Origin of the sequence: Shewanella holmiensis (assembly GCF_025370255.1) — a bacterium.
Lineage (GTDB): Bacteria > Pseudomonadota > Gammaproteobacteria > Enterobacterales > Shewanellaceae > Shewanella > Shewanella holmiensis.
The window spans coordinates 115,343-173,013 of sequence record NZ_JAMTCD010000008.1 but is presented as its reverse complement, the minus strand read 5'-3'; the positions used below and the strand labels follow the sequence as shown (position 1 = coordinate 173,013).

General features: G+C 39.9%; 41 protein-coding genes, 5 tRNA genes and 1 pseudogene (2 of these 47 running past the window's edge). 16 read left to right on the top strand and 31 right to left on the bottom strand.

Going from position 1 to position 57,671, the window contains the following annotated elements; all coding sequences use genetic code 11:
* Nucleotides 1–339: pseudogene (locus tag NE535_RS08750) on the bottom strand (transposase family protein) (its annotated part extends 80 nt beyond the left edge of the window); the annotation flags it as partial.
* Nucleotides 340–908: 569 nt separating this feature from the next.
* Between NE535_RS08750 and aguA the strand changes: the two are divergent.
* The 7 genes from aguA to NE535_RS08715 all read left to right on the top strand — a co-directional run bounded on the left by aguA (nucleotide 909) and on the right by NE535_RS08715 (nucleotide 9,428).
* Nucleotides 909–2,021 carry an agmatine deiminase gene (gene aguA / locus NE535_RS08745; protein ID WP_261298250.1) on the top strand — a complete coding sequence of 371 codons (1,113 nt, stop codon included), beginning with the start codon at nucleotides 909–911 and terminating at the stop codon, nucleotides 2,019–2,021.
* A gap of 121 nt (nucleotides 2,022–2,142) precedes the next feature.
* Nucleotides 2,143–3,846 (top strand): amidase, encoded by a 1,704-nt coding sequence (locus tag NE535_RS08740; RefSeq protein WP_261298249.1) that lies wholly within the window; start codon nucleotides 2,143–2,145, stop codon nucleotides 3,844–3,846.
* 200 nt (nucleotides 3,847–4,046) lie between these two features.
* Nucleotides 4,047–4,856 carry a RecX family transcriptional regulator gene (locus NE535_RS08735; RefSeq protein ID WP_261298248.1) on the top strand — a complete coding sequence of 270 codons (810 nt, stop codon included), beginning with the start codon at nucleotides 4,047–4,049 and terminating at the stop codon, nucleotides 4,854–4,856.
* Nucleotides 4,857–5,096: 240 nt separating this feature from the next.
* Nucleotides 5,097–5,783 (top strand): pseudouridine synthase, encoded by a 687-nt coding sequence (locus NE535_RS08730; protein ID WP_261298247.1) that lies wholly within the window; start codon nucleotides 5,097–5,099, stop codon nucleotides 5,781–5,783.
* Between the two features lie 272 nt (nucleotides 5,784–6,055).
* Nucleotides 6,056–7,216, top strand: a complete 1,161-nt coding sequence (locus NE535_RS08725; protein WP_261298246.1) for an HlyD family secretion protein — start codon at nucleotides 6,056–6,058, stop codon at nucleotides 7,214–7,216.
* A complete protein-coding gene (locus NE535_RS08720) occupies nucleotides 7,206–8,246 on the top strand; it encodes a DUF2955 domain-containing protein (RefSeq protein WP_261298245.1) in 1,041 nt (346 codons plus the stop codon). The genes NE535_RS08725 and NE535_RS08720 overlap by 11 nt, the downstream gene beginning before the upstream one ends.
* A 66-nt stretch (nucleotides 8,247–8,312) precedes the next feature.
* The gene (locus NE535_RS08715) at nucleotides 8,313–9,428 is read left to right on the top strand and encodes an AI-2E family transporter (protein ID WP_261298244.1); all 1,116 of its coding nucleotides are present in this window, start codon (nucleotides 8,313–8,315) and stop codon (nucleotides 9,426–9,428) included.
* 155 nt (nucleotides 9,429–9,583) lie between these two features.
* Here NE535_RS08715 and NE535_RS18710 read toward each other — a convergent pair whose 3' ends face one another.
* The 9 genes from NE535_RS18710 to sodB all read right to left on the bottom strand — a co-directional run bounded on the left by NE535_RS18710 (nucleotide 9,584) and on the right by sodB (nucleotide 23,863).
* Nucleotides 9,584–10,018, bottom strand: a complete 435-nt coding sequence (locus NE535_RS18710; protein WP_342454506.1) for an MBL fold metallo-hydrolase — start codon at nucleotides 10,016–10,018, stop codon at nucleotides 9,584–9,586.
* The gene (locus tag NE535_RS18705; protein WP_342454505.1) at nucleotides 10,008–10,445 is read right to left on the bottom strand and encodes an MBL fold metallo-hydrolase; all 438 of its coding nucleotides are present in this window, start codon (nucleotides 10,443–10,445) and stop codon (nucleotides 10,008–10,010) included. The genes NE535_RS18710 and NE535_RS18705 overlap by 11 nt, the downstream gene beginning before the upstream one ends.
* 30 nt (nucleotides 10,446–10,475) lie before the next feature.
* Nucleotides 10,476–13,541: an efflux RND transporter permease subunit gene (locus NE535_RS08705; protein WP_261298243.1), complete on the bottom strand. Its 3,066-nt coding sequence runs from the start codon at nucleotides 13,539–13,541 to the stop codon at nucleotides 10,476–10,478.
* Entirely contained in the window at nucleotides 13,538–16,789 is a 3,252-nt protein-coding gene (locus NE535_RS08700; RefSeq protein WP_261298242.1) for an efflux RND transporter permease subunit, read from the bottom strand. Before NE535_RS08700 ends, NE535_RS08705 begins: the two co-directional genes overlap by 4 nt.
* A gap of 12 nt (nucleotides 16,790–16,801) precedes the next feature.
* Nucleotides 16,802–17,869 carry an efflux RND transporter periplasmic adaptor subunit gene (locus NE535_RS08695; RefSeq protein WP_261298241.1) on the bottom strand — a complete coding sequence of 356 codons (1,068 nt, stop codon included), beginning with the start codon at nucleotides 17,867–17,869 and terminating at the stop codon, nucleotides 16,802–16,804.
* 313 nt (nucleotides 17,870–18,182) lie between these two features.
* Entirely contained in the window at nucleotides 18,183–19,739 is a 1,557-nt protein-coding gene (locus NE535_RS08690; RefSeq protein ID WP_261298240.1) for a SpoVR family protein, read from the bottom strand.
* A gap of 8 nt (nucleotides 19,740–19,747) precedes the next feature.
* On the bottom strand, nucleotides 19,748–21,019 hold the full coding sequence (locus tag NE535_RS08685) for a YeaH/YhbH family protein (RefSeq protein WP_261298239.1): 1,272 nt from the start codon (nucleotides 21,017–21,019) through the stop codon (nucleotides 19,748–19,750).
* A 65-nt stretch (nucleotides 21,020–21,084) separates the two neighbouring features.
* Entirely contained in the window at nucleotides 21,085–23,019 is a 1,935-nt protein-coding gene (locus NE535_RS08680; protein ID WP_261298238.1) for a PrkA family serine protein kinase, read from the bottom strand.
* Between the two features lie 262 nt (nucleotides 23,020–23,281).
* Nucleotides 23,282–23,863, bottom strand: coding sequence for a superoxide dismutase [Fe] (sodB, locus tag NE535_RS08675; protein ID WP_188839649.1), 582 nt, complete (start codon nucleotides 23,861–23,863; stop codon nucleotides 23,282–23,284).
* Nucleotides 23,864–24,104: 241 nt separating this feature from the next.
* Here sodB and grxD point away from each other — a divergent pair, with 241 nt between their 5' ends.
* On the top strand, nucleotides 24,105–24,446 hold the full coding sequence (gene grxD / locus NE535_RS08670; RefSeq protein ID WP_261298237.1) for a Grx4 family monothiol glutaredoxin: 342 nt from the start codon (nucleotides 24,105–24,107) through the stop codon (nucleotides 24,444–24,446).
* Nucleotides 24,447–24,529: 83 nt separating this feature from the next.
* On the opposite strand, the gene NE535_RS08665 is transcribed toward grxD, so the two are convergent.
* Genes NE535_RS08665 through cmoA form a run of 7 tightly spaced genes read right to left on the bottom strand, consistent with a single transcriptional unit; the run spans nucleotide 24,530 to nucleotide 32,380 of the window.
* The gene (locus NE535_RS08665) at nucleotides 24,530–25,672 is read right to left on the bottom strand and encodes a DUF3541 domain-containing protein (RefSeq protein ID WP_261298236.1); all 1,143 of its coding nucleotides are present in this window, start codon (nucleotides 25,670–25,672) and stop codon (nucleotides 24,530–24,532) included.
* A complete protein-coding gene (locus NE535_RS08660) occupies nucleotides 25,650–27,425 on the bottom strand; it encodes a hypothetical protein (RefSeq protein ID WP_261298235.1) in 1,776 nt (591 codons plus the stop codon). Before NE535_RS08660 ends, NE535_RS08665 begins: the two co-directional genes overlap by 23 nt.
* The gene (locus NE535_RS08655) at nucleotides 27,388–28,344 is read right to left on the bottom strand and encodes an alpha-L-glutamate ligase-like protein (protein WP_261298234.1); all 957 of its coding nucleotides are present in this window, start codon (nucleotides 28,342–28,344) and stop codon (nucleotides 27,388–27,390) included. The genes NE535_RS08660 and NE535_RS08655 overlap by 38 nt, the downstream gene beginning before the upstream one ends.
* Nucleotides 28,344–29,849 carry a UUP1 family membrane protein gene (locus NE535_RS08650; RefSeq protein ID WP_261298233.1) on the bottom strand — a complete coding sequence of 502 codons (1,506 nt, stop codon included), beginning with the start codon at nucleotides 29,847–29,849 and terminating at the stop codon, nucleotides 28,344–28,346. The genes NE535_RS08655 and NE535_RS08650 overlap by 1 nt, the downstream gene beginning before the upstream one ends.
* A gap of 8 nt (nucleotides 29,850–29,857) precedes the next feature.
* Complete coding sequence (locus NE535_RS08645; RefSeq protein WP_261298232.1) at nucleotides 29,858–30,634, bottom strand: ATP-dependent zinc protease family protein; 777 nt, start codon at nucleotides 30,632–30,634, stop codon at nucleotides 29,858–29,860.
* A gap of 25 nt (nucleotides 30,635–30,659) precedes the next feature.
* Nucleotides 30,660–31,652 (bottom strand): tRNA 5-methoxyuridine(34)/uridine 5-oxyacetic acid(34) synthase CmoB, encoded by a 993-nt coding sequence (cmoB, locus tag NE535_RS08640; protein ID WP_261298231.1) that lies wholly within the window; start codon nucleotides 31,650–31,652, stop codon nucleotides 30,660–30,662.
* Entirely contained in the window at nucleotides 31,649–32,380 is a 732-nt protein-coding gene (gene cmoA, locus NE535_RS08635; RefSeq protein ID WP_261298230.1) for a carboxy-S-adenosyl-L-methionine synthase CmoA, read from the bottom strand. The genes cmoB and cmoA overlap by 4 nt, the downstream gene beginning before the upstream one ends.
* A gap of 342 nt (nucleotides 32,381–32,722) precedes the next feature.
* Between cmoA and NE535_RS08630 the strand changes: the two genes are divergently transcribed.
* The 7 genes from NE535_RS08630 (at nucleotide 32,723) to NE535_RS08600 (ending at nucleotide 44,723) form a co-directional block, all read left to right on the top strand.
* The gene (locus tag NE535_RS08630) at nucleotides 32,723–35,554 is read left to right on the top strand and encodes a diguanylate cyclase domain-containing protein (protein WP_342454503.1); all 2,832 of its coding nucleotides are present in this window, start codon (nucleotides 32,723–32,725) and stop codon (nucleotides 35,552–35,554) included.
* A gap of 581 nt (nucleotides 35,555–36,135) precedes the next feature.
* Nucleotides 36,136–37,914: an aspartate--tRNA ligase gene (aspS, locus tag NE535_RS08625; protein ID WP_261298228.1), complete on the top strand. Its 1,779-nt coding sequence runs from the start codon at nucleotides 36,136–36,138 to the stop codon at nucleotides 37,912–37,914.
* A gap of 150 nt (nucleotides 37,915–38,064) precedes the next feature.
* Complete coding sequence (locus NE535_RS08620) at nucleotides 38,065–38,811, top strand: YebC/PmpR family DNA-binding transcriptional regulator (RefSeq protein ID WP_261298227.1); 747 nt, start codon at nucleotides 38,065–38,067, stop codon at nucleotides 38,809–38,811.
* A 3-nt stretch (nucleotides 38,812–38,814) separates the two neighbouring features.
* Nucleotides 38,815–39,336, top strand: coding sequence for a crossover junction endodeoxyribonuclease RuvC (gene ruvC / locus NE535_RS08615; protein WP_261298226.1), 522 nt, complete (start codon nucleotides 38,815–38,817; stop codon nucleotides 39,334–39,336).
* Nucleotides 39,333–39,950 carry a Holliday junction branch migration protein RuvA gene (gene ruvA / locus NE535_RS08610; protein WP_261298225.1) on the top strand — a complete coding sequence of 206 codons (618 nt, stop codon included), beginning with the start codon at nucleotides 39,333–39,335 and terminating at the stop codon, nucleotides 39,948–39,950. Before ruvC ends, ruvA begins: the two co-directional genes overlap by 4 nt.
* A 20-nt stretch (nucleotides 39,951–39,970) precedes the next feature.
* The gene (ruvB, locus tag NE535_RS08605) at nucleotides 39,971–40,975 is read left to right on the top strand and encodes a Holliday junction branch migration DNA helicase RuvB (RefSeq protein ID WP_261298224.1); all 1,005 of its coding nucleotides are present in this window, start codon (nucleotides 39,971–39,973) and stop codon (nucleotides 40,973–40,975) included.
* Nucleotides 40,976–42,161: 1,186 nt separating this feature from the next.
* A complete protein-coding gene (locus NE535_RS08600) occupies nucleotides 42,162–44,723 on the top strand; it encodes a TonB-dependent receptor plug domain-containing protein (protein ID WP_261298223.1) in 2,562 nt (853 codons plus the stop codon).
* Nucleotides 44,724–44,781: 58 nt separating this feature from the next.
* Here the strand turns inward: NE535_RS08600 and gloA are convergent, their stop codons facing one another.
* The 14 genes from gloA to NE535_RS08530 form a co-directional block, all read right to left on the bottom strand.
* Nucleotides 44,782–45,192: a lactoylglutathione lyase gene (gloA, locus tag NE535_RS08595; RefSeq protein WP_261298222.1), complete on the bottom strand. Its 411-nt coding sequence runs from the start codon at nucleotides 45,190–45,192 to the stop codon at nucleotides 44,782–44,784.
* A gap of 589 nt (nucleotides 45,193–45,781) precedes the next feature.
* Nucleotides 45,782–46,423 carry an endonuclease III gene (gene nth / locus NE535_RS08590; RefSeq protein ID WP_261298221.1) on the bottom strand — a complete coding sequence of 214 codons (642 nt, stop codon included), beginning with the start codon at nucleotides 46,421–46,423 and terminating at the stop codon, nucleotides 45,782–45,784.
* Nucleotides 46,424–46,430: 7 nt separating this feature from the next.
* Nucleotides 46,431–47,126, bottom strand: a complete 696-nt coding sequence (locus tag NE535_RS08585; protein WP_261298220.1) for an electron transport complex subunit E — start codon at nucleotides 47,124–47,126, stop codon at nucleotides 46,431–46,433.
* Nucleotides 47,119–47,742, bottom strand: a complete 624-nt coding sequence (rsxG, locus tag NE535_RS08580; RefSeq protein WP_261298260.1) for an electron transport complex subunit RsxG — start codon at nucleotides 47,740–47,742, stop codon at nucleotides 47,119–47,121. Before rsxG ends, NE535_RS08585 begins: the two co-directional genes overlap by 8 nt.
* 24 nt (nucleotides 47,743–47,766) lie before the next feature.
* Complete coding sequence (gene rsxD / locus NE535_RS08575; RefSeq protein WP_261298219.1) at nucleotides 47,767–48,819, bottom strand: electron transport complex subunit RsxD; 1,053 nt, start codon at nucleotides 48,817–48,819, stop codon at nucleotides 47,767–47,769.
* Nucleotides 48,820–48,821: 2 nt separating this feature from the next.
* Entirely contained in the window at nucleotides 48,822–51,311 is a 2,490-nt protein-coding gene (gene rsxC / locus NE535_RS08570) for an electron transport complex subunit RsxC (protein ID WP_261298218.1), read from the bottom strand.
* Nucleotides 51,311–51,883 carry an electron transport complex subunit RsxB gene (gene rsxB / locus NE535_RS08565; RefSeq protein ID WP_261298259.1) on the bottom strand — a complete coding sequence of 191 codons (573 nt, stop codon included), beginning with the start codon at nucleotides 51,881–51,883 and terminating at the stop codon, nucleotides 51,311–51,313. The genes rsxC and rsxB overlap by 1 nt, the downstream gene beginning before the upstream one ends.
* Before the next feature lie 2 nt (nucleotides 51,884–51,885).
* A complete protein-coding gene (gene rsxA, locus NE535_RS08560; RefSeq protein ID WP_261298217.1) occupies nucleotides 51,886–52,464 on the bottom strand; it encodes an electron transport complex subunit RsxA in 579 nt (192 codons plus the stop codon).
* Nucleotides 52,465–52,609: 145 nt separating this feature from the next.
* Nucleotides 52,610–54,508, bottom strand: a complete 1,899-nt coding sequence (locus NE535_RS08555) for an EAL domain-containing protein (RefSeq protein WP_261298216.1) — start codon at nucleotides 54,506–54,508, stop codon at nucleotides 52,610–52,612.
* A 238-nt stretch (nucleotides 54,509–54,746) separates the two neighbouring features.
* A tRNA-Asn gene (locus NE535_RS08550) sits at nucleotides 54,747–54,822 on the bottom strand.
* Nucleotides 54,823–54,850: 28 nt separating this feature from the next.
* Nucleotides 54,851–54,926 (bottom strand) — tRNA-Asn (locus NE535_RS08545).
* An 18-nt stretch (nucleotides 54,927–54,944) separates the two neighbouring features.
* Nucleotides 54,945–55,020: transfer RNA gene (locus tag NE535_RS08540), tRNA-Asn, on the bottom strand.
* Nucleotides 55,021–55,039: 19 nt separating this feature from the next.
* Nucleotides 55,040–55,115 (bottom strand) — tRNA-Asn (locus tag NE535_RS08535).
* 34 nt (nucleotides 55,116–55,149) lie between these two features.
* Nucleotides 55,150–55,225, bottom strand: a tRNA-Asn gene (locus NE535_RS08530).
* Between the two features lie 1,214 nt (nucleotides 55,226–56,439).
* Here NE535_RS08530 and uvrB point away from each other — a divergent pair.
* A protein-coding gene (uvrB, locus tag NE535_RS08525; protein ID WP_261298215.1) for an excinuclease ABC subunit UvrB crosses the window boundary here: on the top strand, nucleotides 56,440–57,671 show its 5' portion. It continues 787 nt past the right edge of the window; only the first 1,232 of its 2,019 coding nucleotides appear in the window; it begins with the start codon at nucleotides 56,440–56,442; the stop codon falls past the right edge of the window.

Below are 57,671 nucleotides of genomic sequence, written 5' to 3'. Positions count from 1 at the left end.
AGCGACATGCTCTTGTGTTGCTTTCCTATAAGCATGCTTAGGCTGCTGACAACTCACTAATCCAAGCTTGAGCATGAGTTTACGAGCTCGATAACGACTGAGTTTAATCCCTTTGTTCGTCACTAATTGCGCTATCGTTCTAGCATCGGCAGAGCCATTACTAATACTATGCGCGGCCTTCACTTCACTGCATAAAATGGTAAAATCAGCATCGATATGGTCTTTTCTTTTTAGCCAATATTTATAGCTACTTCGATGCACTTTGAATGCATTACAAATTGTAAGAATAGAGTGGCTCTGCTTGAGTTGGCTGATTAGCGCAAATTGTTCATCGAGTCTGTAGGTGGCCAAAATAACTATGCCACTACAGTTTTACTATCTTCGTTATCGTGATCTAGTCGATTAGATTGTCAATTGATACGTCTGAACAAAGCATTGCCTTTGCCATGTTTTGAATTGTTATGGTAAAACCAGTTTATTATTACAAGACACGATAGGGCAAAATTTAACCCAAATGTTATGTTTTTTGGCTAATGTTAAAGCTATTCACTTTGCTACGTAATGAGCTAATAAAACATCAATTGATGAAGTTTCTTCATATCAGCAAGTAGGTATAAAAACATATCATTAGCTGTGATTTATCATTAATCATCCCCACATCCATGTTATCGCCTAAAAATTCATATCAATGTTCTACATTCAACTATTTAGCCTAGGCAGTCTTAAGTGATATGATATATAACTGTATGCCTACTAAGCTAAAACTGTGTCAGTTGAAACGTGACAATATCGGCCTTTTTTGTATGGCAATTGCGATAATTTGATTTAAATTAGATGTATTTTTATTCTTCCGCCCTATATGAGGGCGCAGCCTTTAGATTATTTCAGCATTACTGGAGACAAATCTCATGACCAACGTGAATGTGGATGCCGCTATGTTAACGACTAAGCCATCTCAAGATGGATTTAGCATGCCTGGTGAGTGGGCACCGCAGCAAGCGGTATGGATGATTTGGCCACATCGTCCAGACAATTGGCGCTCAGCAGGTGCTTATGCTCAGGCGACGTTTGCTAAGGTTGCAGATGCCATAGCTCCAGCAGCACCTGTTTATATGGGCGTACCTAAAGCATTTTTAGCCCAAGCTAAGACTGTTATGCCGTCACACGTTACTTTAGTTGAAATTGATAGCGATGATTGCTGGGCTCGTGATACTGGCCCTACTGTTGTCGTCAATTCCAAGGGGGAATGCCGTGGTGTTGATTGGGGATTTAATGCTTGGGGCGGTTTAAATGGCGGTTTGTACTCGCCATGGGATAAGGACGAACAAGTCGCACAAAAGATGTTATCTGTGCATGGTTTTGAGCGTTATCAAGCGCCGCTGATCCTTGAAGGTGGATCAATTCATGTCGATGGTGAAGGTACCTGTTTGACCAGTGTTGAATGTTTACTTAACAGTAACCGCAACCCTGATCTAACCCGTGAACAGATAGAAGCATTACTATCTGACTATTTAAATGTGCAACAGTTTATCTGGTTAGAAGAAGGCGTTTACATGGATGAGACCGACGGACATATCGATAATATGTGTTGTTTCGCTCGCCCTGGAGAAGTGATTTTACACTGGACTGATGATCAAACAGATCCTCAATATCCTCGTTCAAAAGCGGCTTTAGAGGTTTTACAAAATACGGTTGATGCACAAGGTCGTAAGTTGAAAATTCATTTATTGCCACAACCAGGTCCTTTGTATTGCACAGCTGAAGAAGCGCAAGGTGTAACCCAAGGTTCGGGTGTGCCTCGTACAGCGGGTGAACGTTTAGCCGGTTCTTATGTTAACTTTTTAATTACTAACCAACGAATTGTGTTCCCACTGCTTGACCCTCTAACGGACGATATTGCTGCACAAAAATTGCAGGAGATTTTCCCTGAGTATGAGATTGTTGGCGTACCAGCCCGTGAAATCTTATTGGGTGGGGGTAATATTCATTGTATTACCCAGCAGATCCCTTCAGGGCGATAAATAAAAACCAAGACCAATATGAAGACAGTGAATAATTAATCACTAATCACTGTCTTTGATGATATCTATCTTTTAGAGCATTGATCTTCTACACAATTGCCTTTCAATAAGAGGTCGTAACATGTTTGAAGTAACTGAAGTTTCCATTGCTGAGCTGCGTGCCGCCCTAGAGTCCGGTCGTACCACTGCAGTTGAACTGGTTAAGTCTTATCTCGCAAGGGTGGAAGCTTATGACGGCCCAGCAACAAACACCAAGCTAAATGCGCTAGTGGTTCATAACCCTGACGCCATAAAAGAGGCTGAAGCTTCTGATGCGCGCCGCGCTAAAGGCGAAACACTGAGCCCACTTGATGGCATTCCTTATACTGCAAAAGACAGTTATTTAGTGAAGGGGCTTACGGCCGCATCTGGCAGTCCTGCATTTAAAAATTTAGTAGCCCAATACGATGCTTTTGCGGTCGAGCGTCTTCGCGAGGCTGGAGCCATATGTTTAGGTAAAACTAATATGCCTCCTATGGCAAATGGTGGCATGCAACGCGGTCACTATGGTCGCGCCGAAAGTCCATACAATGCTGATTACTTAACAGCACCCTTTGCATCGGGGTCTTCAAATGGCGCTGGCACCGGTACGGCTGCAAGTTATTCTGCTTTTGGTTTAGCAGAAGAAACCTGGTCGAGCGGTCGTGGGCCTGCATCAAATAATGGTTTGTGTGCCTATACTCCGTCACGGGGCGTTATTTCTGTGCGCGGTAACTGGCCGTTAACACCGACTATGGATGTTGTGGTGCCTTATACCCGTACAATGGCAGATATGCTTGAAGTACTAGATGTTATTGTTGCTGATGATCCTATTACCCGTGGCGACTTATGGCGTTTACAGCCTTGGGTAGACATCCCTAAAGCATCAAGTGTGCGTCCACAATCTTATTTAGATCTGGCAGCGCAAGCTGACTCCCTCAAAGGCAAACGTTTTGGTGTGCCACGCATGTACATCAACAAGGACGAATTGGCTGGCACCAGTGAAAATCCTGGCATAGGTGGTCCTACTGGCCAGCGCATTAATACCCGCGCATCGGTGATTGATCTTTGGCAAGCTGCCCGTAAAGCGCTTGAATCTGCCGGATCTGAAGTGATTGAAGTGGATTTTCCATTGGTATCAAACTGCGAAGGTGATCGCCCTGGTACGCCGACGGTATTCAATCGCGGTATTGTGACTCCTGAGTTTCTTGATGATGAGCTGTGGGCATTATCCGGCTGGGCTTTTGATGAGTTTTTACGTGCCAATAATGACCCTAAATTGAATAAACTGGAAGATGTGAATGGTTATTTGATTTTTCCGCATGATCTTGGCACCTTGCCAAATCGTGAGGGCGACCTTGCCGCAGGCATGGATGAGTATGTCAATATGGCTAAACGGGGTCTAAAATCCTATAACCAAATAGATAGCATTCCAGATGGTCTGCGTGGTTTAGAAAAAACCCGTAAGCTGGATCTGGAAGACTGGATGGACGAACACAAACTTGATGCTGTGTTGTTCCCAACGGTGGCTGATGTTGGGCCTGCAGATGCACATGTTAATCCTGTGTCTGCTGATATTGCCTGGAGCAACGGTATTTGGGTGGCTAACGGCAATCTTGCTATTCGCCATTTAGGTGTTCCGACAGTTACTGTGCCGATGGGCGTGATGGCAGATATTGGCATGCCTGTGGGTTTGACTTTTGCAGGCCGTGCTTATGACGACAACAACCTACTTAAATTGGCAGGTGCGTTTGAGGCAACAGGCAACAAGCGCATGGTCCCGCCTCGCACACCATCACTGAGTTGATAAATAGTTAATTAATATATATCGAATTAATCACTACTCACTTTTGACAATCGGGATTGGCTTCTTAAACCAATCCCGTTTTTGTATTCAAAGATAAATTCAGCCTCAACCTTCAAATTTTAGTAATCTTGATAGTGGATTTGAGCTCAAAGTGAGTTCTGCTAAACTGGTCATTTACTCAATCGGTCAAATAATTCGTTATGAAGCAAAAGCCATTACGCCAAGCCACAACCATTGATAACGTTTTCAGCAATGCTTATTGGCATCTTGCTCAACAAGACTTTACCGTCAATGAAATCCGCACCAAGCTTGAACGAAAAACTGACAATCAACAGTGGATTGAAACCGTCATCACCCAGTTAGTTGATAATGGTTATTTAAAAAATGACTATGAGTTTGCTATTCGTTATTGCGAGTTGGCTTTTAGCAATCAATTGGGTAAAGGTGCAATAAAACGTAAATTGCAATTGCGCGGGCTAAGTATCACTGACATAGATAATGCGATTGAACAAGTGATAGAGCAGCAAAATATCGATTATTATGCTTTGGCCACATCAAGGCTGCTCAGTAAGTTTGATGATTTTCATCATACTAGTCGAGAGAAAGTCTTTAGCCAAATGACCACTAAAGGGTTTTCGCGTGCTGAAATTGAACATGCATTAGCACAGCACCCGCAGCGGGACACTTTACGAAGTAAATTGGCCATAAAAGCCGATAAAGTCGATTTAAAGGCAGAAATTATTAAGCTGTATAAAAAAGGTAAGGGTAAAACATTAATTTTGCAGGAGCTAAAACAGCGGCTGGTAGATATGAGTGAATTTGAAGACGCCCTGTACCAATTAGAATTAGCGGATGAATTTGATTTTTACTTCAGTTGTAAAAATGAGTTAGCAAAAAAACGTTACGATTTATCTGATTACAAACAAAAGTCTAAAGCCTATGCTTATTTAAGCCGTAAAGGCTTTGATAGCGATCAAATAAAATATGCTATGTCTGATGAAGAGAAATAATACCCACGTTTAACATCATTGATGTTTGCTTTTGGCGCTAATCCACTGGGCACAATATGTGGCTTTGCAATTGATTGGTATCGCAAAGACTCAGGGCTATTATCACGGTAAACCAATGGATCAAGCTGCCGCGTTAGCGCTTTTATCTACCTAATCCATAATGTTGCAGGATCTAGAGTAGATCTGAATCTTTCCTAATCTAATGGTAAACAACTTTGAATCTGGACAGTAACAAATCACATGCGACTTGATAAATTTGTGCTAAAAAGTACTCGATTAACAAAAACCGAGGTTGTTACTCAAATTTGTGACGGCAATGTGTCAGTAAATGGCGTGGTAGAAACAAAAGTAAATTGTCAGGTACATGAAGATAATAAGATTGAGCACAATGGGGCTCTACTTGTAACTAGACCATTTCGGTACCTGTTAATGCATAAGCAAACTCACACCTTAAGTTCTAACCTTGATGGCCATTATCCATCTTTACTGTCTTCGTTAAATATTGCGGATAAAGACGAGTTACACATAGTCGGGCGATTAGATGCCGATACGACAGGTTTGGTATTAATAACCGATGATGGCCGTTGGTCCTTTAACATTACCCGACCGCAGAGTCATTGCCCTAAAGTGTATCGAGTGACATTAGCAAAGCCGATTTGTGATGAGGCCGTAACGAAAATCCAACAAGGCATACTCTTGCAAGGTGAAACGAAACCGACATTGGCGGCTAAAATAAACATCATTAATGATTATGAAGTGAAATTAACTATCACCGAAGGCCGTTATCATCAAATCAAAAGAATGTTTTTTGCTGTAGGTAACCGCGTCAACAAATTACACCGTGAACAAATTGGCCAAGTTGTGCTAGATATCCCTACAGGAGAATGGCGGCTATTAACCCATGCCGAAGTGATGTCGTTTATCTAATATTGTTCTATTGGCGTTGATTATTAACTTGTTAATGCGATTGCCAATGTTAAAAATGTGCCACAAAAAAGCAGCACATCATTTTACAAACACTCTAATTTATAACTACTGCAAGTCACTGAAGACTAATAAAAATAGTTTAAATTACATGGAAATATCTTTGAGATTTAGCTATTTTATTAAATTATATGAATTAACAATTAGTTGCCGAGTCACCGGCTTAGTACACAGGGTCGGTATGCTTTAAGTTAGCCAGATTACAAAGGATTTTTATGACAACTAACAAGCAACAATCTTCAGATACACAAGTTACAGATAAAACAGAAGAGACGACGGACGTTTCAACGCAACAACTCGCACAGGATAATGCAAAAAACCTCAATATTAGAAAAGTCACCAACATTATTTTACTCGTCGTATTTGGCATATTCATATTTCATCTAATTGCAGACAGGTTTATTCCAATTACCGATTTAGGGCGTGTCAGAGGATTTATTGTCCCTATTACGCCGCAGGTATCTGGAGAAATTATTAAAATTTCTGTATCCCCAAATACGCCTGTCAAGAAGGGGGATGTACTGGCACAAATTAATCCCATTGATTATGAGATTGCGCTGCAAACTGCAGAGCAAAATGTGACTAAAGCGGGTCAAAACATGGGGGCGTTAACTGCCAATGTCACCGCCTCAGAAGCGAAAGTAACTAACGCTCAAGCCAATTTAAAAAATGCCCAAGTTCAATCTAAACGTATTTTCGCGATGGTGAAAAAAGGGGTTATGTCAGAAGCGGATGCAGATAATGCCCGTGCTGAACTGACAAGCGCCGAAGCTGGAGTGGCCAGTGCAAATGCAGATCTTGCCAAATCAAAAGAACGTTTAGGCAGCGAAGGTGACAATAACACTAACGTAAAATCAGCTTTACTGGCACTTGAGCAAGCTAATATCAATTTACAAAGAACAAAGATAATTGCTCCAAGCGATGGCGTAGCGGCAAACTTTAGACTTAAAGAAGGCGTTTATGCAGCTGCTGGTCAGCCTGTAATGACGTTTATTTCAGCTGAGGATGTATGGATTGAAGCCAGTTTTCGTGAAAATAGTTTAGGTAATATGAAACCGGGCGATACTGCGGAATTTGCACTAGATTTTGCACCAGGGAAAATTTTTAAGGGTAAAGTTGCTTTTATCGATTATGGTGTTGATTGGGGCCAAAATGAACAGAATGGTAAACTCGCTCAAACTGCTGGGCAAACAGGTTGGTTACGTCAATCACAGCGATTTCCTGTAACGATTAAATTTGATGATGATGTCGCAAAAGGATTTAAACGGGTAGGTGGGCAGGCTGATGTCATCGTTTACACCGATGACAGTAGTGTGGTGAATGTGTTTGGGCGTTTTTGGATTAGATTAATCAGCTGGTTGTCTTATGTCCGCTAATCATTTGCTTCTAGATAGTGCTCAAGCACAGCGCATTCTTAATCGTCGGGTATTAAGATTTGCTTTAGGCATTGGTATTGCGATTGCTATTTCGGCGATTTTTTCCTGGCCTTTGGCTTATATAGTGCCTGTTTTTGTCGCTAAATTTTTAGTCGATCGGCAAGCACCAACCATTCAAACCGTGTATGAGTTATTAATTGCGATGCTAGTGACGATGGCAATTGGCTGGTTAGTCAGTAATGGACCAACTCATTATCCTTCGGTTTTGTTGCCATTGATCGCTATTGCAATGCTATGGGCATATTATTTATTCAGTGATCCTAAATGGAACTTCTTCGCATTAATTCTCATTGTCGCCTCGATAGTATTACCTTATTTAGCGGTGCTTCATCCTGGTGCATCCATGTTAGTGGCCTACGGATTGAGTTTATCTGGCGTAGTGTCGGTATTGATTTTTGCGTTATTGCATGTATTGCTGCCCGATTTTGCTGAGCAAAAGGACCAGCATCAGCGGTCTGAATTAGATAGCGAATCTCGTGAGCATGAGGCATTTCGCGCATTGATATTGGCCTTCCCGATAATCTGTTTTTTTTATTTACTTGAGATCACTGGCGCATTACTGACTATGATCATGATAGCTATTTTGTCGCAACAAACAGCCGGTAAAAAAAGTGTTAAAGTCAGTTTGTTTTTACTGATCACTAACGGAGTAGGTGGTTTATTAGCTATCGTATTTTACAATTTTTTAGTCACTGTGCCGACTTTGCCATTCTATGTTGCATTATCGATGCTTTGTGCGATGATTTTTGGCTATAAAATTTATAGCGAACCGTTAAAATCGGCTATTTATGCTGGCATATTCTCAACGCTTTTAGTTGTCGTTGCTTCAACCGCAGCTTCTACAGATGCAGATGTTGCTAGCAATTTTTATGTACGCTTAGCCCAAATATTTCTAGTTGGTGTGTATATGGTTATTGCCTCTTATTATTTAGAAACGCGCAATTGGGCATTTTTGAAAAAACGAAAATAATTATCTAAACTTATTTAATAATATTAAAGATTTAACAAATACTTAAATTAACCAAAGGATTGATAAATGAATTCAAAAAATGATTTAACTTCAGGTACTTTTACCCATGCGGTAATTGATGCAGCAATTAAGGTTGCCCTGATATTTGTGATGGTAATTTGGTGTTTTCAAATTATTAGACCTTTTTTAATGCCCATTTTATGGGGAGGCATTATTGCCATTGCGCTTTATCCTATCGTGATGGTGTTAGCTAATAAGTTAAAATTATCAGTGGGTAAATCGAGTTTGGTTGTCACCTTATTTGCCCTATCAATATTGATAGTTCCGAGTGTGTTGTTTTCTGAAGCCCTCGTATCAGGTACAACAGATTTCGTGACAGAAATAAAAGAGGGAACTTTTGTTATACCGCCGCCAAAAGATTCAGTTGCTGAATTGCCTGTTATAGGTAAAAAGTTGCATGAGTTTTGGCTGCACTTGTCTGTAGATCTACAAGACGTTATTCATGAAAATAAAGAGTACATTACCCATTTTTCCGCTTCTGCAGCTTCGGCCATAGGGAGCTTTGGCTTAACCGTTTTACAATTCTTGATTTCGATTATTATTGCTGGTGTATTTATGAAACATGCTGATGGTTCTGGGAAAATGTTTTATAAAATCGCGACCAAATTAGCAGGAAGCCACGGCAATGAATTTGCCTCACTTGCGGTAGCCACGGTGCGAAGCGTGGTGCAAGGGGTTATTGGTGTCGCCTTTATTCAATGTATCTTAGCGGGTATTGGTATGGGGCTGGTTGGTGTTCCTGGTACAGGGATTTGGATGTTGCTGGTGTTAATTTTAGCCATTGTACAATTACCCGGGTTAATTGTATTAGGACCGATTATTGCCTATGTATACTCGGTTGAGAGCTCAACTGTGGCAACAATATTCATGATTTGGAGTTTATTGGTAGGCAGTAGCGACACATTCTTGAAGCCAATGTTAATGGGCCGTGGTGTTGATATTCCAATGCTAGTGATTTTACTGGGCGCAATTGGCGGCATGTTGCTATCAGGTATTGTGGGCTTATTTGTTGGCGCGGTGGTTTTAGCATTAAGCTATAAACTGTTCTCTGCATGGTTAGTGATTGAAACGACCGAAGCGCCAGTTGAAGATGCGAAAGAAACTGTTGATACTCAAGCGTAATAGACTACTAATAAATCGTTATCATTGACTGTTTAGCGCTTTTTTCATAAACGTGACATTTAATGGCTGATGATTTCATCAGGTTTTATAAAATACAAAATGGCCAATCTAACTGATTGGCCATTTTTTATTGTTACCAGTAATCAGTTAAATGGTTATAAATCTTTGTATAGGGTTTCTATCCATTTATCTTGATTGATAAATGCCCAGCTCCACGTTTTATATTGCTCTGGTACACCCATTCTTTTTATTTCGTCTAAGCTTAGGCCATTTACTTTATTTGACCTCATCCAATTTATGCTGTCATCCAACATGTGCTTGAATTTTAATAAATCACTTTTACTGGCCAAGTCACCATGTCCCGGAATAATTTGAGCATTATCATCGATTTTGGCGATAACAGCAGCTACATTATCTCGATAGCCAACAACAGAACCACCACCATCTAAATCGATGTAGGGGAACCTATCTTTAAAGAACAGATCACCCATATGAATCACATTGGCTTTTTTCCACTTCACTACGCTGTCACCATCGGTATGTCCTGGCCCTAAATGAAATACATCTAGCGTATCCTGGTTAAAATGAATGGAGATATGATCCTGGGGTGTTACCGTCGGACGATAATCGTTTTAATACATTGTGGTGAGCCACTATGGTGCCTTTTTCACCAAAGTGTGCATTACCCCCAGTGTGATCACCATGGTAATGCGTATTGACTATGTATTTTGGGGTACCCGCTTGGATCATATTCAGTGACGCGGTAATTTTGTCAGCCAGAGGTGCAAATTGGTCATCAATAATCAATAAACCATCAGATCCAGCAGACACTCCAATATTGCCACCAGAACCGACAAACATGTAGGTAGATTCAGTTAACTGTGTAGACGTAATGCTTACATCTTTGAACCTATCATCTGCCACACTTTGTCCTGCCAGCGTTATTCCTATAATTAACGCGCATGTTGATATGTTTTTTAATGGTTTCTTTTTATAAGCTAAAGTATTAAATAACATGATTTATCCTAAAATTAATTTCCAAATTAACTACACAGTCCAAGGTAGCAGTTTTTTGGCAAATTTGTCAGCAAGACCTAATCTTATTGCCGCGTTATGACGCAAGATATACAGTCCCTGATAACACAGTGGCACTAAGTATAAGCTTGTCACTGTGGAGAAGGTCAGTCCGCCAATAATTGCAATCGCCATAGGTGAATAAGGTGGACCCCCTCCGCCTATTTGGGTGTCGCCCATTGCTAAGGGCACTAATCCTAATACAGTGGTTGCAACTGTCATTAACACTGGGCGCAATCGAGTTATACATACATTGATGATCGTGTCTGACAACTTATCTAAACCCGGCGTCATTTGATTTATTTGGTCAACTAACACAATGCCGTTATTCACTACGATCCCCATTAGAATAAGGATCCCTATCATTGACATAACAGACATTGGCGTGGCTGTTACCCATAACGCCCAAAAAACTCCAGTAATAGAAAACAGAATAGAAGTTATAATTGCCGTTGGTAATAACAATGACTCAAATAATGCAGCCATAACGATATAGATCATCACAATAGCTAATAACATGTTAACAGCCATGATAGATTGGTCTTCATCCTGTCGTTCAAACCCACCACGTAAAGAATAGTTATAACCATAGGGGAAATTAACTGAATCCATGACTCGTGAAATCTGCTTTTGTGCTTCTTCTGTTGTCATGTCATCTAAATTAGCGCCTATGGATAATGCGGTTTGACGATTGTAATGTTTGATGCTGTCAAAACGCGGCACAATATTGATTTGCGCCAAACTATCTAAGGTATAAACACGATCATCTTTACGTAATATGGGGAGTTGCTTTAAGCGTTCCAATGAATACTGCCATGATTTATCGTAGGCCAGTTCAATCCTTAATTCGCCTGACGGATCATGTCTAAAGGATCTTAAAGGTGTACCTCTAAGTGCCAAGGCAATACTAGAGGCTACGTCATTAAGCTTAACATCGAGTCTGGCAGCCATTTCGCGGTCGACGATCACGACCACTTCTTGCTGGGCACTATTTACTTCCGAACGCACATCGACTAAACCCTCTATATCGTTTAATAAAGGCACAACCTGATTACTCAAACGAATAAGCTCAGAGGTAGACCGGCCAGTTAAAGTCACTCTGACGCCATTTTGCTCGTTACCCCAACCAAATTGCGGCGTAGCAATAGAGAACTTAGGAAATCCTTCCCGGATATTCTTCTTCAGTTCCTTCATGTCGATGTCTAAATCTTTTTGTAAAATAATGGTGGATTGCGCATCGTGGGGAGCGTAATAGCTATATACCGCATCAATGTGAAACTTTTCTTTGTTGGCATACAAGTAGGTTTCCATTTCAGACACTAAGGCTTCGGTGACACGCAGGGCATGTCTACCTTCTAATTGATAATTAATGTAAAGGCGATCATTACCTTCACCGTCACCTTGATCCTGTTGCACCATAGATAATGGTAAAGCGGTGGAGAGTAAAATTAACACTGAAACCACAGCAGAACGTTTAGGTCTTGCCAGTACCCAGGTCAAGCTGTTGTGATAAAACGCTGCTAATTTTCCCTGTTTCTCATTTAGGTTAATATCAAAGTGAAATGTATTTAACATCAATGGAATAAGTGTTTTAGCCACTAATAATGACGCGGCTAACGAGATACAAATGGCGATCGCCACATGCTCAAGAAAAATAGTTAGCTGTACTTTTACCCCAAAAATATTAGGTAAAAACACAATTGCGGTCGTTAGCGTTCCAGCTAACACAGCAAGCGAGACTTTATCTACACCCGCTAATACCGCGGTTTCGTTAGCCTTGAGTTGCTTGGTATCATCGATATGGCCAGCTTGTTTTTCCTGTAAAACACTTTCTGTTACGACAACAGCATTATCAATCAACATACCAACGGCCAATAACAGACCCATCATGGAGAGAATATTTAAGCTATAGCCCAGAAAATACATACCCGCTAATGTCATACAAAGTGAAATAGGGACTGATGAAACGACGACTAAGGTCATTTTCAAATTACGCAAAAATAAATACAACACACCAAATGACAATAGGGCACCTAACAGACCAGATAGGAGTAAATCCTGTAATGATGATTTAACTCCAAAGGCCTGATCTTCCATAATAAATAATTTAACGCCATTAAATTGTTTATCTTGCTTTGTCTCTTCGATGACTTTCATCACACGATCGGACACTTCAACTAAATTGGCCCCAGACTCTTTGAATACATCGACACCGACAGCGTATTTTTGGTCTAAATGACGACCTTCAATTTTTTCAGGTAAGGCAAAATTAATTTTAGCAATATCCCCAAGAGTGATCCCAGGGATAAGGACTAAGCTACTGATGTCATCAAGGTTGGTGAATTCACCTTTAGGAGACACTTGAAACACGTTACCATCGCTTCTTAACGTGCCGGCATTGATAACAAAGTTTTGTGAGAGTAAACGATTCTGTAAGATTTGATTGCTGATACCACTGGCAATTAATTTGTCAGCATCGATTCGAATATCAATCTGTTTTTGTTCCACACCATACAAAGTGACCTTAGATACTCCATCAACACGCTCTAGGGGCTTACGTAGCTGTTTATCAAGTAAATCGAACGCATTGGAAAGTTCTTTTTCACTGGATATACGTATAGTAAGCACAGGCATATCAGCTGTTGAAAATTGCTGAATAATAACCCGCTCTACATCTTTGGGTAATAAATGTCTTACCGAATCGATTTTTTCACGGGCTTCTAAACTTTTCGTGGCAACTTTTTCACCCCACTTTAAATTTAGCTGAATAAAGGCGCCATCTTGAGTCGAATCTGAATGAAGCTCTTCTATACCCCCTATAGTGGCGAGGGCTTCTTCAAGTACTTTGGTGATATCCCGTTCAACTTCTGCAGGGCTTGAGCCTTTGTAAGGCACCTGTACCATAATTTGCGGAATATCAATTCCAGGAAACATCTCCAATGGCAACATTCTGCTAGCCGCCATGCCAAACAGCATAATCGCAACAAAAAACATGCTGGTAGTCACGGGACGTTTTAACGCCAGTTTGGTGATATTCATAGCTTTACCTCCGAATCCGGTGTTAACTCGGAAAAGGCGGCGTAATTCTTACGGTCAAATAAACCGTATAAGCATGGAATAACGAGAAGCGTCAGTAAAGTAGATAAAAGTAGGCCAAAAATCACCGTAATTGCCATTGGTGCTCTGACTTCGCTACCATCACCCATACCTATCGCCATAGGTAATAAACCTAATGCCGTGGTCAGTGTAGTCATAAGAATAGGGCGTAAACGTGATTTTGCTGCTTGCTCAATAGCATGAAGTTTATCCATACCATCTACACGTAATTGATTGATACGATCTACCAGCACAATGGCATTGTTAACCACAATACCCGCCAACATAATTAAACCAATGAATACTACAACACTTAGGTGAGTGTTGGTGATAAATAAGCCCAGAATACTACCGGCAACGGCCATAGGTATTGCGATCAAAATAAGTAACGGGTGTAGTAATGACTCAAACTGACTTGCCATTACCAAATAGACTAAAAATATGGCTAGCACTAAGGCAATTTTCAATGAGTTAAATGAATGTTCCATCTCTTCATTTTGACCACCAAAGTTAGTTTGAATCGATGAAGAAAATTGCTGCTGATCCAATATTAATTTTGCTTCGGCTACAGCGTCACTTAAATCACCGAAACCGAGGTTTGCCGATACAATCGCTACACGTTGTTGGCTAATGCGGTTAATCGCTGAAGGACCAACTTGTAATTGAATGTCTGCTACCGCACTTAACGGAATAGGTTGTGAGCTATTAGGATTAATGATTAACGCATCTATATCAGATATTTGATCTCGTTCTGATAATTCACTGCGAACCAAAATGTCGACTTTACGATCACGAACAGTATATTGACTGGCAACAGTACCACCGACACGCTGTGCGATACGGGCTGCAACTGTTGGTGCATCCATGCCCAGCGCGGCAAGTCTTTGATGATCAAATTGAATACTGATCTCCGGCTGCCCATCACGTAACGTAGTATTCAAATCGGTAAATCTTGCCGATTGTGCCAGTGCATCAACGAGTTTATCTGCACTGCTTTTGAGTTGAGCTAAATCGTAGCCAGACAATTCAATTTCTAACGGAGTTTTAAAGCTAAATAATTCTGGCTGTTCAATTTTTGCATCCAACTCAGGGATCCTTTTAGCGGCTTGTCGCAATATAGCTGTGACAGATTCAAACGCTGTAGGATGAGCAAGAACGACCTGAAGTCGACCCCAGTTCTCTCCGCCTCTAGCTGTATCGGAGGTCATAAGTCCGCCACTTCCTGCCTGGCTGAAAGTGTGCTTGACGTCAGGATTGCCACTAATCGTCAGTGCTAGTTGCTGTAAAACTTTATCTGTTTCGCTGACCTCTGTGCCAGGTGGTAATAACAGTTCAACATAAAACTCGCCTTGATTCATAGGTGGGATCAATTCCATCCCTAATTTAGGCAACAAACTACCTGCACCAAGGGTAACCCCTAGAGCGACGAGTAATGTCAGTATTTGATGTTTGAGCACATGGTTAAGTAAATGGTCGTACACTTTCGCTATTGCGTTATAACCATAGTTAAATACTGTTGCTAGTGGGCGCATGACAAGGCCAACTAACCAACTTACAAATCGGACAATCACAATGCTAAAGGTCAGTAAACCCGCAGGAATATATCGAAACAGTAATTTAAATGGCCAACTGATAACAGCCGAAGCGTAATAGCCGAATTTTCCATATCGAGTTGTAGGTATTACTACTGGCACAGCCTCATTAGACGGTGGCAGACTTTTGAAACCTTGACGCGAGGCTAACATTGGAATGGCTGTTAATGCGATAAACAGCGATGCCAGTAAGGCGAAAGTCACGGTAAGAGCCTGATCGGCGAACAAGGCGCCAGCGATTCCATCAACAAAGACTAAAGGAACAAATACCGCCAATGTTGTGAGGGTTGATGCCACAATTGCGCCAGAGACTTCTTGGCAACCAGCAACAGCAGCGTCCATTTTGCTTAAGCCCTGAGACTGATATCTGTCAATATTTTCAAGCACGACAATCGCATTATCTACTAATAATCCAATGGCTAATGCAATTCCTCCCAACGACATGATATTGAGACTAATATCAGCAAAGTACATCATGTTAAATGTGGCAATAACAGAGAAGGGGATTGAGATGGAAATAATTAACGTTGCTAGAATATTACGTAAGAATAAATAAATGACTAACATAGCCAATATGCTACCAATTAGCGCTGAAGATGTGACTTCATTTACGGCACTTTCGATAAATTCAGATTGGTCATAAATAATGTTGAGTTGTTTATTTTCATCAGCGTTATTGATCTTTTCTAATTCTGCTTGCAATTTTTTTGCTACAGTAACAGTGTTTGCATCACCTTCCTTATAAATCGCTAACTCGATAGACTCAACGGCACCAATTCTTGTAATATCACTACGTTCTTTATACGCGTCACTGATTTGTGCGACTTCACTTAAGCGTACCAAAGTCTGCTCATTACGAAAAACAATCACATTTCCTAACTCTTCCAGTGAATTAAATTGATTCAATGTTCTGACTAAATACTCTTTGTCACTTTGAATCACTTTACCCGCTGAAAGATTAATGTTTTCTTGATTGATCCTTTGTTTAATATCATCTGCATTTAAGTTTAATTGCGCGAGCTTTTGCTGGTTCAATAAAATATGTACTTCTTGCTCAAGTCCCCCTGACAATCTAACCGCTGCTACACCTGACAGAGCTTCTAAGCGACGTTTTAACTCTTCTTCAGCAAATGTACGCATTTGCTTAAGATTGCTATCAGTAGCATCAGGCACTGAAAACGCTAATCGCATGATTGGATCAAGGTTAGGGTTAAACCTTAATAATAGCGGTTTATTGATATCTAGTGGCAACTCAATTGTGTCAAGTTTTTCTCGTACCTCTAGGCTTGCCATGTCCATATTGCTGCCCCATTCAAACTCGAGCACCACATCTGACATACCAGAGCGAGAGATAGAGCTGATTTTTCTTAAACCCTTAACTACGCCGACAGCTTCTTCAATTGGCTTTGAAACCAGCTGTTCTATTTCAACCGGTGCAGCGCCATCGTAAGCCGTGCGGATAGTGACGCTTGGGTAACTTAAGTCTGGCAGTAACATGACTGCAAGTCGGCTAAATCCAACCATACCGAATAGCATAACCGCAAGCATGAACATCCAAACCGTCACGGGACGATTAACAGAAGTGTTAATGATAGACATAAAATCGCTCCGTTATCTAATAGCCGCAACATTTAAAGGATTAATCACTTCTACAAGAGATTGATCTTTCAGGTTTTGTTGGCCACGGATGACGATTTGTTCACCGACAGCAACGCCCGATATAATTTCAACGGTATTATCTTGACGATACCCAAGGCTGACGACTCGACGTTCTGCGATTGTATCTTTAATGACATATAATGCTTGGGTATCATCCTGATTAATTAGCGCGTTATATGGCACCGTTATCACATCATCATGAGTGTCGTACTTAATTTCGACTCGAGTAAACATTCCGGCTTTTAAAAGGGCATTTTTATTGGGTACAGACAAGGTTACTTTAAACGTGCCACTTTGGGCATCAACAATTGGGCTTATCCTAAGCACAGTAGCATCGACCATATTGTTATCATGTTGATTTTGGCGAACACTTGCATGTTGGCCTAAGCGAAGGCTAGGAAGCTGTTGCTCTGGTAAATGCACGATACCGTGGAGTTCGTCTTGGTTAACCACATAGAATAGTTCGTCAAACTCACGCACCATGTTGCCTTGTTTAACATGTCTTTTAGCAACAACACCATTAATTGGCGACACGATACGACTTTCTTTGACTTGCAGCTCGGCCAAATCGCGCTTTGCAATAGCGGCTTGCAGATTAAATTCGAGTTTAGCCATAGTGTCTTGGCTAATAAACTCTTTGTTAGTCATTTTGCGTAAGCGATTTAATTCTTGTTCAATAATTTGTACTTCAGCTTGCGAACGGTTGAAGTCATATTGCTGACGCTTAGCATCTATTATTGCTAATACTTGTCCTGTGGTAACACGGTCACCTTCTTCGACATTAATGTTTTCAATTAATCCAGAAATTCGCGTCATAACGTGAGCTTCTTGAGGCGCTTCTAACGTAGCAGTAGTGCTGTAGAAAGACGATACATTGCCCTGTACAACTAATGTCGTTTCAACGGGAACAGCAAATTTGTCTTCTTCTTTTGCCTGTTCTTCTTCTCCATTACAACCCGCTAGCATCACTAAACAACAAAAAGGGATAATAAATTTTTTTACTGATTGAATCCTGTCCATGGGAACCTGCCTTAAATAAGTTAATCTGTGCTACGTTGCGAATTAAACCAATTTAGCTTGTATTAGCCTACGCCGTTTATTGGCTTCGTCACGCTGATTTTTGTAACAAATGTTGATTTATTGTTGAGTGTAAAGCAGGAAGTATGCCAATAATTATTATTGTTTATTTTCAGGTGGTTATCGATTGGCTTTTGGTCTTGGGAAATCTGGTTAAGTCTTTTGTAGTGAGAACAATAACATGTTAGTCATAATGACTAACATGTTTTCGATAATTCACTCATGACTCAATTTTATCTCGGGGGATATAAGTAAGTTATATCGTAACCTGGGTGTAGGTAGAAGATGTTACTGATTCTGTAGGTGCTTTAATTTCAGGGCAGGTTGCTAATATATTAATATTATCACTTGCGTCAATTTGCTCTAAGCTCACTTTGAAGCCCCATAAACGGTGTAAATGTTTTAAAACTTCATTAACGTTATCCGACAGTGGAATATTATTGTGCGGGGTATAGCGTAAGGTTAATGATCTATCGCCATTAATCTCTACATTTTGTACCTGAATATTTGGCTCAATATTTGATAAGTTGTATTGTTGTGACAACATATTGCGTATTTCTTGATAACCACTTTCATCGTGAATGGCAGAAACATGAATAAATGATCGTTTCTCATCATCTAAAATGCCGAATAACTTGAAGTCTCGGATCACTTTTGGCGACAAATACTGGCTAATAAAACTTTCATCTTTAAAGTTTTTCATTGCAAAATGTACTGTTGTTAACCAATCACTGCCAGCGATATCAGGGAACCAATGTTTGTCTTCTTCTGTAGGGTTTTCACATATACGTCTAATGTCGACAAACATACTGAAACCTAAAGCGTATGGGTTTATCCCATTGTAATATGGACTATTATAGACAGGCTGAGCTACCACCGCGGTATGACTTTGTAAAAATTCAAGCATAAATCTGTCAGTGACTTTACCAGTGTCATATAAATGGTTGAGTATGGTGTAATGCCAGAATGTCGCCCAACCTTCGTTCATCACTTGTGTCTGTTTTTGTGGGTAAAAATATTGAGCCATTTTTCTAACAATTCGGACTATTTCTCGTTGCCAAGGCTCAAGTAATGGCGCGTTTTTCTCTAAAAAGTAAAGGATGTTTTCCTGTGGTTCTGATGGAAATTGTTTACGTTTGGTTTCAATATGCTCGTGATTGCTGGTGGGCACTGTACGCCATAAATCATTAACCTGGCTCTGTAAGTATGCCTCTCGATCTTTTTGTCTTGCTTGTTCTTCACTAAAAGAAATTTCAGAGGGGCGCTTGTACCTATCGACACCGTAATTCATTAAAGCGTGACATGAATCAATGGTAAGTTCGACTTGATCGACGCCATATTTAAGTTCGCATTGGTGGATATAGTTTTTAGCAAACACTAAATAATCAATGATAGAGCTAGCATCTGTCCAAGTTTTGAACAAGTAATTATTTTTAAAGAAACTATTATGGCCAAAACTTGCGTGTGCCATGACTAAGGCTTGCATCGTTATGGTGTTTTCTTCCATAAGGTATGCAATACACGGATCTGAGTTAATCACGATTTCATATGCCAAACCCATTTGGCCGCGTTTATATCCTTGCTCAGTCTCAATAAATCGTTTGCCAAACGACCAATGCGTGTAACCAATCGGCATACCTATTCCTGCATAGGCATCCATCATCTGTTCAGCAGTAATAATTTCAATTTGATTGGGGTATGCATCAATGTTAAAAAATTTTGCCGCTTTTTCAATTTCATCAAGATAGGCTTGCAGCAGGTCGAAAGTCCATTCTGGGCCATCACTTAAAGGCGAACGGGTAGATTTATCCATAGTGCCTCCTAAACAGCTTGTTTCTTAAAGAGTTCTCTAAATACTGGGTAAATATCATCAACTTGCTTGATATGTTGTACTGCCATGTTGTCAAAGCTTTGTTGTAACTGTTCATATTCTTGCCACAATGACTGATGAGCCCTATGGGTGATTTCGATGTAGCTGAAATATCTGACTAACGGCAGAATGTGTTTAGTTAATAGGTTTTTACATACAGGTGAATCATCCGACCAATTATCTCCATCTGATGCCTGCGCGGCATAAATGTTCCATTCATTTGCAGGATATCTTGCTTGCTGGATCTCGTGCATCAATTTTAAAGCACTAGATACAATGGTGCCGCCAGTTTCTTGTGAATAGAAAAACTCGTGCTCGTCAACTTCCTTGGCTTGTGTGTGATGACGTATGTAAACAACCTCTAAATTTTTATAAGTGTGGGTTAAAAATAGGTATAACAAAATATAAAATCGTTTCGCCATATCCTTGGTGGCTTGATCCATAGAGCCAGAAACATCCATTAAACAGAACATTACCGCTTGGCTAGAGGGCTTTTCTTTTTTTGTATAGTTGTTATAACGTAAATCAAACGTATCGATAAAAGGCACTTTAGCAATTTGTTTTTTGAGTAATTCAATTTGCGCTTTTAAATCAAGGATCAATTCTGCTTTTGAACCGGGTGTGTTTTCTAATTCAAACAGTTGTTGTTCTATTTGTTTAAGTAGTTTCTTTTTGCTGCCACTCATGGCGATTCTTCTTGCTAGAGAAGAACGTAAAGAACGGACAATATTAATATTTGCCGGTACACCGTCGTTGGTAAAGCCTGCTCTAAAAGTTTGGTATTCAATCAATTTATTCAAACGATTTTTTTGTAAATTCGGTAACTCCAAATCTTCAAACAGTAGTTCAAGGTATTCATCTTTAGATATTTGAAATACGAAGTCTTCATTACCTTCACCCGAATCAGAGGCATCACCTTTACCTGAGCCTCCGTCACCTTGTCCACCTTGAGGCCGCTCAATTTTGTCGCCTCGATTAAACTTATCGTTACCAGGGTGAACCATCTCACGACTTCCCCCTTTACCTTGTCTAAAAAGGGGCTCGCTGATATCTCGAGTGGGGATACTGATTTTCTCGCCTTTATCAATATCCGTTACACTGCGCCTTGTGACCGCATCACTGACAGCTTTTTTAATTTGTTTCTTATATCTTTCGATAAATCGTTGGCGATTAACTGTGCTTTTTCCCTTTGCATTTAACCGTCTATCTATAAAATTAGCCATACGCACCTCCCAAGCCTAAATGCAGGCTTTACGTCACTAAACTGCAGAGTAAAGCCTGTGTTGGGTTATGATGATTTACGCACGCGTAAATACCATTCCGACAGCAATCTGACTTGTTTCTTGGTATAGCCTTTATCCATCATCCGATTTACAAAATCATCGTGTTTTCGCTGGTCATCGTTAGATGTTTTGCCATTAAATGAAATCACTGGAAGTAAATCTTCAGTATTGGAAAACATTTTCTTTTCAATTACGGTACGGAGTTTTTCGTAACTGATCCACAGTGGATTATTACCTTCATTATTGGCTCTAGCTCTAAGCACAAAGTTGACTATTTCGTTACGGAAATCTTTTGGGTTGCTTATTCCTGCTGGTTTTTCAATTTTTTCGAGTTCCGCGTTTAATGCGCCTCTATCGAATAGTTGTCCTGTTTCTGGATCTCGATATTCTTGATCTTGGATCCAAAAATCTGCATAAGTAACATAGCGGTCGAAAATATTCTGTCCATATTCAGAGTAAGATTCTAAGTAGGCGGTTTGAATTTCTTTACCGATAAACTCAACATATTTAGGAATGAGATATCCTTTTAAAAACTCTAAATATCGCTCACTTAGTTCATTTGGAAACTGTTCCTGCTCTATTTGTTTTTCAAGTACATAAAATAAGTGCACTGGGTTGGCGGCAATTTCAGTGTGATCAAAGTTGAATACTTTAGATAGAATTTTAAAGGCAAATCGAGTAGATAATCCATTCATACCTTCATCCACACCTGCGTAATCACGGTATTCTTGGTACGATTTTGCTTTAGGATCGGTATCTTTTAAACTTTCGCCGTTATAGACCCGCATTTTTGAATATATTGACGAGTTCTCTGGCGGTTTAATGCGCGATAACACACTAAATTGCGCTAGGGTTTCTAATGTACCTGGTGCACATGGCGATTGAGATAGTTCCGAGTTTGTTAATAATTTTTGATAGATCTCCATTTCCTCAGAAACTCTAAGGCAATAGGGGACTTTAACGATATATACGCGATCTAAAAAGGCTTCATTATTTTTGTTGTTTCTGAAGGTAGACCATTCTGACTCGTTACTGTGAGCCAATATGATCCCTGTATAAGGCAAAGCGGATAAACCTTCGGTGCCGTTATAATTGCCCTCCTGAGTTGCGGTTAATAATGGATGCAACACTTTTATCGGTGCTTTAAACATTTCAACAAATTCCATTAGCCCCTGATTCGCGCGACATAATGCGCCCGAATAAGCGTAAGCATCGGCATCATCCTGAGAGAAATGCTCTAATTGACGTATATCAACTTTACCGACTAATGCTGAAATATCCTGATTGTTTTCATCCCCTGGTTCAGTTTTAGCAATCCCAATTTGGTCTAGAATAGAAGGATAAACTTTAACTACTCTGAATTTAGATATATCACCGCCAAATTCATGTAAACGTTTTACAGCCCATGGGGACATGATCGTTTTTAAGTAGCGATGAGGAATATTATATTCTTGTTGCAGTAAGGCGCCGTCCTCGTCTAAATCGAACAAGCAAAATGGATGGTCATTTACTGGGCTTCGCATGCCATTGGCGCTTAATATGTAGATAGGTACATGTTGGATAAGCGATTTTAGCTTTTCTGCCAGAGATGATTTACCACCACCTACGGGGCCGAGTAAATACAGGATTTGCTTTGACTCTTCTAAGCCTTGTGCCGAATGCTTAAGGTAAGAAACGATTTGTTCAATTGCTTCTTCCATGCCATAAAAATCTTTAAAGGCAGGGTAACAAGAGATAAGACGGTTTGAAAAAATGCGGCTTAACACAGAATTTTTTGATGTATCGACAACTTCAGGTTCGCCAATGGCCATCAATAAACGTTCTGCTGCAGATACGTAAGCACTTTTATCTTGCTTACAAATTTCAAGAAACTGCTCTAAGGTATATTCCTCATCAAGCTTTTTCTGGTAACGTTGTTGGTAATGTTCGAAAATGCCCATAATAACCCCCTAAAACATCAATGCCGGGATGGCAACTTAACGCGAGACATTAGCTAATTTGGGGCGGTTACCAAATTATCACTTCGGCCTCTTCTTATAGAGTTTAGGATAAAAAATGTGACACTGCGCAAGATAATTATAAATAATTGTTTATAAAACAATGATAAACGTAGCAATTGCAATAGTTGCATTTATTGGCGTCAAATTACAGATATAAAAAAGGAGCCCTAGGGCTCCTATTTTTAATTAACGGTAATAGTGATTAAGCAAAATTGCTGTTCACAAATTCCCAGTTAACTAATTGCCAGAAATGGTTTAAGTATTCTGGACGTGCATTACGATAATCAACGTAATATGCATGTTCCCAAACATCAACAGTCAGTAATGGTGTAACTGATTCATCTGTTAATGGTGTAGCGGCATTGCTGGTGTTAACGATAGCTAATGAGCCATCTGCTTTTTTTACTAACCAAGTCCAAGCACTACCGAAGTTGTTTACCGCAGAATCTGTAAATTTTGCTTTGAATTCTTCAAAAGAACCAAAAGAAGCATCAATAGCTGCAGCGATTGAACCAGTTGCAGCTCCGCCAGCGTTTGGTGCTAAACAATTCCAGTAGAAGGTGTGGTTCCAAACCTGTGCAGCGTTGTTGAACATGCCACCAGTTGAAGTTTTAACAACTTCTTCTAAGCTTTTGCCAGCAAACTCAGTTCCTTCAACTAAACCATTTAATTTTACAACATAAGTGTTGTGATGCTTACCATAGTGGTACTCAATTGTTTCTTGAGAAATATGTGGTTCTAGTGCGTTCTTTGCATAAGGTAATGCTGGTAATTCGAAAGCCATTAGTCTCTCTCCATGGATTTAGGTTTATCGTTTTTATACCTAATTGGTACATTGCTCTGCAGCTATTGTACTGATTATTTTTGTGATGTGAATCATTGTTTCTTGAATAATATCGATTAAGACGATTCAATAGTTGAATTAATCTATACCCTTACAAACTGTAGCATTTTGTTATTGCTCAAGGTGTCGTACAATATAGGCATTCTAGCTATTCATACTTTGTCTACCATTAGGAATTAAAATGGAAACTGTAGAAAAAATTAAGCAGCAGATCAGTGAAAACCCAATCATTGTTTACATGAAAGGCTCTCCTAAATTACCTAGTTGTGGTTTTTCTTCACAAGTTGCGCAGGTGATGATTAACTGTGGTGAACAGTTTGCCTTCGTGGATATTTTACAGCACCCAGATATCCGTGCTGAATTACCAAAATTTGCAAATTGGCCAACATTCCCACAATTATGGATTGAAGGTGAATTGATTGGTGGTTGTGACATCATCACTGAAATGTTCCAAAAGGGTGAACTTCAGCCAATCATTAAAGCAACTGCTGATAAATTCCGTACTGAAGACGCTGCTGAATAATTTTACTATTCAATATATTTGCGTTAAAAAAACCCAATGCATGCATTGGGTTTTTTATTATAAAGCATTAAATTGTTGAGGTATTAGTGCAATGTTGGCTTTACCTCGGCCTTTTTATCTTCTAGTTTGACATTAACAAGACGAGGTAAGTTTTTCTTGGTGCTCTTAATGTCAGCTAAATAAGGTCCAGGGTGCAGCGTTTCTGGCCAATCAAGCAACATCATCGCCAATACGTTTCTGTGCTCACCTGAAGCTAATTCAGCCTTACCCGTAGGTGAAGGGATCATCTGCATTTGTGGATTGTAAGATGAAATCACAAAATCTTTTACTTTTTGGGTTACTGGATGATTTTTATGTCCTGTGATCAAGAAGCTGATGCCCACCTCTGTAGTAATATCTTCAGTGGTGTCTGCAATGATCCTATCAATATTTTTTTCAAAATAGTCTAAAATCCACTGGTATTCTTTTGGATCTACCTGGTATTGATAATATTCACTAGCAGCAAAAATAAAGTGAGTCATGCCATAAATTTTGTTTTTAAACTGACCTTTTGACAATTTAGCGTCTTTACTGTCGGGATACGTTTTTCTAAACGCTGCTTTATAAGCTGGATAGTAATCACCAACACCGATTTGTTTTGCCCAGAAAACATAATTAATTAACTGTGCAGCCCATGATTTAATCATTTTTTTATCAGTAAATGCAGGCGTGAAATCATGCTCTTTTAATGTCTTGACCATTAAGTCATGACATGGACCTGTAAAACCAAACTCATCTATTCGACTGGAATAACGAAGTAGGGTATCGCTTAACAACATAAACTTTGGATAAGGCACAATGGCTTTTTTACGGGCTTTACCACGTGGACCTTTACCTAGTTTACTTCCTGCTAATGCTGATTCAGTTTCGATAAAATTAGGTTTATCCAAGTTACAAGCGTAATAAGCTTGGCGTTCTGCAACGGTTAACAAATCAATTAGTGCACCATTTGCGTATTTTTCATCACCTGTCATGCGGAACTGACGGATGGCATAATGCCCCTGCACACGTGGCGGTAATGAATACAAGTTAGTTTCTAAATTCGTTTTTATTTGTTGGTAAACTTGCTCACCAGTTAGATTGTGTGCTGGATTTACATAGGGTTCTTTGGCAAATAAACTGCTACTAAACAACGCAGCGGATAATGCAACTAACGAGAGTGTCCTACTCTTGCTTAGTGCCAGCATAATTAATTCTCCGTAATAGGTTTTCAAAATCCATTGGCTGATTGAAAATCACAGACAATTGATCATAAATGGTTTGATTATGTTCATTGACAATGAGCACATCAAAAATGTCCTTGGCTTGACTGCTGGAAAGCGTTTGGGTATGGATCAACTGCGCCAGTGTTTCTTGCCACACCAGAAGATAATAACTAATCCCTTGATTAGCAATAGCCTGATAACTAAATATTGCATTTGCACCATTTATCCAAGGTACACCAAAACTGTCATTAAAAGCATTTGAGATGCTTTGATGTAAGCTGGGTTCATGTAGTTGGTAATTTGAAAGATCCGCTTGCTGGTAAAACAAAAGTGCCACTTTTGCTCTGAAGACGTGTTGTTGTTGGGCAAAAGATTGTAGTAATTGTGCTCTGGCGGAAGTCGTATATTCATATGACAGTTTGTTTGCTAACCATGTAGCTAACCAATAACTCCCTAATTGTTGGTTAGCTAATGAGATATCAGATTGACTCAAATAATAAAAAACACTGCCTTTTGCTAGCTGATTAATGATATTACTCACGATAAAGACCAAATCATTATGCTGTTTGACACTGGTTATTTTTAATGGGAGCTTGAGTGAATATTGACCCATTTGATGACCAACTACGGCTTGTTTTATTCTATGATGGTGAATTTTTGTCGTCTGTTCATCTCGCTCAACATAGATTTCACCTAGTAATCGCGAATTGAGCCATACCCGATAGAGTCGTAATGGGTTATCACTTGTCGAAATTAACTCAAATCGTAAATCAAATTCGCTTAATAGTTCAAAGATTTCCTCAACAATCAATATTGACTCTTGTTGTTTAACAGCAATTTTAGGTAATGCATGCAATGCTCTAGGTAAATCCCAAGGAGCTAATCCAATGTTTTTCGTCTGGCTATTGAGAAATAACGTTAATTGCGAAGTCGTTAAACCGTGCAAGGATAATTGATAATCGGCCACATTGTTAAAACCTTGCTTGTTAGCCAGATTGGTTTTTAGTTTATGTAACGCTAATAAGTTTGATTGGTTATAGGTTTTAGTGCGTGTTTGGTAGGCAAGCCAAGCTTGTTGCCGGCAGTTTATTTCTGGCTGTGATATCAAGTAATGAGCAATGCTTGATTCGGTGGTCACTTTTACATTGGGCGTTTGATCGGTTTTATCAATAGCTTCTGCTAAGGTGCAAGCTTGAGTGGCATCAAATTTGAAATCCTGAACGAAATAATGCCTAATACTGGCTTGTAAGTTATGTAATTGTGATTTTACGTTTAGGTCAAATTGCAGCTGTTGTAAATGCAGTATTGTTTTAACATAAAGTGTAGTTGGGGCATCAGCATCTACCTTAGTTCGCTGGATTAAGTCATCCTTTAATTGATTGGCATCGATATTTTTGAATAATGCTGACAGTTCATCAGCCAAATGTACTTGGCAATTAAGTAGTTGCTGCTGTTGTTCGGTCTGTGTGGTTAAGCTTCTATAATAGTTATTTCGATCATTTAAATTATTAAGTGAAAGTAAGCTGGATTCAAATTCAACCAATGATTTGTCAGAAGTAAGCGCTGTTGGGGGGTAGGGCGTTGATGATAATTGCCATTCTTGTGGAATGGCAATCTCATTTAAGGCATCAAACTGTAGACATTGCTCAACAAACAGATTTAAAGGATTAGCCACAGCCATTACTGTGACTAAAAAATTAAAATAAAGGCATATCGCAAAAATGCTTTTTCGCATATTCTACTCGTTGCTCAACAGACATTGCAGGTCCCTTTAATGACTCTACATGTTTAAGGCGAGGTAGGATGCCTTTACCATTAGCTATTTGAATGGTTAACCCTGGGCGGGCGTTTAATTCTAACAGCAATGGACCGCGATTTTTATCCAGCACCATATCAGTACCTAAATAACCCAGTTCACACATTTCATAAGCACTGGATGCTGTATGAAGTAAGGTTTCCCAATGTGGAACTTGAATATTAGATAACGGAAAATGGGTATCCGGATGTTTATCAACAGGTACATCAAACTGAACAGCATGCAAACTTCTGCCTGTAGCGATATCTAATCCAATACCAACAGCACCTTGGTGTAAGTTAGCTTTACCGTCTGAGGCTGCAGTTGAACAACGTAACATCCCCATTACAGGAAAACCTTTAAATACAATTAGGCGAATATCTGGTACACCTTCATAGCTGACACCGTTAAATATAGGATCAAATTCGATTAATCCTTCAACTAATGCAACATCGGGTTTACCTCCAAGTGAAAACAATCCACTAAGGGTATTTGATACATGACGATAGATTTCATTAGGGGTAACTTCGTTACCGTTAGCCTTATAATAGCGACCATTTTCAACTCGGGTAATGACCATAATGCCTTTACCGCCAGAACCTTTTGCTGGTTTAATAACAAAACCAGATTTTCCTAATACCATGGCAGGTATTTGTTCAATGTCATGCTGCTCTTTCACAACACCGATAAGATCTGGCACTGCAATGCCATTGGCTAAAGCTAATTGTTTAGTAATTAATTTGTCATCCACACGTTTATAGTGTTTGCGTGGATTGTAACGACCAATATAACTGATGTTTCGCTTGTTCATGTTTAGCACGCCAGCGCGGCTAAGTTCCCAAGGCCAGGCATACTTCATTACTTCTCTCCCACTAAGGGTTTAAAGCGTTTTAACTCAGTTAAGCGGTAACCTGTGTATTGGCCCATTACAAGCACTAACGCAAGAATAACTAAGTGAATACCTAAGAAGTTAAATACCCAATGTTGGACTAATTGATTACTCATTGCTAAGTAGGCGATAGTTGCGACAAATAAACTGCCACCACCCGATACGAACACTTTCTTTGGACCTTCTTCTTCCCACAGAATTGACATGCGTTCAATGGTCCAAGCAAGAATGATCATTGGGAAGAATGTGACGGTTAATCCTTCACTTAGCCCTAATTTGAACGAGATCAATGTGAACAAGCCGATAATAAATATCACCACTATGATGACCGCGGATATTCGGGATATCAGTAACAAGTTAAGTGTCGATAAATAGGAGCGGATCATCAAGCCAAAAGATACGATTAACAGGAAGCCAATTAATCCAATTAGGAGGGTTGTTTGAATAAAGGCCATTGCAATTAACACAGGCATAAAGGTACCTGATGTCTTAATCCCAACAATCACGCGTAAAAATACTACCACCAAAACACCAATTGGAATTAACAAGATACCTTTAAATAGGCTTTGTTCTTCAAGTGGTAATTGATATAAAGAAAAGTCCAATGCATCGTCAGTCATCATCATATCAATCGATGTGGCTAATGCAGAACGCGTGTCTTGTAACATCGAGAAGTTAACTAAAGAGTTACTCCCTCCCATTACTTCTAACACCGAACCACCGGCATATTCCCAAAGTACCAGATTATTATCACGACCTTGCTTGTTGTTTTGTACATCAAACAAATGCCATTCACCATCTTGGTATACTTGGACGTAAGTGGTTAATTGTTGACGACGACGTTGATCTTCAAGTAATAAACCGCTGACATAACGTGCTGGTACACCTTTGGTGTGCAGCATTTGTAAAAACAGTTTGGTTGATGTATTTGTAGATAACAGCAAAGACATGTTTTGGCTTTGATTATCATCGTTAATCAATGTCATTAACTGCTTTGCAAAAGAGAGGTTAGTCGCACTGCGGCTCCATACATCTTCAACAATTTGCTCGGCAGCTGTTTTTTCCGTTGCAGGCCAAAGATAAAGTTCGGTATCAGCAGGTTCTTGTTCTGCATGTAGCGCTAATTTTCCTGTTGGAACAAGCGTTACGCGATAAAATAATGATTGTGGACCAGAAGCTTCTCTAATTGACCAAATCGCTTTACGATTTGAATCATCAGTAATAGTTAAGCCGTAGCCTGGCGACGTGGTATTTTCGACTAAAATATCAAATGCAGGATCATTGGGTAATGAGAACTGCACTTCTGCAGGCTGGTTGCGACCGTTGAAGCTGATTTTTGCGTCGATAGCCCAACTTTGAACCTGTTCACCTGGTAAGAAAGGTACATTGTGCTGGATACCACGGTAAATACTGGCACCAATACCGGCAACAAACAGCAAAATAACGAATATATAAAACGGTTTACGAGAATGCATTTGTTGGCCTATTTAATTAGGGTAGTGACTTGGTTTTTAGCTTTACCGTGGATGTAGATTTGTCCTACATCGACGATTGCAATGTCTTTCATAAATTTACGTCCGAGCAGCAACGGATAATCTAAATGACTTCTGTCTGTAAGATTTAAATCCGTTTCAGCAGCATATTTGCCAATTTTTAAATGTGCATGGATAACAGGGCGACGATCATCACCGATATCAACGTCTTGTTTGATACGGACAAAACGTTCAACTTTAGATTCGAACGTATTGCCAGGTTGGTCCTCACCGTTGGTCATGACATCAAAACGAACCCATTCTTCGCCATTACGTTCGAACAATACAATATTGCGCGCATCTAAAGACGATGATTCAGCACCTGTGTCAATACGTGTAGCAAACTTAGTCTTTAATTCATCGATATAAACACTTTCAACTTCACCAAGTAAAAACTTTTCACCCACTAATGCCTCTGGACATTGAGAAGGAACGGCAACAGGTCGTGGTGTGGGAAGTGGGGCGGCAACAACGCGCACTTTTTGAGATTGCGCCATAGCATCACTGACTTGGGTTTTTAGCTTACGTAGTTCAGCTGATAATTCATTAATATCTTCAGACTGTTGACTACATTGCTCGTGAAAAGCATTAATGATTTGCACTTGAGAAGACTGTAAAGTCGAATTCAAGTCAGTAGTGGTAATTGTAGGTGTACTAGGTTGTTGAGTTGCTGTGCAACCCGAGACAAGTATTGCCGCAAAGGATAGTGCAAGTGCCTGCTTAAACATGTCAATTCCTGTTGAATATTTTGAGTTAAATTAAATCTAAGTTAGGTTGATTTTTAGTCGCAATAATAATAGCTCTTTTTGGTGCTGGATAACCTTCAACCGTTAAGCTAACGTCATTTGGATCGAGATAATCTACTAGGGATTCATTTTGCATCCATTGTGTACTTCGTTGTTCTGCAAGAGATGTAATATCAACATCAACACATCTCACATCGGTAAAATCGCATTTTCTCAACCACAGCATCAATGCTTCAACCGAAGGTAAAAACCAAACGTTGTTCATTTTGCCGTATCTATCACTTGGGACTAAGATAGCATTTTCATCGCCATCTATCACAAGTGTTTCGAGCACTAACTCACCGCCCATCCGCAATTGATCACGTAATTGCATTATATGATCGATAGGCGAGCGTCTATGATAAAGCACCCCCATTGAAAATACAGTATCAAATGCATCTAATGGTGGCAGCTCTTCAATGCCTAATGGCAATAAATGAACTGGATGTTGTTGTCCAGCTAACCGTTTAACTGCTTCAAATTGGCAAAGAAATAAAGGTGATGGATCGATACCAACGACGCATTTAGCTCCCTCACCAAACATCCGCCACATATGATATCCACTTCCACAGCCAACATCTAATACCGTTCTATTTTTTAAAGGTGAAAGATGTGGCTTAACTCTATCCCATTTCCAATCGCTTCGCCATTCTGTATCTATTTGAATACCGTGTATTGAAAATGGGCCCTTACGCCAAGGTTTGAAAATACCTAATAAATTAGACAATTTCTCTGTTTCACCCGCCGAGAGTTGTTCCCCACTGCCAATAGTCACACTTGTACTGAAATCAATACTGTCAGGTGCCGGATAGTGCAGTTTATTGAGTACTTTTTCCCATTTGGGCAAACTACCGTGTTTGTGCTCGCGCTGCCAATTGCCCAATATTGAAGGCAAAGTTTCTAGCCAATGTTGTAGATTCGAATCGGCAATTTCTTTATAAAAACCACTAAAATTTATCATTTTACTGCTACCATTGACGCAAAATTGAAGCACTGAAACCAAACCGTGGAATGACTAAAACCGCATTCAGCGAAACGCTTGGTATGGTGTGCGAGTGTATCTGGACGCATGACATTTTCTAACGCACTTCTTTTTTGACTGATTTCGAGTTCGCTATAACCATTAGCTCGCTTAAAGTCCAAATGATGTTTATCGAGCAATTGCTGAATCGTATCATCTTCAAATCGAAGTTTTTCGGAAAGAACCAAAATGCCACCAGGCAACATACCTTGATAAATACTGTTGATTAAGGCATCTCTATCTACCACAGGTAAAAACTGCAGGGTAAAGTTCAACACCACCATAGAAGCGTTTTGGAAGGTAATATCTCTGATATCGCCACAAATCAACTCAACTTGAGTATCACTGACATAAGCCGATAGATTTTCATTACATCGCTGGATCATTGATTCGCTGTTGTCCACCGCAATAATTTTGCAGTTTCTTTGACTGATTTGACGCCTGATACTCAAGGTCGCAGAACCAAGAGAGCAGCCTAAATCGTAAACATTGGAGTTATTAGCAACAAAAGATTGAGCAAAATCACCAATGGTATTGATAATTTGTCCATAACCAGGTACGGATCGACGTATCATGTCATTGAATACGCCAGCGACTTTTTTATCAAAAACAAAATCAGCGACTTGATCGTTCGCTGTAGCATAGATATTGTCGAGTTCAGAGTTCATGTAATGGGTTTTTGTAAAATTCTAGCTCTATTTTAGCCAATCAAAGCAAACTGCAGCAAGTATTGCGTAAAAATTTATTATTTTTTATTACCTTGCCTATTTATGATGGCTATAGTAACCGTCAGCTTATATCGAATTAAAACCGAAATAAGCAAATAGATTGAATCTATTTCATTCTTTTTTAACACATTTTGACAAAAAACAATTAAAATAATAAAGTTATTCAAGAGTAAGTTATTTAAGTTGTTGAATTTTAGTGTAAAGCGATAAGATCATTCATCTTGAAGTGTTATTTGCTCAAATGTCTTTTGAGATACACCAGAAAGTAGATAGGGACACCACTTGAAATTAATCGGACGATTACTATTCTGTATCTTGTTGTGGAGTTACAGCTGGGATGTCACAGCCGCTGATACCCATAATACAGAAAATGCCACAGTAAACCATGTCAGTATTGTATTGGGGCAGGATACTTATCCTTTTCAGTATATGGACGATTCAGGGAAACCTGCTGGGATATTGGTAGATTTATGGCGTGAATGGTCTTTGGTGACTAGCATACCTGTAACCTTTGAGGTACGTAATTGGCAGGAATCCCTAGATAGCGTTAAAAGTGGCCAATTCGACGTTCATATTGGTATGACTCCTAATGATTCCCGTATGGCCTACTTTGATTTCGCAAATCCGATTACTTCCTTACAAACCTATTTGTTCATACACAAGTCAATAAGCGCAAAACATCAATTGAGCGATTTAGTGCCATATCAAATTGGTATTGTTGATGGTTCATCCCATGAACAGTCTTTATTGACCATCAATCCAAATTTTTCTTTTAGAAAATATCCAAATAGAGAAGCTTTATTAAAGGCTGCTGTAAATGGAGAGGTGCTTGTTTTTGCTGGTATCGAAGGATTCCAACGAAATATGTCTTTGGAGCAAGACATCGCTGCAGAATATTATATTTCATCAAGAATTCCGATAGATAAAACAGTTATATCGCCAGCTGTCCCAAAAAGACACCCAAAATTATTGGAAATAATTAATGCAGGTTTTACTGCAATTGACGCAATACAAATAGAACGGATAGAACGTCGCTGGCTTGGATACCATAGGGAAAAAGCGGGGGTCTTGATTGCAATGCAAACTAATGTTGAACCCTACGCAGACATTGGCAATGATGGTTTACCACATGGTTTATATGTCGATTTATGGAAGCTTTGGTCGAAAAAAACTGGGATAAGTATTGATTTTGTCGTGGGTGATATGAATAGCTCAGTTGATGATATTAAACGGGGTTTTGCAGATGTTCATATTGGGTATCCTGAAAGCAATGAAATGCGCACAGGTCTTGAACAGGCATGGCATTTAACATCAATAAAAAGTCGTTTTTTCAGTCTAAAAAATGACATCCAAGACTTAAATAAAATGGAAAATGTTCGCATCGGGGTATTTCCTACCGCTCCATATATATCTGAAGTTCACAAGCTTTACCCCAATGCACAATTGCGTTTTTATGAAACAACTGCTGAATTAGTTGAAGCGACAATAAAAGGAGAAGTCATTGGTTTTATCGCATCTTCAGCGATGACCTCGCATTATTTATTGACTAATAAGCTTTGGACAGATTTCAAGCAATATTCAACCATAGAGTTTTCTACTGACATATACAGTTTGACACGTCTTGATGACAGTGGTTTAGCAAAGAGAATCCGCGCTGGTTTTGAGTTAATTTCACCAGAAGAGCGCCTGCAAATAGAACGCAAATGGCTTATTAATCCAGATGACCGTTATGAAAGTGGATCGGCAAGTCATATCATTCTATCTAACCAACAAAAATCTTATTTATCAAGTTTAGGTGCGATAAAAATGGGTTATTTAAAAGATTGGCGACCGATGGAATTTCAGGGGAAAAATGGCGAATTTTTAGGGGTTAACTCAGATATCAAGTCAATTTTAGTTAACCACTTAGGTATATCCATCATCCCTGTTGGCTTTGATCATTTTGAAGATATGTTACAACAATTAGAAAATGGTGAGATTCAACTCGTAGCAAGTTTAGCCTACAACGCTGAGCGTGAACAAAATATATTGTTCAGTGAGCCTTACTGGCCATCACCATGGGCAGTAGCGAGTGATTTAACTCAACCGCCTATTTTTCACATTGGTCAGTTAAGTCATAAAAAGATCGCCGTAGTGAAAGGTTATCAATTAATCGATCAGCTACGGCAGCTGCATCCAGATTTAACATTATTCATAGTGGCAGATACTCAAGAAGGATTAGATGCTGTTGTTAATGGTCATGCTGACATGTTTGTTGAAAAGGTCAGTACCTTGGCGGATAAATTGAAGAATGGCCAATATCCAAGTTTAAAATTATCCTTAATAGCTGACTTAGCTGATCAACAAAGTCGTATAGGCATTTTTAGTGGTTTAACAGATTTAAAACCCCTTATTGATCGCGTGCTTGCTACCATAGACAGGGCTAGTCAGCAGGAGTTATATCAAAAGTGGAATGATGTTCAGCTCAATACCGATAATCAATTTTATCAACGTTGGATGAATTCGCTGATTATTGGTTTGTTGATTGTTAGTGCCATTACGGTTGTTGTATTAGTGGTTAATCGCAGGTTGAAAATTGAAATTTCCCGCAGAGAGGCCGCTGAAAATAAACTGGTGTTTATTGCAAATCATGACAATGTGACCGGATTAGCTAATAGAACCTTATTAGAACAAGAGTTAGCATTAGCTAAAAGCTCACATGACAAATCAAATAAAAAGTTTGCTATCTTATTCATTGATTTGGATGGTTTTAAAGTCGTTAATGATGAGCATGGACATGATGTTGGCGATCAACTACTTAAGGTGATTGCTGATATATTAAAAAGGGCAATTCGCACCACAGACTTTGTCGCAAGATTTGGTGGCGATGAGTTTGTTATTTTGTTGAATAACCTAGACAGTGTAGAACATGCAAAAAGACTTGCCGATTCTGTCTTAAAAAAACTATTACAGATTAATGCTATTGACGATAAACCTGTACAGATTTCTGCCAGTATCGGTATAGCAATGTATCCAGATGATGGAACTACTTCGGATGAATTACTTAAATGTTCAGATCTATTGATGTATCAAGCAAAGCGCATTGGTGGGCATCGCCATCGTGCCAACCAATAGTGAACTAAGATTGGTTATCATTTCTGAACATTCTTAGATTGGTTTAATACCTTTAAGACTGAGTGTAAAAATGAACATAATGTTAGACATCAATTTCTAACAGCATCTAGATTTTCTAATGATTTATTGGAAGTGCTAAAGCCGAAGTTGTTAATTTTTCAACCAGCGCTTAAGGAGGCGCTTTAACGAAAATGCTTATTTGAGTTGATTCGAGATACACTAACAATCTAGGACATGAATACATTCTCACTTCAAACTTTCTAAACAACACCAAACAGTCCTGAAAGCGTCTTGAAACCTGCTTGCCCTGTCTTTTTTTTATCCAGTTAATTCATATTATGCACTCAAGGTCTGGTTAAATTGTTTGTTCTGCTTGATACTGCCCACCATATTTTAAATTGATATTTTACTTTGTCGATTTCAGATGCAACATTTTGCGGAATACGGCCATTTATATGCCAATAAATTCATACTGGAACGAGCATCTTTATGCTGTTTAAGTATATAATGCCGTTTTATCATTGTTGATATGCGAAACGTTTGCTTTTCGAAATTCGTTTTTATTTAAAGGATACTGTTCAATGCGTAGCCATTATTGTGGAGACATCAATAAGTCTCATTTAGGTCAAGAAGTTACCTTAGTTGGTTGGGTTAATCGTAGTCGTGACTTAGGCGGCGTTGTTTTCCTAGACTTACGTGATCGTGAAGGGTTAGTTCAGGTTGTATATGATCCAGATCTAAAAGACGTATTTGATGTTGCAAGCACATTGCGCGCTGAATTTTGTGTTCAAGTGACAGGTCTTGTTAGAGCTCGTCCAGACAGCCAAGTGAATTCGCAAATGAAAACGGGTGAGATTGAAATTTTAGGTAAAGGCCTAACCATTATCAATGCATCAGCGCCGTTACCATTGAGTATGGACAACTACCAGAACAACAGTGAAGAACAACGTTTAAAGTATCGTTACCTTGATTTACGTCGTCCAGAAATGGCCGAACGTTTAATTTTCCGCGCAAAAGTAACCAGTTATGTTCGTAACTTTTTAGACAACAATGGTTTCTTAGATATTGAAACGCCTATTTTGACCAAAGCGACACCTGAAGGCGCGCGTGACTATTTAGTCCCAAGCCGTACTTATAAAGGTCAATTTTTTGCATTGCCACAGTCTCCGCAATTGTTTAAACAATTGTTGATGATGTCAGGTTTCGATCGTTATTATCAAATCGTAAAGTGTTTTCGTGATGAAGATTTACGTGCAGATCGTCAGCCTGAATTTACTCAAATTGATATCGAAACTTCATTTATGACGTCAGAGCAGGTCATGGAAAAAACTGAGCAGATGATGCGTGGTTTATTTCAAGATTTACTCAATGTCGATTTAGGCGAGTTTCCGCGCATGACCTTCGCTGAAGCGATGCGTCGATTTGGTTCAGACAAACCAGATTTACGTAATCCTCTGGAACTAGTTGATGTTGCAGATTTATTGAGAGACGTTGAGTTTGCAGTGTTCAATGGCCCTGCAAATGATATTGATGGTCGTGTAGCCGCATTGCGTATTCCAACAGGCGCATCATTATCACGTAAGCAAATTGACGATTACACTAAGTTTGTCGGCATCTATGGTGCTAAAGGCTTAGCCTGGATGAAATTAAATGATCTGGATGCGGGCATTGACGGTATTCAATCACCAGTGCTTAAATTCTTAACAGAAGACATTGTTAAACAGATTATTAGTCGTACAGATGCACAAACGGGTGACATTATTTTATTCGGTGCTGACAAAGCAAATATCGTTGCTGAAGCAATGGGCGCGTTACGTCTCAAAGCCGGTGAAGATTTCAATTTACTGCAAGGTCAATGGCGTCCGCTTTGGGTTGTTGACTTCCCGATGTTTGAAAAAGTGGAGGGCGGATTGCATGCTGTTCACCATCCATTTACTGCGCCACGAGGCGTTTCTGCCGAAGAGCTAAAACTTGATCCTGCCAATACAGTATCAGATGCATACGACATGGTATTAAATGGCTGTGAGTTGGGTGGCGGTTCGGTGCGTATTCATAATGCAGAGATGCAAAGCACTGTATTTGAATTACTCGGTATTGAGAAAGAAGAAGCTAAAGAGAAATTTGGCTTCCTATTAGAAGCACTTCGATATGGCACACCACCACATGCTGGTCTAGCATTTGGTTTGGACCGCATCATTATGTTAATGACGGGCGCCAATTCAATTCGTGATGTAATGGCATTCCCAAAAACCACTACAGCTGCATGTCCTTTAACTAACGCTCCTGGTTTCGCTAATCCACAGCAACTTGTAGAGTTAGGTATTAGTGTGATTGAGAAGCCAAAAGCTGACGCCGAATAATTTATTTCGTAACGCTTTTAGTTAATAACATTCCGAGGCTATTGCCTCGGTCTGTGTTTATAGCGCAGCCACTTTTTGATTATTATTCTTCGTTAATACACTTTCTTATTGTAAACACGAATAGATTAACAGACAAAACAGGAGTCTTTCATGGCAGGACACAGTAAATGGGCTAATATCAAGCACCGTAAAGCAGCACAAGATGCTAAACGTGGAAAGCTATTTACCAAGTTTATCCGTGAGTTAACTGTAGCGGCCCGTGAAGGCGGTTCAGATCCAGACGCTAATCCTAGGCTTAGAGCCGCAATAGATAAATCTTTATCGAATAACATGACGCGCGATACCGTAGAGCGAGCGATTAAACGTGGTGCTGGTGAGATAGAAGGGCAACAACTGGAAACGATCATTTATGAGGGCTATGGCCCAGGTGGCAGTGCCGTTATGGTTGAAACCATGACAGATAATCGTAATCGTACCGTATCTGGTGTTCGTAATGCGTTCAGTAAAAATGGTGGTAACTTAGGTACTGATGGCTCGGTGTCATATTTATTTACCAAGTTAGGTGTTATCTCCTATGCTGAGGGTTTAGATGAAGAAAGCGTCATGGATGTCGCTCTGGAATCTGGTGCTGAAGATGTAATTGTCAATGAGGATGGTTCAATTGATGTGTACACGTTACCTGACACTTTTGGTAAAGTGAAAGATGCCCTTGATGCCGCAAATCTTGAGAGTTTCAATGCAGAAGTCACACTGGTGCCATCGACCAAAGCTGAACTTGATTTAGAAAGCGCTGAAAAATTCTTAAAATTAATCGATACCTTAGAAGATCATGATGATGTTCAAGAGGTTTATCATAATGCAGATATCAGTGATGATGTTATGGAAAACTTAGGGTAATAAATGGCAATTATTTTAGGTGTTGACCCGGGTTCAAGGATCACTGGTTATGGTGTGATTCAGTGTGTTGGTCGTCAGCAACTGTATCTTGGTAGTGGTTGTATTCGTACACAATCTGATGAGTTACCCCAAAGGTTACAACAGATTTTTGCCGGAATATCAGAAATAATCCGTCAATACCAGCCAGATGAATTTGCCATTGAACGAGTTTTTATGGCTAAAAATGCTGATTCTGCACTAAAGCTCGGCCAAGCAAGAGGTGCGGCTATTGTTGCGGCAACGTGTGCCGATTTACCCGTTGCAGAATACAGCGCCACCCAAATCAAAAGCGCGGTTGTGGGTACGGGTAGAGCGCAAAAAACTCAAGTTCAACACATGGTCACACAGCTATTAAAATTACCCGCGGCGCCACAAGCCGATGCTGCAGATGCACTTGCGGTAGCCATGTGTCATTATCATACAAATCAAAGCTTAGCGGCCTTAGGTGGTCGAGCGAACACAAGAACCTACGGAAGATACAAATGATTGGTCGTTTAAAAGGCATTTTAGTTGAGAAACAAGCCCCAGAAATCGTACTTGATGTTAACGGTGTAGGCTATGAATTACAGGTGCCCTTAACCAGTTTTTATGAACTCCCTGAACTAAACCAACCTGCTATGGTATACACCCATTTTGTTGTGCGTGAAGATGCTCAATTATTATATGGTTTTATTACAAAGCAAGAGCGTGCGTTGTTTAGATTGTTAATTAAAACTAACGGTGTGGGACCTAAATTAGCACTGACCATTTTATCAGGTATGAGCGCTAGCGAGTTCGTTGCCTGCGTCGAGCGTGATGACATTGTCACCTTAGTTAAACTGCCCGGTGTGGGCAAAAAAACCGCCGAGCGCCTTGTCGTGGAAATGCGCGATAAGCTGAAATCGTTATTAGCGGCATCTGTTGGTTCCGAGCGTGAGTTTGTTTTACAATCTAACTATTCACCAGCGCCATCGGTTGAAAGTGCAGAAGAAGATGCTATCTCGGCATTAATCTCGTTAGGTTACAAGCCAGCTCAAGCCAGTAAAGCAGTAGCTGCAAATTATAAAATGGATATGACATCTGAAGTACTCATTAAAGCGGCATTAAAGTCGATGCTTTAACGTAAAAGGACAGTGGTAACATGATTGAAGCAGATCGATTAATACAACCTCAAGTATTGGTGCAAGACGAAGTTATTGATAGAGCGATGCGGCCAAAAATGCTTGACGAGTATACTGGTCAAGACGATACCCGAGCCCAATTAAAGGTGTTTATTCAAGCTGCGCTTAACCGAAAAGAAGCGCTAGATCATATGTTAATATTCGGACCACCAGGTTTAGGTAAAACCACCTTAGCTATGATTGTGGCCAATGAGATGGGCGTTAATATTAAATCGACATCAGGACCTGTGTTAGAAAAAGCCGGTGACTTAGCGGCACTATTAACTAACTTAGAAGAAGGCGATGTGTTGTTTATCGATGAAATTCATCGTTTAAGCCCAGTCGTTGAAGAGATCCTTTACCCTGCACTGGAAGACTACCAATTAGACATTATGATTGGTGAAGGGCCGGCAGCTCGTTCAATCAAATTAGACTTACCACCTTTTACCTTAGTTGGGGCAACTACAAGAGCAGGAGCGTTAACTTCACCATTAAGAGCCCGTTTTGGTATTCCGCTAAGACTTGAGTTTTACAATGTGAAAGACTTAACGACTATCGTGACTCGTTCGGCAAGAGTGATGGATTTAGCAATTGCTCCCGAAGGCGCAGTAGAAATCGCCAGACGTTCACGAGGTACACCGCGGATAGCGAATCGATTATTACGTCGAGTGCGGGATTACGCAGAAGTTAAACACGACGGCGTTGTAACCAAAGAAGTGGCAGAACAGGCGTTAGATTTACTTGATGTCGATCTTGAAGGGTTTGATTACTTAGACAGGAAGCTCTTGCTTGCGATTATTGACAAGTTTATGGGGGGACCTGTAGGCCTGGATAACCTTGCTGCAGCAATAGGCGAAGATAGAGACACCATTGAAGATGTGTTGGAGCCATTTTTAATCCAGCAAGGCTTTATCCAACGCACCCCAAGAGGCCGGATAGCAACAGCAAGGGCATATCAGCATTTTAATATTATTCAACCGACATAACGATATTTGATACAAAAAAGGGCACTTTGGTGTCCTTTTTTATGCACTAACTTGTGGTTATTTCGTTATGACTTAGCGAGTTTTTCTATAGCTTTTACTTTATCTGCCACATATTTTAAATGACGGCTCACACATTAAATAAATGTCTCATTTTTGTGAGGGCATTGAACAGGTGATGCGATAGAAGTGCTGTGCATGGCGAAACTTGACCACATCTAAGCAAAAGCCTTTTGCCAAAGTTCAAACGTTTTTGTCGCTCCTTCGAATAACGTTTGTTGGTGACTCTTACTGCATTATCAAGTTTTGATGCTGAACAATATCACCACTAAGTTTCTGCCTAATACCTACTGCATGCCGCAAAATCATGTTCAAAGAACATTAAGTCATAACGATTAATTGAATTGTCTATAGATAGAGATAAATTTAAATATTCAGATGCTTAATACACCAATCACAAAATTATTCCCTTATATCCGTAAGTTTTTTAAATTTTTGTGATGTGTTTTTTAATTTTTAGTAATTATATTGAAGTATCAACTTCGTGTAACAAGGGGCGCTTATTTGTAACAAGTGTTCGCTTAAATTAACATTTTAGCGTTATAGGGTATTATTCAATATAGCTTTATTCATAGAGATTGAATAAAAACCTTACTAGTTAATTAAAATATTGAATTAAAAATTTTTACACTCACCTTTTTGTCAACATATACATTCATTAATCACCGGAGTGTAAAATTCATACACATACTTTTATCTTTTCAATGCTTTAAGTTTCTCATTTGAAAGAATTAACCTAGATTTACACTATATGGCCATTTATACGAATTGAACATTCATGTGATAGTTCCAATGGATAATTTAAAATCAAATAAATTGTGATGCTCGTCACACTTTTGTAAGTTTCCAGGTATATTTAATGTTATAACGCCTTAGGTTTAAACCTCTTTAAATATAAGAATAACCAGTGTTTGTAACTTATTTAGCAATTTTTTACAGTCAATTTTTTTTAGATTAACATAAATTGTCAAATAAATTCTTAATTGCTTAACATGATGTGCGGTAAACGTTAATTTTTTGGGGTTTGACCTGTTTTGATATTTTATTCAGTATCCAGCTATCGTTATTAATATAAATAACTAATTAACGAATATATAACAATAAATGATAGTCAGGGAGCCAATATAATATGAGCCAAAGAACACTTCTTTCGACAAGTATAAAAACCGCGTTGTTTGCATCAATTGCTGTTTCATCAAGTGTCTCTATTTCTGCTTATGCTGCAGAAGAGACCGCAAAAGTAGAACGCATCGAAGTGACGGGATCCCGGATCCAACGTCAGGACATGGAAACAGCATCACCTGTTACTGTAATCGACGCGGCTGCGATTAAAGCTGAAGGCTTTACTTCTGTTGATGAGTTGTTGCAGGCACAAACATCAATGGCGGGTGCAGCAGTTGGTTCAAGTACAAACAACGGTGCAGATGGTGTTGCACAAGTAGATTTACGCGGAATGGGCTCACAACGTACGTTGGTGCTATTGAATGGCCGTAGAATGGTCAATTCAGGCTCTGGTGCAGATAGCGCTGTCGATTTGAACGCCATTCCTGTTGCGATGATCGCCCGAGTTGAGATTTTAAAAGACGGTGCTTCTGCAGTATATGGTTCTGATGCTATTGCTGGTGTAGTCAACATTATTACCAAAAAAGACTTTGAAGGTTTTCAGTTTGATGTTCAAGGTGGCATGACCGACAAAAGCGATGGCGAAAATGGTGAAATTAGCGCGCTTTATGGCATGAATACCAATTCAGGCAATTATACTTTCGGTGTTGCCTATTCTAAACGTGAAGGCGTGATTCAATCAGATCGCGACTGGACAGATCCTGGTTATAGCTCTTTTATCCCGACGGGTTCATTAGGTGGCAAGGTAATTAACGATCAGGGGGAGTGGGTTAATCGCGATAGTGGTTATGACTATACCCAAGACAGTTTCTATCAAACCCCAAATGAACGTACCAGTGTGTTTGCTAACATGGTACAAGAAATTAACGATGATATTGTATTTACCGGTGATTTTTTATATACCAAACGAAAATCTAGTCAACAAATGTCAGCCCAACCCGCTGATATCATGTTAAACGTGTGCGGGGATGCTAACACTATACCTGGTGAGCCGTGTATCACTCTTGATGATGCAATGATCAAAGGCGGCATTGCTGCTGATGATACTGGCCGTGTAAATTATCGTCGTCGTACCACTGATGTTGGCCCACGTATTTATTCACAAGATACCGATACATATCGTTTATCTGCAGGCTTAGCAGGGACGTTAGATGTACATACTGGTTTCAACTGGGATGCTTCTTATACCTACGGCAACAACAAAGCGAAAACGCAAGTTGATAATTCAATTAATGCCACGAAGATGGAAGCCTCGGTTTATGCTAATCAAGGTGCATGGTTTAGTGGCGACCCATTAAATCAAGCCATTATCGACGACATTAGTTTTACCGAACAAAATAGTGGTGGCAATGAGCAACATACTTTCTCTGCAGGTCTAAATGGTGAGTTATTTGATTTAGACGCAGGAGCAGTTGCTTTTGCTATTGGGGCAGAGTACCGCTATGAGAGTGGTTACTATACACCTGATCAAGTCATTCAAGATGGAGACAGCACTGCTGCGCAACAGGATGCAACGGATGGCGACTATAACGTGTTATCTATCTTCCAAGAAGTGAGTGTACCGTTCACTGATAAACTAACCGGTGAATTTGCGCTACGTTATGATGATTATTCAACCTTTGGTAAAGCGACAACTTGGAAAGTGGGTTTAACCTACGAAGCCACAGACGACCTAATGCTTCGTGGTGTTGCAGCAACAGGCTTTAGAGCGCCAAGCATCAGCGAATTATACGGCGGAGACACGGGTTCATTCGATTACCTAACCGATCCGTTAGGCCATGAGCAGGATCCACAAATTCTAGTTCGTTATACTTCAGATGATGATTTACAAGCCGAAGAGTCTGAATCATTAACAGCAGGTTTAGTGTATTCACCAAGCGCAATTGAAGGCTTATCTTTAACATTAGATTACTGGAGCTTCAAAGTGACTAATGCGATTACACGTCTAGATGTGCAATCAGGCATTAATGCATGTTTAATCGGTAACGACAACACAGCTTGTGAAACCTTTGGAATTGACCCTACTGCAGGTGCGGCTAAGTTTGATAACTTAACTAGCTCACTGACTAACGTAGGTTCTCAAGATACTTCAGGTATCGACTTTAACTTAGCGTATACCTTTGAAGGCTTAGGTTTAGACTGGAAGATCAGTAACGATACCACTTACTTGCTGAACTTTGAGCAAGATAATGAAGATTACACAGGCACAATTGACGGCAATTTTGGCGCCTATGCAAAAGTGCGTAATAACTTCAGTATTCAAGCGTCTCAAGGTGATTGGAGTGTGATGTATTTCAATCGTTATATCGGTGAAATGGATGACCACTATACTGATTATGATGACAGCGGTAATCCGGTTGCTGCGCTAGCTAAGGCTGATGCAGTGCTCTACCACAACATCTCTGGCACTTATCACATCAATGATGATATGACCATTATTGCGGGTGTAAAAAACCTAACAGATGAAGAACCATCAAGAGTGTCAAATGGTTCTGATGGTGGTACGGTACCTGAAGTTTATGATGTTATTGGACGTCAGTACTATGCTGGCTTCTCAATGAAGTTTTAAGCCAAAACCTTAAAAAAGCCAGCAGCCGCTGGCTTTTTATTTAAAGTCGATTTGTACCTTAACCTAATGCCGCAGTAGCAGCACTTTTTTGAATTAACTCAATTTTGTAACCATCAGGATCTTCAACAAAAGCAATTTCTGTTTTACCACCTGCAACCGGGCCAGGGGCGCGAGTGACTTTACCACCTGCTGCAGTAATTGCTGCACAACGGGCGTAGATATCTTCTTCACCAATCGCTAAATGACCAAAGCCAGTACCCAGTTCATATTGATCGACTCCCCAGTTATAGGTCAATTCAATCACGGCTTGACCGGTTGATTCTTCGCCAAAACCAACAAATGCAAGGGTATATTTATATTCAGGGTTTTCTGATTGACGTAGTAGCGTCATTCCCATAACTTCAGTATAAAAGGCGATACTGCGGTCTAAATTACCCACTCGGATCATAGTATGTAAAAGTTGCGACATGATAGTTGTCCTATAACAAGGCAAATGACAAAAGTGGATCATAACAATAGTTGTAATGGGTTAACAGTAAAGTTCAGCGTTAAATTTACTGGATTGAATATCTAAAACAGGCGCTTATTAAATTACATCAGATTAATGGCAGTTGAGAATAAGTGATCCAATATTGATAGTATGCTTGTCATTAACTCACTATCATAGATACAGATTTTTGCAGTCTAAAGCACGGTGATGCGTTACCTTATTTCGCGAAATCAAAATTGATAAAGACCTGTTTGATAAGCTTTAATTATTTCTAGCTGGAGTTTGAATCAAAAAATGAAATAAAATTTGCTTTAGTTCACAAATGCACAGTTCAACGCTACTAAAATTCTCTCAGCGCGCTATGATTTGTTCATAACAAATGGGAGATTTAACATGACAACCGAACTAAAAATGGCTTTAGGCACAACAGTAATCATTGCAATTTGTTTCAGTGCTTTCTTTGTTTCACTTTTTTAAATACCCAATCGACCATTCAATCGACATAATCAAAAAAGCCGCTTATAGCGGCTTTTTTTGATCTTAAATAAAACCTACAAGTACGTGGAGTTTATTCTTCTGGATAAACTTTCTGGCTAAATTCACATAAATCTTCAATGATGCACGATCCACAACGCGGTTTTCTGGCAATACAGGTATATCTACCATGTAGAATAAACCAGTGATGTACATCGACTTTAAATTCAGCAGGGGTGACCTTAAGCATTTTCTCTTCAACTTGGTCTACATTTTTACCCATAGCAAATTTAGTACGGTTCGCCATTCTAAATATGTGGGTATCGACTGCAATAGTTGGCCAACCAAAAGCCGTATTGAGTACCACGTTAGCTGTTTTACGACCTACACCAGGAAGTGCTTCTAATGCTTCACGATTTTCAGGAACTTCGCCTTGATGAAGATCGATTAACATTTTACAGGCGTTTATGACGTTAACGGCTTTGTTATTGTATAAACCTATGGTTTTAATATATTGCTTTAACCCGTCTACACCTAAATCATAAATCGCTTGTGCGGTGTTAGCAACTGGGAACAATTTATCGGTGGCCTTGTTTACGCTCACATCAGTTGCTTGAGCAGAAAGAGTTACGGCAACTAACAATTCAAAAGGCGAACTAAAATTGAGTTCAGTTTCTGGTTTCGGATTATTGTCTCGTAATCGCTTGAGTATTTGTATTCGTTTTTGTTTATTCATCAGAAAACTAGCTCACTTTGGTGATACGTGCACGCTCCACCACCTGGGATTGAATTTTAGGTTGGCGCTGTTTAACCTTTTGATCAATCACATTCTTCAAGGCGATTAATAATCCCATCGCAATAAATGCTCCAGGTGGAAGTAATGCCAGCAAAAACGTGTTATCCACTTGCCATAGCTGAATTGTAAGTGATTTAGCCCAATCGCCGAGGAGTAAATCTGCGCCATCAAATAAAGTGCCTTGCCCAAGAATTTCTCGAGTTGCGCCTAATACGACTAACACTGCGGTGAAGCCAACGCCCATCATTAATCCATCAAATGCTGAGTGGGCTAGGGAGTTACGTGAAGCGAAAGCTTCTGCACGACCGATGATCACGCAATTGGTTACAATGAGCGGTAAGAAAATCCCCAGAGATAAATACAAGCCATATGCATAAGCATTGACGAGTAATTGTACGCAGGTAACCAGTGCTGCAATTATCATAACAAACACAGGGATACGAATTTCTTTAGGAACAAAGTCACGAACCAGAGACACTAAAATATTAGATCCGACTAACACTATTAGTGTAGCAATTCCCAATCCAAGCGCGTTTGTGATTGTGGCTGTCACAGCTAACAGCGGACATAATCCTAATAATTGTACTAAACCAGGGTTATTAGACCATAATCCTTGCTTCGCGATTTCTTGATACTTACTCATGGGATTCTCCGCAGCGGCGACCACTTTGGTAAAGTGTTTTACGATTTGCGTCAACAAAAGTCACGGCGTTGTTAATTGCCCTAACATAGGCTCTAGGGGTAATAGTCGCACCGGTAAATTGATCAAATTGTCCACCGTCTTTTTTTACTGCCCAAGAAGGGTCATCTTTGTGCCATTGCTGACCGGTAAAATAGGTTACCCAATCTGATTTTCGTTGTTCAATTTTATCACCTAGCCCAGGTGTTTCTTGATGAACAAGAGTGCGTACACCCAGGACATTATTATCATTATCTATACCGATAATAAGCTTTATGTCACCGTTGTAACCATCTGGCGCAATAGCTTCTATCGCAATCGCGCTAGGTATCTGGGATTGCATTGCAATATAGGCAGGGAGATCATCTTCTGTGCCTAACAGCTCAGCAGAGTTAACTAAAATACATTGTGATACTAACTCATTATCATAGTATTGCGAGGGGATAACTTGGGTTAATGTTTGGCTGAGTTGTTCACGTTGCTGCTGTAAAATCATGTCTTTAGTCAGCCCGTTAACTACCGCCACTAGGCCAGTACAACAGAGCGCAAACACACCCAAAATAGTGCCATTTTTAAGCATCGAATTATCTTTGATTGACACAATTTAACTCCCTGAGCGATGACCATATGTTCTTGGGCGAACATAATGATCGATAAAAGGGGCACACATATTTGCCAACAATACTGCAAATGCGACCGCATCAGGATAACCACCAAAGGTTCTTATCACATAAATCAACGCACCTATCATAGCGCCGAATATGATGCGTCCTCGAGCACTTGTGGCTGCGGTGACAGGATCGGTTGCAATAAAGAAGGCCGCCAACATAGTCCCACCTGAAAATAAGTGCATAATGGGGCTAACATGGGTATCAGGATTAAGCAGAAAACCAAAACTGGAACAAATAAATAATGCGGTAAGTATCCCAAAGCTTATATGCCAGCGAATAACTTTGAGTTTGAGCATGATCAATCCGCCGATAAGGAAAGCAAAGTTAACCTCAAACCAACCCAAGCCCGTCATGCTTGAGAAAATAGGTTTTGCTAAACTTTCATGGGTTGTCAGCCCCATAGATAAGTCGGTTTTCAATGTATCAAGCGGGGTAGCCATTGTCGTGCCGTCAATGGCGAGATTATGGCCTGTCAAAATAATATCCGAAGTTGAATTGAATATCACTTTCCAAGCATATGATATATCTACGGATTGTTGTGCAGCTGACATTGGCGACACCCAGTCGGTCATTTGTACCGGAAAGGAGATAAGCAGTAAAACGTAACCCGCCATAGCGGGATTAAATAAATTATTGCCGAGCCCACCGTATAGATGTTTAACAATGATAATTGAAAATAGGGTGCCAATAACAATTACCCACCAAGGTGCTAACGGTGGAATAGCAATAGCAAGTAATAATGCGGTGACTAAGGCACTGTTATCAGCTAATGTCGATTTAATCGGTCGATTTCGCAGAGCTAATATTGTGGCCTCAGCCGCATATGCCGTTATGATGGCGATAGCGATTTGTAATAATGTGCCATATCCAAAAAAGTAAAGCTGAGCAGCAATACCGGGAATTAAGCAAAGTACGACTCGTTGCATGACTTTTGCTGTTTGCAATGTCGTGCCTACATGGGGTGACGAGGCAATCTTAAATGCCATGATTAATCCTTTTTCTCAGCTTGTTGAGCGAGTTTTTTCGCTTTCGCTTTCGCTACTGCAGCTGCGACTTTGGCTTTTTTATCCAATGCGGCTGTGTCGACATTTTCAGTTTGCGATGCTCTTGTGGATATATCCGATAACGCTGACTTTACATTGCTGCTTTCAGTCTGCTGTAGTTTTTTGGCTTTCGCCTTTGCAACTGCTGCAGCAATACGTGCTTTTTTGTCCTGTTCTACATTTTCAGGTTCAGCATCAGCAATAATCTCATTGTCTGAACTTGTTGATGTTCCATTGCTAATTTGTGTATTCAAATTTATTGGCAAAGAAGATGAAGACTCATCAGCTGCTGTTCTATCGTGTCCTTGTGGTGATTTTTTCGCTTTTGCCTTTGCGATGGCTAAAGCCACGCGTGCTTTTTTATCCAGTGAACCAATATCAGTTTTGGATTCCGTCACAAGCTTTTCTGAACCAATGCTACTGGCAACGGCCGTTTTTGTTATTGAGCTAACGTCTGCAAGTTCATTACCATCGGTATCATTGGCTATCCCAACCTGTTGTAATTTTTTAGCTTTTGCTTTGGCAATAGCGGCAGCGACTTTGGCTTTTTTGTCATTTACTGTTGAGTCAATTTCTAACGTTGAAACACTCGCTGAGTCATTAACAACTACATCAGATGTAATAACTTGATTGTGTTGAGCAGCCTTTTTCGCTTTAGCACGTGCAACCGCTGCCGCAATACGGTCTTGCTGCGACATGCTAACTTCAGCAACATTACCGATAGAATTATCTTGCTGCAGTGTATTATTTTCAGCTGATGACGGAGGCGGTGTAGCTTGCGCCGCTTTTTTCGCTTTAGCTCTGGCTATCGCTGCGCTTACGGCAGATTTTTTATTTACGGAATCACTGACAGCTTGGTTATTTTGAATATCTGTTTGCTGATTGACGTCATTAGACTGGGCTGCTTTTTTGGCCGCAATCCTGGCCATTGCAGCGGCGACAGCATCTTTATCTGATGATTTCATATTCGCCTGGCGTTTTTCAGCGGCTTCTTTCGCTTTTGCTTCACGGGCTAACTTTTCATCTTCTAAACGTTGAAGTCTGGCTTCAAATCTCTGTTTTGCTTGTTCCGCAAGGACTTTTTCTTCAGCTTCAACTCTTAATGCTGATTTGGCAATACGATAATATTCAACTAAAGGGATATCGCTTGGACACACATAGCTGCAGCAGCCGCATTCAATACAATCTTGTAAATTGAAACTGGCGGCTTTGTCGTATTCTTCTGCCTTAGCGTGCCAAAACAATTGTTGTGGCAATAAAAGAGCTGGGCACGCAATCGCGCATTCGCCACAGCGGATACAGGCTTTTTCATCACTGTCAGGGCTAATTTCGTCATTAGACGGCGCTAAAATACAGTTTGTTCCCTTTAAAATAGGCACATAGGCGTTGTTTATGGCATAGCCCATCATAGGGCCACCGATGATCAGTTTCTGATCACTCGAAGGGCTAAAATCAACTAATTTAAGTGCAGTTGATACTGGCGTGCCGATTGGTAGCCAATAATTGCCGGGACGGTGAATATTTTTACCCGTTAGGGTCACGACCCGTTCTACGAGTGGTTTGCCATAATAGATGGCATCTTGAATGGCAAAAGCGGTGCCGACATTTTGTACAACAATGCCTAATTGAGATGGCAAGCAGCCACTTGGCACTTCTTTACCTGTGATGATTTGAATCAGTTGTTTTTCACCACCGGAAGGATATTTAGTGGGGATAACTGTCACTCTGGCGCTGTTTGCTGGTAGTTTACTGTGATTAATAGCCTGCTGCATCGCTTCTGCAGCTTCAGGTTTGTTATCTTCAATGGCAATAATAATGCGCTGTGGATTTAATAGGCGATGAATAATTTCAACACCCTTTAATATCTCATCACTGTGCTCGCGCATTAAACGATCATCAGAGGTGATATAAGGCTCACATTCAACACCATTAATGATGACAAGATCAATCTCACTTGCGGTATTTAATTTGATATGTGTTGGAAATGCAGCTCCACCCATACCAGCAATACCTGCCAGCTTAATTTTGGAGATAATCTCATCATTGGTCAGTGCAGAGGGCTCGGAAACAATGAGATCACACCAAGTATCATTACCATCTGCATCTATGATACAACTCAACACTGGTAAACCAGAGGCGTGGTTACTGGCTACCGGTTTAATCGCCGTCACAGTACCAGACGTTGGGGCATGAACCGGTAAATAGATAAATCCATTACCTTCGGTTAATACTTGGCCTTTTAAAACCGTTTGACCGACGTCAACCAGCAAACGAGCCTGCTCACCAACCTGAGGGATAGGAACGACAAACTGCTTTGCTAATGGTAATCGACTAATTGCTTGCTGATTCGATAACTGTTTAAGCTCAGGAGGATGAATTCCCCCAGGAGACTGCCAGAGTGAGCCTTTATCTAATTGTTCTAATAAAGTTAACACTATCTATCCTCTAGGCTTTCTGACACAAGGGTGACAGGTATCGCATTAAGCTTCCAGTCCCAGTTTTTTAATGTGGTCTCTACAGGAAGCATATCAATACAGTCAACGGGGCAGGGCTCAACACATAAATCGCAACCGGTGCAATCTTTTGCAATGACTGTGTGCATTAATTTACCCGCGCCTAAAATTGCATCAACTGGACAAGCTTGGATGCATTTAGTGCAGCCAATACATTCGTCTTCTCGAATGTAAGCCACTTTTTTTACTGCTTCTTGGGCTTCTTGATTCAATGGCTCGGGCTCAACACCCATTAATTCTGCTAACTTTTCCATAGTAGCTGTGCCACCGGGAGGACATTTATTGACTTTATCACCATTGGCTATGGCTTCAGCATAGGGACGACATCCTGGATAACCACACTGGCCACATTGTGTTTGGGGTAAAAGTGCTTCCACTTGATCTATGATGGGATTGCCTTCCACTTTAAATTTATCGGCGGCGAATCCTAAAATTATGCCAAAAACGATAGCGGCAATTGTCAGTACAGCAACAGCTATAAAAATACTGGTCATCATTACTTCACTAGCCCCGCAAATCCCATAAAGGCTAATGACATCAGACCTGCTGTGATCATAGCAATCGCTCCACCTTTGAATGGTAACGGCACATCAGCGGCAGCAAGTCGCTCACGCATTGCAGAAAATAAGATTAAAACCAATGAAAAACCTACCGCGGCACCAAAACCATATACCGCAGACTGCAGAAAGTTATGATCTTCATTTACGTTCAATAGTGCGACGCCTAAAACTGCACAGTTGGTGGTAATCAAGGGCAGGTAAATACCCAATGCGCGATGCAATGTGGCACTGGTTTTTTGAACTAACATTTCAGTGAATTGCACAACAACAGCGATTACGAGGATAAAGCTCATGGTTCGTAAGTACGCTAAATCAAAGGGTTGCAGCAAAAATTCATTGGTTAAATAGCTTAAAATCGATGCTAGGGTTAACACAAAAGTGGTCGCCATTGACATACCGATCGCGGATGCCAACTTGCTGGATACCCCCATAAAGGGGCATAAACCAAGAAATTTAACTAATACAAAGTTGTTGACCAGTACTGTGCCAATCAATAAGAGAAGATACTCTGTCATCGCTACGCATTTATTAATAAAAGATCTGCGTATTATCTAAGGTTTAGCGCTGAGAAACAACGGATAAAAAATAAGGTTAACGAGATTTTCGTTAACCTTACCGTAAAAATGTTTACACGTTTGCCAAACTGAAAACGAAATCGACTTAATTGGACTTAATTACCTCGTCTGGTTTGGCGATGTAATAGCCCTGTAAACCATCGACTAACAGTTTTTCAAGGGTTAGTTTTTCATCTTGACGCTCAACGCCAGTGGCGAAAACTAGAATATTCAACCGTTTCGCAATATCAACAATCATACGGACAAAAAATTTATTATTGTTGTCTGCTTCGATCGCATCGCTGTAGCTGCTATCTAGTTTTATGTAATCCGGTCTAACTTCGCGGAAAAATTTAAAAGATGTAAATCCGAGACCAAAGCGCTCAACGGCAACTTTCGCGCCGACTTTATGAAGTTCAGATACAAAGCGATAACTGGCATTTAAATTTGTTTGCATCCCAGACTCGTTAATTTCGAATACTAATCTTGAGGCTTCTTTACGGTGATTACTCAATATATCTTTTAACCAGTAAATAAATACATCCTGTAAAGCTGATGTGGCACTAATATTGACGCCGAATGCGCCTAATAAGCTTGGATTCTCTTGCATTAATTTGAGTGTGTTAGTCACAATCATTTTATCTAATTCAATACTCAATCCATATCTTTCCGCCATTGCAATTACTGTGGCGGTAGGTAAATGCTGTCCCTCAGCATTATAAAAACGTGATAATAGCTCTCTATATAAATCGTTATCTGTATTACAGGGTAATATCGGTTGCTGATAAAACTTAACACCGCGTCGATTCATGATGTCGTTAATGGTTATTTTCCAGTGTTCATCACCTGATTTTTCATTGCCTTCAAATTTCTCTAAATAATGAAAACGGTTAGGCCCTAGGGTTTGCGCGATACTCACTGCTGAATCAGCCATGGCTAATAATGTGATCGGATCATTTGCAGATTGGTAAGGCACAATTCCGATATGGGCAACAGAATCTTTTTGAGTGCTTAAGGTATAATCATCAAATTGCTGCTTAAGCTTTTCAATATAATTGATACTGTCTTTAACTGTTGAGTTTTCTAAAAAAAGTGCAAAGTCACTGCTAGAGATTCGATAGTACTCTGTTATTGCGTTTCTGTTACCAGCTTTTCTAATGCAGTCTGACAACTGAGCTAAATAATCATCGCCAGCAATTCGGCCATGCAGTTGATTAATGTTGGCAAGTTCTGAAGCTTTGATCATCACTAGCACACCAAATTCATTTTTTTGAGAGTCAGTCAGTTTATCTAATTGTGTGATAAACCTTGGGCGTGTGGAAAATTCAGTGACAGGATCAAGATACGCTGATTTAGTGAGCTTTTCATTTTCTAATCTGATCGACTCTAAACTTTCTTTTAACCGTGAACGGCATTTTTCTAGTGCATGACCGATAGGGGTGAGTAAGCCTTTTAGACGAGATGTTTCAATAGCTTGAAACGAAAGTGTTGAAATACTGTCTATATACTGAGCCGCGTAATTGATGCGCCTTTTATGTGTGAATACTAACAAGGCAAATAACAGCATTAAAACCATATAAGTAATGAAGAGCAGTTCAAAAATCTCTTGTAAATTAGCTAGGCTATTACCGATGACATTGGCAGAGTTTAAACGTACTTGCATACGCCCTTCAGGAAAATTGAAACTGTGGTCTAAATCTACTTTAAATAATTTATCAGAAATATTTTGGTCAACAGTGGCTAAGGTGCCAAAAGTATAGTTATGGCTGCTATCTGAGCTATGGCTGTATTGAAAAAACTGAAAGCTATTATCTTGGCTAAAGGTTTTATATAAGTCTTCACCATCACCTGTCCAATAACGGTATTTTTCGACATAAGTAATAAAGTTTTGGCGAGCAGATTCTGCTTGAATTTGCACTCGATGGTCTTCAAGAGTATACACGCGTACAAACAAGAACCCAAAAACAAGTAATAGTATCAACTGAAAGGATTTTGATAAGCCCATAACATATCCATAATATAAGGGTGATCTCTTTTCACACTAACATCAGTGAACAAAATCAAAATAAATAATTCACGGTATTTCTGATTTGTGCGTTTTACCAAAGAGTTGAATGCGCAATAGCAAAAGAATCATAACAGAAATCATTAGACTAATTCACTAGCCTGAATAGGTTATATTTTAGCAGTTTATGAAAAGTGTGTATTTTTTTTGAATAGGGAGGATAAAAGCGGATTTTAGTTGGCTCCCCAGACTGGACTTGAACCAGTGACATACGGATTAACAGTCCGCCGTTCTACCGACTGAACTACTGGGGAATCGGAACTAATATATTTGATTTTTTGATGGCTCCCCAGACTGGACTTGAACCAGTGACATACGGATTAACAGTCCGCCGTTCTACCGACTGAACTACTGGGGAATTGATCAAAATTTTAAGTGGCTCCCCAGACTGGACTTGAACCAGTGACATACGGATTAACAGTCCGCCGTTCTACCGACTGAACTACTGGGGAATACTTAAATTATATTATATGGCTCCCCAGACTGGACTTGAACCAGTGACATACGGATTAACAGTCCGCCGTTCTACCGACTGAACTACTGGGGAATTCTATAATACTGCTTTCAACTTAACTTGCTATTGGCTCCCCAGACTGGACTTGAACCAGTGACATACGGATTAACAGTCCGCCGTTCTACCGACTGAACTACTGGGGAATCGTTTAGCAATGTATTGCTGAGAACGGAGCGCATAGTAAAACGCTCTGTTGCATGAGTCAACTCGAGTTCTAAAAAAAAGTGAAATTAACTTGTTAACTGCTCATGTAATGTGCATCGTGAACGACTTTTGGGCATTAATCATAAAAAATGAACACTTTGTCTTTATTTTCAGATAGTGGAGGAATTTCGTAACAGGTTTGAATGAGGATAGGGTTCTAGAATACATTTATAGTTGATATGTGCTTCTGACGATATTAAATAAATCACCAACAAGTAGGATCATGTTAGGTTTATTTTGGTAGAACGCTAGAACGTCTCTCCACTCGTCACGCGAAATTTTACCTGAAAGATCTTCAGATCTTTGTTAAGTCATGGGATAACTAGGCTGCAAATAGATGGTTTAAAGATTTGTATTTATCTATCGTAATAGTTAGCAATTATGAATAATGCTGCACTGTAATGGCTAACTCTGCAGTGTAAGAGGTGAGTCAGCTACAGTAGCTTAGTTAGAAATGATTATTATTTTCCAAATATTCCAATAACCGCGATGATATCAATGCGCTTTTTATCTCCATCAGATAAAAATATTTTGTTCCCTATACTACCAATTGCAGCAGATGATCTAATCGATTGCTGAGTAGAGGCATTGTTTTGTTGTTGTAACCGGAAAACAGAATAAAGCGAAAACATTTCAAATGTAATAAACTTTCATCAAGCTATGATGACACTTCTGTGAATTGAGCATAACCTCAATCCCGCATGCTGACTGAGGTTGTGTGAGTTATCCACTAATTCTGTGGATAAGCTTGTGGGTTACTCATATTTATAGGCTGCAAACACTGATTAAGCCTGAGTTCAGCTTAAAATGGTAGATTTATTTAGCAGGTTCTTAAGTTATTGTTTGTGCTAGATAAAAAAAATGCAAGGTGTTTTTTTTAGTGGGCGATATTTAAGTTGCAAAAATGTAATTGGTTTCAAACTGCTATTGTGTATTAAATTGCAGTTAACCTTGGTGTTTAAGGCTGTTAATGCCGATATTACTGAGGTAATGCATGTTGTTTGATAGTTTCATCTCGTTATCATCAATTTGACATTTATCTATGATTGTCGCTTCACTGTGCAATTAATCGCTAGGGTTCATAGTCGTTTTTTATTATGATAATTGTATTACATGGCTAATTTTGCATAACATGACTAAATAGGGAACGCGCGTGTCAGAACAGCTGTTTCGTTTACACTCTCAATATTCTCCCGCTGGCGATCAACCCACGGCAATTAAGCAATTAATCGAAGGATTACGCAATGGGGTTGCTAGCCAAACCTTATTAGGTGTTACTGGCTCAGGCAAAACATACACTATTGCCAATGTGATTCAAACGATGGGACGGCCAACGATCATTATGGCCCCAAACAAGACTCTTGCAGCGCAGCTTTATGGCGAAATGAAAGAGTTCTTTCCTGACAATGCCGTTGAATATTTTGTTTCTTACTATGATTATTACCAGCCAGAAGCTTACGTACCTGCTTCTAATACCTTTATAGAAAAAGATGCATCTGTTAACGCTCATATCGAACAAATGCGCCTATCAGCAACTAAAGCGCTTCTAGAGCGTAAAGATGTGGTACTCATCGCGTCGGTATCTGCTATTTATGGTCTCGGTGATCCAGACTCCTATTTGAAAATGTTGCTGCATCTTCGCCAAGGGGATTTCATGGGGCAGCGCGACATACTGATCCGCCTCAGTGAGCTGCAATATAAGCGCAATGATATTGAATTACAGCGTGGTACGTATCGGGTGAGAGGCGAGGTTATTGATATTTTTCCTGCCGATTCTGAACGTGATGCAATTCGAGTAGAATTATTTGATGATGAAATTGAGCGTTTAAGTGAGTTTGACCCACTCACTGGGCAGATTATTAAACGTATTGCTCGAACCACTATTTATCCAAAAACTCACTATGTCACTCCCAAAGAAAAGATTTTGGCAGCAACAGAATTCATCAAAGAAGAACTTAGGGTGCGTCGTCAATATTTACTAGAAAATCATAAGTTAATCGAAGCCCAGCGCATTTCTGAGCGGGTTCAATATGATGTAGAGATGATGGTTGAGCTAGGATATTGCTCTGGCATTGAAAATTATTCACGTTATTTATCGGGTAGAGCTCCGGGTGAAGGCCCACCGACATTGTTAGATTATTTACCTGCTGATGGCCTGTTAATCATCGATGAGTCTCATGTTACGGTTCCACAAATTGGAGCCATGTATAAAGGTGATAGAAGTCGAAAAACAACCTTAGTTGAATATGGCTTTCGCTTACCATCAGCACTTGATAATCGGCCACTTAAATTCGAAGAATTTGAAAACTTAATGCCACAAACAATATTTGTGTCGGCAACCCCAAGCCAATATGAATTAGATAAAAGTGATGGTGAGATTGCAGA

What these genes read in the sequence shown, in the direction of transcription:
- aguA (WP_261298250.1), top strand. Translation starts at nt 909, where the DNA reads ATGACCAACGTGAATGTGGATGCCGCTATGTTAACGACTAAGCCATCT.
- NE535_RS08740 (WP_261298249.1), top strand. Translation starts at nt 2,143, where the DNA reads ATGTTTGAAGTAACTGAAGTTTCCATTGCTGAGCTGCGTGCCGCCCTA.
- NE535_RS08735 (WP_261298248.1), top strand. Translation starts at nt 4,047, where the DNA reads ATGAAGCAAAAGCCATTACGCCAAGCCACAACCATTGATAACGTTTTC.
- NE535_RS08730 (WP_261298247.1), top strand. Translation starts at nt 5,097, where the DNA reads ATGCGACTTGATAAATTTGTGCTAAAAAGTACTCGATTAACAAAAACC.
- NE535_RS08725 (WP_261298246.1), top strand. Translation starts at nt 6,056, where the DNA reads ATGACAACTAACAAGCAACAATCTTCAGATACACAAGTTACAGATAAA.
- NE535_RS08720 (WP_261298245.1), top strand. Translation starts at nt 7,206, where the DNA reads ATGTCCGCTAATCATTTGCTTCTAGATAGTGCTCAAGCACAGCGCATT.
- NE535_RS08715 (WP_261298244.1), top strand. Translation starts at nt 8,313, where the DNA reads ATGAATTCAAAAAATGATTTAACTTCAGGTACTTTTACCCATGCGGTA.
- NE535_RS18705 (WP_342454505.1), bottom strand. Translation starts at nt 10,445, where the DNA reads ATGTTATTTAATACTTTAGCTTATAAAAAGAAACCATTAAAAAACATA.
- NE535_RS08705 (WP_261298243.1), bottom strand. Translation starts at nt 13,541, where the DNA reads ATGAATATCACCAAACTGGCGTTAAAACGTCCCGTGACTACCAGCATG.
- NE535_RS08700 (WP_261298242.1), bottom strand. Translation starts at nt 16,789, where the DNA reads ATGTCTATCATTAACACTTCTGTTAATCGTCCCGTGACGGTTTGGATG.
- NE535_RS08695 (WP_261298241.1), bottom strand. Translation starts at nt 17,869, where the DNA reads ATGGACAGGATTCAATCAGTAAAAAAATTTATTATCCCTTTTTGTTGT.
- NE535_RS08690 (WP_261298240.1), bottom strand. Translation starts at nt 19,739, where the DNA reads ATGGATAAATCTACCCGTTCGCCTTTAAGTGATGGCCCAGAATGGACT.
- NE535_RS08685 (WP_261298239.1), bottom strand. Translation starts at nt 21,019, where the DNA reads ATGGCTAATTTTATAGATAGACGGTTAAATGCAAAGGGAAAAAGCACA.
- NE535_RS08680 (WP_261298238.1), bottom strand. Translation starts at nt 23,019, where the DNA reads ATGGGCATTTTCGAACATTACCAACAACGTTACCAGAAAAAGCTTGAT.
- sodB (WP_188839649.1), bottom strand. Translation starts at nt 23,863, where the DNA reads ATGGCTTTCGAATTACCAGCATTACCTTATGCAAAGAACGCACTAGAA.
- grxD (WP_261298237.1), top strand. Translation starts at nt 24,105, where the DNA reads ATGGAAACTGTAGAAAAAATTAAGCAGCAGATCAGTGAAAACCCAATC.
- NE535_RS08665 (WP_261298236.1), bottom strand. Translation starts at nt 25,672, where the DNA reads ATGCTGGCACTAAGCAAGAGTAGGACACTCTCGTTAGTTGCATTATCC.
- NE535_RS08660 (WP_261298235.1), bottom strand. Translation starts at nt 27,425, where the DNA reads ATGCGAAAAAGCATTTTTGCGATATGCCTTTATTTTAATTTTTTAGTC.
- NE535_RS08655 (WP_261298234.1), bottom strand. Translation starts at nt 28,344, where the DNA reads ATGAAGTATGCCTGGCCTTGGGAACTTAGCCGCGCTGGCGTGCTAAAC.
- NE535_RS08650 (WP_261298233.1), bottom strand. Translation starts at nt 29,849, where the DNA reads ATGCATTCTCGTAAACCGTTTTATATATTCGTTATTTTGCTGTTTGTT.
- NE535_RS08645 (WP_261298232.1), bottom strand. Translation starts at nt 30,634, where the DNA reads ATGTTTAAGCAGGCACTTGCACTATCCTTTGCGGCAATACTTGTCTCG.
- cmoB (WP_261298231.1), bottom strand. Translation starts at nt 31,652, where the DNA reads ATGATAAATTTTAGTGGTTTTTATAAAGAAATTGCCGATTCGAATCTA.
- cmoA (WP_261298230.1), bottom strand. Translation starts at nt 32,380, where the DNA reads ATGAACTCTGAACTCGACAATATCTATGCTACAGCGAACGATCAAGTC.
- aspS (WP_261298228.1), top strand. Translation starts at nt 36,136, where the DNA reads ATGCGTAGCCATTATTGTGGAGACATCAATAAGTCTCATTTAGGTCAA.
- NE535_RS08620 (WP_261298227.1), top strand. Translation starts at nt 38,065, where the DNA reads ATGGCAGGACACAGTAAATGGGCTAATATCAAGCACCGTAAAGCAGCA.
- ruvC (WP_261298226.1), top strand. Translation starts at nt 38,815, where the DNA reads ATGGCAATTATTTTAGGTGTTGACCCGGGTTCAAGGATCACTGGTTAT.
- ruvA (WP_261298225.1), top strand. Translation starts at nt 39,333, where the DNA reads ATGATTGGTCGTTTAAAAGGCATTTTAGTTGAGAAACAAGCCCCAGAA.
- ruvB (WP_261298224.1), top strand. Translation starts at nt 39,971, where the DNA reads ATGATTGAAGCAGATCGATTAATACAACCTCAAGTATTGGTGCAAGAC.
- NE535_RS08600 (WP_261298223.1), top strand. Translation starts at nt 42,162, where the DNA reads ATGAGCCAAAGAACACTTCTTTCGACAAGTATAAAAACCGCGTTGTTT.
- gloA (WP_261298222.1), bottom strand. Translation starts at nt 45,192, where the DNA reads ATGTCGCAACTTTTACATACTATGATCCGAGTGGGTAATTTAGACCGC.
- nth (WP_261298221.1), bottom strand. Translation starts at nt 46,423, where the DNA reads ATGAATAAACAAAAACGAATACAAATACTCAAGCGATTACGAGACAAT.
- NE535_RS08585 (WP_261298220.1), bottom strand. Translation starts at nt 47,126, where the DNA reads ATGAGTAAGTATCAAGAAATCGCGAAGCAAGGATTATGGTCTAATAAC.
- rsxG (WP_261298260.1), bottom strand. Translation starts at nt 47,742, where the DNA reads ATGCTTAAAAATGGCACTATTTTGGGTGTGTTTGCGCTCTGTTGTACT.
- rsxD (WP_261298219.1), bottom strand. Translation starts at nt 48,819, where the DNA reads ATGGCATTTAAGATTGCCTCGTCACCCCATGTAGGCACGACATTGCAA.
- rsxB (WP_261298259.1), bottom strand. Translation starts at nt 51,883, where the DNA reads ATGACCAGTATTTTTATAGCTGTTGCTGTACTGACAATTGCCGCTATC.
- rsxA (WP_261298217.1), bottom strand. Translation starts at nt 52,464, where the DNA reads ATGACAGAGTATCTTCTCTTATTGATTGGCACAGTACTGGTCAACAAC.
- NE535_RS08555 (WP_261298216.1), bottom strand. Translation starts at nt 54,508, where the DNA reads ATGGGCTTATCAAAATCCTTTCAGTTGATACTATTACTTGTTTTTGGG.